The sequence below is a fragment of the Legionella adelaidensis genome, assembly GCF_900637865.1.
Lineage (GTDB): Bacteria > Pseudomonadota > Gammaproteobacteria > Legionellales > Legionellaceae > Legionella_A > Legionella_A adelaidensis.
Genome location: NZ_LR134418.1, coordinates 288,357 through 346,027, shown reverse-complemented (window position 1 = coordinate 346,027; position 57,671 = coordinate 288,357). Strand labels below are relative to the sequence as shown.

Here is a 57,671-nt window from a genome sequence, read left to right as displayed (position 1 = left end):
GTACATATATATGGAATAATAATTTATCTTCAATCCAGTGCTCATCCATCGATAAATAACAGGGTGGGTTAATTTTTTGTGAATTATTAATAGTGTTAGCAAAATCTTTACGAATTTGGGTAATGATTTCCGGTTGGATGCCGGTGATATCTCCCTTGTCATTAACGCCCAACAATAAAGTGCCTCCATGTCGATTCAGGAAGGCACAAATTGTCTCGTATACACTGCGTGAGAGTCCTGATTTACATTCTTTGAATTCAAGATCAATACCTTCGCCTTTCTTAATGAGCTGCAGTATTTGTTGATCGCTAATTATCATGGGTAGCCTTTTTTTTATTTTTTCTATTTCGCCCATTTCTTATTAAATATTGGTACCAGTTTTGGTACCAGTTTTCTTGTGCTGGAATGATATTATATGATATTTATTGAAAGAGAGAATATCTGTTAATCTCAGTATTTACAAGGATGTTAGTGGATTTTTGTATTTGTTTGATATTTGTTGAAATCGATATTCACTAGCATGGGGTGCTAGTGGTCGAAGGTTCAAATCCTTCCGTCCCGACCAATGAAATCAAAGAATTACAAGTAAATTCGGCTCTTTCCCATTTAAGGGGGCAGCTATAAGTTTCCATGTTTTTCTTTTGGCCCCTCTCATCTTTGTATACTATCATCTCCAAAGCCCTTTAGTTTGAACTGGAGTTGAGATGCAAACCGCCGACTATAAAAAAATCACAAAAGAGAGTTATCAAGCAACAGCACAAGAGTTTGCTCGGAATGTTGATGATCTTGTTCCCACTGGCTCAATTGAAAAATTTATCAAGCTTCTTCCGCCTAAAGCAAAAATTATTGATATTGGTTGTGGCTCAGGTAGGGATGCAAAACTATTTACTAACATGGATGCAATTGTTTTAGGAATTGACTTCAGCTCAAATCTTATTGATATCGCAAAACGCAATGCACCACTAGCTGAGTTTCAATTGATGGATATTGAAACTATGAATTTACCTGCCGCTTCCTTCGATGGAGCTTGGGCGGCCTGTTCTCTTGGACATATTTCTAAAAAAATATTTCCTGATGTTATTAAAAGAATTCATTTTTTGTTGAAAGAAAAGGGATATTTTTATCTCACTCTAAAAAAGGGTGCGAACGAGATTTTAGAGCAAGATTTTCGTTATGACGGTGATATTAAAAAATTTTGTGCTTTTTACGAAGAGGAAGAATTAAAAAATATTCTTCAAGAAGCACAATTTAAGATATTAGAATTTGATATTATTGAAAAACAACATGCTTATCAAACCCATGATGCTCTCAGAGTATTTTGCCAAAAAATTTGAATTATTTTTTATGGAGACAATAGAATGATTGATAGAGATAGGGCTTGGGAGTTTGCTCATGAGTGGCTTGATGCCTGGAATAAGCATGATGTGGATCTTATTATGAAACATTATGCGGACTCGATTGAATTTTGTTCGCCTGTAGTACAAAAGGTTTTAGGTGATCCGAAGGGTGTGGTTTCTGGAATTGATAACCTTAGAGACTATTTTACAAAGCAACTCAAAAAATTCTCTACCTTGCATTTTCAATTGCTCGATGTGTTTACTTCCCCTCAAAGCATCGTTTTATACTATAAAATTAACCGTGGGTTATTGGCTTCAGAAGTGATGCTATTAGATGATCATATGAAAGCGATAAAAGTTTATGCCAATTATGATAAAAATGATGTTGGATAATTTACCATTGCGTTGAGAGCGTTCTATTAGGGTGATTACTTCATAATTGACTAATAAAATTACATTGTGCTTTTTATGAAACTATATTATGCAAATAGCGTTTGTTCTTTAGCCGTTAGAATTATTCTTCATGAGTTGAGTATTTCTTGTGAATATGAAGCTGTTAATTTAAAGACCAAGCAAACAGAAACAGGTACGGATTATTTAAAGGTTAATCCTAAGGGCTCTGTGCCAGCATTAGTATTAAATAATAGTGAAGTACTAACAGAAAATGCCGTTATCTTGCAGTATTTAGCAGACATAAATTATGCCGTCGAGTTACTACCGCCTGTAGGTGAGATCAGTAGGTACCGCACCCTAGAATGGCTCAATTTTGTTAGCACGGACTTACACCGATATTGCGCACCTCTATTCTGGTCAAAATTTTCAGATGAAACTAAGAACACCGTTTTTACTCCAATTTTAAAGAAGAAGTTATTAGTTGTGGATACCCATTTACAGGATAATAAATTTTTAATGGGTAACCGATTTACCTTAGGTGATGGCTATTTGTTTGTTATTTTGATTTGGTTGGCAAAACTTAAAGTAGATATGAATGAATGGCCAAATTTGTCACGTTATTTTAGTGACATGAAACAGTGTAAATCAGTTCAAAAAGCGCTTGAGGAAGAAGGGTTGACCAATCTCTAATGTTTCGTAACTGAGTTCATAACTGCTTACTAGATTTAATTGCTTCTTTACCAGCATTGTCCTTGCCCCCGGTAGAAATGCCACCCTGCAACTTGCATCTGCTATCTCTTAATTTATCTTGGACTATATTCCAATACAGGTGATGCTTGGCATGCGGTGCCTTTTTTGTGTTTTGGCTCTTGCATTTATCCCTAGCACTTTAAGTGTTAATACGACTCTTGGCACAGGGAAAACGTTTGTTCGCCCTCTAGTAATCGTGCTACAAACTTTATCTTTCCATTACTTTATTCCATTCCTTCTAAGGCATCTCCTTCTCCTGAAAATGGCAATGAGTGTAACCTATGTCTCCGGAATATTTTGTTGCCTATGTCTCAATAAGGACATCAATGAGTTATATTTAAATCAAATCTTAATCATCAGTTACTTTCATCGATGATGTCTGTGGTGGTGAGAACAACAGCACACTGGTTATACCAGGACTTGCATTATGGTTTTTGGACTCATGCTGGAATGAGCATGTGGCGGCTCCACCGCCGAGCTTCTTCTTCGACATGATGTCAATTCAGTCAAATCTAAGACACTTGGTAAGGATTATCTAGCGTCATCTGGTCTTCAAGTTGCGATTTGAGAGCGATAAAATCGTTTGTTCTTACTTCACATAATGCCTTCATGGCAACCAAATCGAGCGGTAGCGCGCCCGCCAACACCCCAGGGAACCATTGAACCCTGCCCGTTGCCTCGCTGGCCTCAGCTCGAAACCGCCCCCCTTTAAATATTGCCAAATCAGCCGACAACTTAGAATCAATGCTAAACCAATTTTCATCTTTCTTAGTAGTCCAATTATAGAATTGTTGTTTCGATGATTTCGGCTGGGCGGTAAACTTCGGCACAGGAGAAAATGGTTCATTGGAGCAGTATGCAAAAACAATATGCATAGGTAGCTTTTTTTGTGCACCACCAGCACCTTCTCGCCACTGCTTATCAATGGCCTCCCAATTTTTAACCCCAGGTGCGTTTATTGAGTCCACTTGTGTTTGCAACTCTTTAATGATGGTATTTTCGAAATCAAAATGCTGTTCAGTGATTGTTTTTCCATTAAGCTTATAAGTGACTCCCTCAGTGTTCACTTTGTTGTATTGAGCAATCAATTGTGAAAATACCTTTCTGCCTTCTTCATTACTTGGGATGCACCCAATCATTGCTGCCCACATGTGTTTATCCAGAGCCCACAATGCATATTCAAAGCCACTTATGTTCTCAAATTCTCGCCCAGAACAATCCTTAACGATGATTCCCCGTTTAAAAATTAAACTTATATCCTGCTTTAACATCGCTTTAACCTCATCATGTTCCCCGCGTGTCACATGATGCAATAATTTATGCAATATTTTACGAGCATCCATCACAGGTTTAAACAAAGCTAAATGATATTTTGATGTCTTGGCTAAGTTTACTAAATCACGGTTTGATAAACTTTGAGTGGTTTCAATTTTAACGTCTTCTGGTAATTCATCAAACATCTCAAATTTGTCTTGCATACTTGCACCTGAATTCTATTCACTTGGAATAATTTAAAAAATGAATTATATATGAATTAATTGAAGATAAAAAGAAACAAATGGATTTAAATTGAGCAAATGAGGAGGGTGCTCAGAGATATTTGAACATCACGCGAGGTCACATTAACAGAGTGTATCGAGTTATCTCATTTGTCCATTAGTGGACATTTGTCTATGTATGGACTACTCTTGATAAAGAAGGGTAGGAGGTAATTATGCAAGTTAATAAAAGCCAAGTAAGTAATATACCTGATGAAGTGGTTTGGAATTCTTTGATTAATTTGGTGAAACGTTTTGACTTAAAAGAAAGTGAGGCGCGGATTTTGATGGGGGACATGCCTCGGTCTACTTATACTACTCATAGTGCGAAACTAAACAGAGATCAAAAAGAGCGGGTTTCTTATTTGTTAGGGATTTATAAATCTTTGCGTATTTTATTTGATGACGCAGAACAAGCACGGACCTGGATAAACCGTGAAAATACGCTGGCTCCCTTTAATGGCTTGACGCCTAAAGAATATATGTTGGAAGGGGGAGTCGTAAGGCTTGCGGATGTGAGAAGGTTTTTGGATTTTTGGAGAGGATATTAATGCACTCCTTCGCTAATTTTAATCAAAAGGTGCATCGATTAATACCCTCGAAATTTCCCCCAATATCCCTTTTTGACTGGGCAAGTTCTGCGCAAGAGCTTGAGCAAATTGCTTTTTTAGAAGGCTTGACTAATGAGCGCATACAAGCAGAGTTAGGAAGGATCAATTTAGTTGATAAAGACGACTGGGTGGGAGGTCCAGGCTCTACACCGCTGATGGCTGCTTTCACTCACATAGGGGCACCAACGAGATTTAGCGATGGAACCTATGGGATTTACTATGCAGGTTCTACCTTAGTTACTGCAATAAAAGAAACTATTTTTCATCGTGAGAGATTTTATAGCGCCTCTAAAGAGGCCAATTGTTCTATTTCTATGCGTGAGTACATAGCAGAGGTAAAGCAACCTTTAGTAGACATAACCTTAAACCACAAACACCTACTAGAGCCTAACCCGGTTTTTTATACCCAAAGCCAAGAATTTGGGAAAAAAATTCGCGAAGAGAAACATTGGGGTATTTTATATCCCAGTGTTCGTCATGATGAAGGTTTATGTGTTGCTATTTTTAGACCTCCAGCATTAACAACGCCGGTTCAAGGATGTCACTTAACCTATATTTGGGACGGAGCTCGTATTTCAGAAGTCTATCGAAAAAATAAAATAAATTTATCTGTTGCCCCTCAAAAACGGTCATGCGTCTATGACACTTAGGACAGGGTCTTCACTTGCTTTCCCCATTATAGGTACTTTAAATTTCTTATGCTTTTATATATCTTTGCACTGGCACATTAAATTGAGGATTGTCTTTGAAAGAAATAGTTACCTATAAGGTTTGTATTATGGGCGCTGAAGCGGGTGGTAAAACTTCTTTGGTCCGAGTAGCGCTAGATTCTGACTTTCCTTCTGAATATAGCCCTACGATTGGTGGTGATTATCGAAAACTTACCATTGAAAATACCGCCATTGAAATATGGGACACTGGAGGTCAACATCGATTTGCATCCCTTATACCTATGTATCTGAAAGATGCCCAAGCAGTTATTTATTGTATTGACCTATCTAATAAATTAGATGATGCAGTTTTAGCAGAAATTAGCATCGCAAAAAGAATGGCGGGTGAAAGAGCTTTCATTTTGGTGGGTACAAAATGTGATTTGCCCGCACGCGTTTCTCAAGAAGAATTGGAGTCCTTGGCTCGTACGGAAGGCTATAAAAAAGTTTTGATGACCTCTGCTAAAGGTAGGCTCAATATTAATCTTTTTGTTGAATACCTTCATGAGCTTGCTGTGGAAAAACATGCTTTGGAGCGAATGAGTCTAACCATCCGTAAAATGCCGTTACATTCTCAATTACGCCAGGAGTTAGGGCAATTTATATTAAAAATCTCATCACTCCCTGAGGAAAAAGATCGAATTTCTATGGCAATTGCTGTAAATGAATTAATGGATGCGTTAAATTCCCCGGAGGTGGGGATTTCTGAAAAAATGTTGGCGATTAAAAGTTTTGAACAGAAATGCGCTACCACATTAGATCTGTCTGTTGGGAGGCTTAAAAAGACTCCCTCTTTCTTTAATACCACTGCCGATTTAACACCTATTACAGAGATAATAAGGGTTGCAATAGCCGAAACAATAGTTAACACCACCATTACAAATGCCAAACAGGCAGCACAGGAGGAAGTTGTGGCAATACCGCAACAGGGTGCTGAAGTATTATCTAGTCAAGAGCCACGAATCACCTTAGCTCTTTCATAATCAAAGGGGGTGTTCTGCTATCCCTTTGATTAGATATGTTTCTGCTTTATAAATCTACTGCGGGCCACTTACGGTAGGTAATAATCCTACAGCAGAAGAAGCTGTTTGAACTGGTTTAAATAATCTAAATCGTTGTTGGCTTATGGGTTGTGGGCCTTCTATTATTGAACCTACCAATTCTATGGCAGGAGTAGCATCCATTTTCACATCATTGTTAAGGATTAGAGTAGCACCTTGAAGGCATGGAATAACAAATTGCTCACACATAGGCCTGACGGTTTGAAGATATTGATCAATAACATCTTGTGGGGATCTTCCGCGCTGACTTGTATCTCGCTGAAAACGTCGGATAAAACACAAATCAAGTGATGTGTTGACGAATATAGTCGCATCAAATAATCGCTTAAGCTCTTCGGGGTGGAGAACTAAGATACCTTCAACAATGATAATTCGAGTTGGCTCTATTGTTAATGTTTCTGATCTTCGCGAAGAAGTCTCAAAATCATACAGAGGAATTTCAACTGATTCGCCTGATTTTAGCCGTCGCAAATGATCGGCTAATAATCCAAAATCGATACTGTTGGGGTGATCAAAATTAAATTCATGCCTTTGGGTCAACGGAAAATCACCTAAACCTTTATAATAATTATCGGAAGAAATAATAGTGCAATCTGCTCCATAATGCTCACACATTTTATGTGCAATAGTTGTTTTTCCAGAGCCTGATGCACCGGCCACACCGATTACGAATATTCTCATTTTAAGAACACCTTGTAAAAAAATGGGATTTTTACAGCAATATTAGTGAGCGTCAAGAAAAACAGAACACAGTAGCAGCAGTAAACTTCTATGATATGAAAACAGAGCAATATTGAAGAGAAGGTTAGGTTGACTTAAGATGTTCGATAATTCATAAGCTGTTTAATCATAAGGATTTAGGATGAAAAAAAGAAAGTTAGGGCAGGAAGGTTTAGAGGTTTCCGCATTAGGTTTGGGATGCATGGGTATGTCCTATGCGTATGGTCCGGCCGATCGAAGCGAATCAATACGGGTATTGGACAGAGCGTTTGAATTAGGCGTCAATTTTTTTGATACTGCTGAAGTGTATGGGCCATACACAAACGAGGAGTTAGTGGGTGATTGGCTAAAAAACCAATCCCGCGATGCAGTTGTTATTGCAACAAAATTTGGTTTTACATGGAATGCTGAAGGCTTTCCCAATGGTGTGAATAGCAAACCTGAACACATTAAGCAATCCATTGAAGGTTCACTTAAACGTTTGCAAACAGATTATATTGATTTGTATTACCAACATCGTCTGGATAAAGAAGTACCTATCGAAGATACGATAGGTGCACTTGCTGATTTAGTTAAAGCGGGAAAAGTTCGCTACATTGGCCTTTCTGAAGTAGGCCCCGGGATTATTCGTCGAGCACATTCCGTACATCCAATTAGCGCTCTGCAATCAGAATATTCCCTGTGGGATCGTAATGTCGAACTAAATATATTGCCTTTATTAGAGGAGCTGGGTATTGGCTTTGTCCCCTTTAGTCCCTTAGGCCGTGGTTTTTTCTCTGGCAAAATTCAGGGCACAAGCAAACTTGATAAAGGGGATTTCCGTCAAATGCTCGCGCGCTTTGATGAGGACAACCTACCACATAATTTTAAGTTGGTAGAGTTTTTGCAGGAATTAGCAAATAAAAATAATACTTCCCCTACCCAAATTGCTTTAGCGTGGTTATTAAGGCAAGGCGAAAATATCGTTCCTATTCCCGGCACGACAAAACTTTCGCATCTTGAAGATAATATAAAAGCAGTTAATTTGGCTCTTCCCCAGGGAGATTGGGATAAGCTCACCGAGTTTCTTGATTCGTTTACCTTTGCGGGAGAGCGTTATCCCGACGCGGTTTTAAAACTAGTTGATCGGACGCCCTAATAGCTTGTTATATTCCGTTCCTTCTTCCTAACTCTGGTAAGAGTAGTAATAAATAGCAGGATAGGAAGAGGAATGGATCCCATTTTACGCTTTTCTTTCAACCGTACTGACTTAATTCAGGACCTGGTCACCTTTTTGCATGGTAAAAGCCTACCCCTTGTCTATAATTTGTATTAAACGCCAAACAAAAAGGCAATAATATGGTTGAAAAATTTTCCAACCCTACACCACCGTCAATTTCTGCAATGGCAACTCAGCCATTTAAAGTGCGTGTTCAGGAAGAACTTCGGCGTTGTAGGGAAGAAATGTCTCATGAATTTGACCTGTCAAAATTAGAAGGGGTAGACATAGAGACATTAAAAAAAATATTGTCTTTTATCCCTATCCAGGTCACCAAACTTAATTTAAGTGGAAATTTTTTAGGACATTTAAGTCCACAACAGTTTAAAGGTCTTATAGAAGCTATTCCCAAGCATATTAGGTACCTTGATTTAAGCAATAATGTTTTAAACAAACTTCCTGCAAAATATCTCCTGACAATTTTTTCCCAAGCGGGGAACCTAAAAGAAATTGACGTAAAAGAGAATAATTTAAATTTACCCAGAAGTTCAGAAAAAACACCAGTAGTTTGGACGGGGCCTAATAAAAATAGAGGAATGGAATCTAGAACTTATCCATTTACAAGGAGAGTAAGTCAAAATCCTCAAAGGACAATTTCCCAATTATTCGACGATCTTAAAGATAATAATATAATTGGAGTAGATTTAACCGGTATTCAAAAATATACGCCAATCTCAAGTTTTCCTTTAGAGCGCATTCCCGAACACATACGTCATATTTCACTCCGTAATAATAATTTGGGCACTTTTTCTGATTGTGCCAACTTGCTAGGAAAGCTACATGAGGAAGTGACTTCTGTCGATTTAACCGGTAATAAACTTAATAATCTACGCGCTGAGCATTTTATGGCGGCTATGAAAAAATTGCCTACTAAATTAGAGTCTTTAAAATTAGATTTAGGGGATTTCGTTTATTCAACAAAAGAAACAAGCGACATTGTAAAGAACCTCCCAGCGAAATTAAAAACGCTTACCCTGCACATAAATAAGCAGCAAGATACTACTATTGCTGCAGTACGGATGGGCTCTATCTTTGAAGCTTTAAATCCTTGTGTAACTTCTATTGCCTTGGAAGGGGAGTCACTTTCTCATTTTAAGCCCAAAGAATTACTTGAGGCCTTTAGAAAAATCCCATCGACCGTCCAAAATCTTTACATTGATGATGTTCGTATACCCCTATCGCGGGAGTATGATAAACGTATGTTAGTTTTTGACGTATATTTATCGGATTTAAAAACAAAAGCTTTGCAGTTTGAAGATAAAGCAACTGCTATGAAAAAAGAGGGTAGGGAGAAAAAATATCACTGTTTTAAGGAAGCGGGCTTGGCGGCTAAGAAACTTTATACCGATCTTAGGCAGTATAAAGAAGATTTTATAAAATCTCCGCAAAGCAAGAAGAGCATGGAAATTTTCCGCGATAAATGTTTGGATAAAATTTATAAAGCGGAAAAAAGTGTTTTGGCTGATCACCGCGGTATAAAAGGAGTCTTGCTAGAAATAGTCCACACTCTGACTTTACTTTTTCTCCCTGGCATCATAGAAATTTTTTGTAGTAAAGCCGGTTTTTTTTCAGCTAAAACCGATTCAGCAAAAAAAATTGATGCCCTTAAAAAATCAGTTAATGACCTCAGTGATCCTGAAGAAGAAACTTATAGGCCAAAAGGTTTATAGTCTGTCCGATTCACCATTCCAATGCGCTTTACTATTTATCTCAAAATTTGCTGAATAGGAAATGTGCACTGAAATAAAGGGGAGTGGGTACTTACTTGACGAGTAGAAGAAGTCATTATTGATGGATAGTATAATAAACCTGTATTACGCAATTTAATACAGGTTTACTGAGTGCTTATTTAGAATTAGATTCCCAAAGTGCTAAATGTGCTCCAGTGGGATCAGTTATTATGGCAAATTTGCCCATTTCTCCTGCTTGGGTCACTTCTTTGATTTCTTTTGCGCCATGTTGTTTAGCTTTGTCTAGAAATGAATCAATGTCATCTACTAATATATAAGCCATCCAATGAGGAGGGATGTGACTTTGTTGCTCGGAAGGAATTTCCCAAATCCCTGCAAATCCTTGGTCGTTTGATTCTACAATTGTATACGTCATTTGATCCATTTTGTGATCTTTAAACTGCCAGCCAAATACTTTACTGTAAAAATCTTTTGCTTTTTTAACATCGGGAGTAGCCAGTTCATTCCAACAAAATTGTCCAACGGAGGGTTGTTGTGTCATAAAAATTCCTTTTTTCTTTAATAATTAAGGGCATTTGAAGCTTAGTTTTCTTTTTATTTTTAGTCAATTAAAGGTGAGTCTGCGTCTTCGTATCCACAGGTTTTAGAAAATTGGTTGTGTCGATGTGAATTAAACTGTCAAATTGTAATGGTAAGTGAGTTAAAAAATAGTGGCTGAACCGCTCGGTTTCAGGCCGGTAGATGACACCAATTGCTCTTTGTAAATGAGGGACATTTAAGAACTTTTCAAGTTTTGCATTTTGATTAAGATGTAATACAAAATTCTGGTGACAGGCATTGTGAAATAGTAGCTCATAGCTTCCAGGGCTACCGGGTAAGATTCTTTTTTGCTGCGGAGGTTCACCCCAGTTATTAGCCGCTGTGACTGTTCCTTGGTACGTTGAAAATCCTAAAGTATATACATTTTTATCATGCGTTTCTCGCAAAAGCTGGCCTAAGTTCACTTCTCCTTTTTGACCCATTTCCGTGGCTCTGGCATCTCCAACATGGGAATTGTGCGCCCATACTATTAATTTGGCAGGCTGATTCCGTCGCTTTTGTAAATGGTCTGCAATTACATTCACTGTTTCTGCCATATGTGTATCTCTAATATTCCACGTGGTAATATGGTCTTCAAGCAAGTTACGGTAATAATTTTCAGCGTTTTTAACCAGGCGTGCATTTTGCGTAGCAAAAAAGTATTCATCTTCAGCGCGTAAACCATCTGCTTTTATATACTTGAAAGCGTGATGCTGCATTTCTAATAGTTGCGTAACAACCTCGTCCAAACAAGATTTTTTGGGTTTTAAAGCGGAAAGATAACCATATAGTTGCGGGTCTACTTTTACATGGTCAAAGCAGGAGTAACGGTTAATCGCCCTTTGGGCGGCTACGGGATCTTTCTTTCTTAAAAACTCAATAACTGCTTCCATCGACGTATTCAAGCTGTATAAATCTAAGCCATAAAATCCTATTTTTTCCTGGGGCGGTAAAGAGTCATTGAATGTTCTTAATTTTTGCAAAAAAGCGACCATAGAGAGATTACGCCACATCCATGAAGGGAAACGTTTAAACACATTTAAAACCTCAGTAGCATTATTTATCGGGCTATTTCCTTGTAAGTAGCGGTGAACTTGATAAGCATCCGGCCAATCTCCTTCGATGGCAATGGCCATAAAACCATGTTTTTTAATTAATATTTCCGAAATTTCCATACGAATTTGATAAAATTCTTCTGTACCATGGGTCGCTTCCCCTATTAATACTATGGAGCAATCGCCAATTTGACGAATAATGCTCTTATAGGCACATGATACAGGTGCAAGGGGGATAATTTCTTCATTGATTATTTGAATGAGTTTTTGAGTGATTTGAGGTTCCATAAATCCCTTTATGTACTCAGTAGATTTATTTAAGTATGGCATTTTTTATTGTAAATACTGAGTAAAATAGATAGGAAAAGTGGTTATTTTTTTTACTAAAATGATATAATTGATATTTTTTCCTTGGGTATAAATATGACAAAAATAATTTCTGCTAGAAAAAAAGTTGCTCATGTAATTATGATGGGTGATAGCTTATCTGACCGCGGCACCTTAGAACGCAGAAAGCTTTTAGGGGTTATCCCTATGGTTGCTTTAGCAGGATTGCAAAGATATACCGCTTTAGGACGCTTTACCAATGGGTTAGCCTGGAGCGATTTATTTAGTGCGCATATGATTAATCGCTTTCTTATCGAGGAATTAGAAGAAAAGCAGCACAAAAAAGGCGATATGGATGTAGCCGATAGGGCTGACGATATTTTGACTCATAGAAGTAAAAAGAATAGAGAGGCAACCGAGTTTGATGAGATTCAGCAAAAGAAAGAGGAGCATTTTGGTTTAAGAGACGATGATATCGCTGATGGTATTATTAGTGACGATCTAAAAGTTCAACCATTTATTGAAGGTTCTTACACATTTGACAATGATTTATATGTTAAATACCAAGGGCGTGATTTTGTTCGTAATTATGATGAAGGTGGATTAACTGCAGATGATTATCGTAATTCCCCTACGCTTAATATCCCTCTTTGTGCCAGTCGTTGGATTCTTGCCAATTTAAAGCAAAAAAGAGAGGCTCTTTTAGCTTATGATGCCAAAAATGAAGTTTCTACCCATCATAAAAAACAAACGTTGGTAATGGAATGGTCGGGCGGAAATGATTTTATTACCGTTAATTCCAGGCCTAGCAAAGAAGTAGTTGAACGGGTATTAAAAGCAAGGATTGCGAACGTAGAAGCCTTGATAAAAAACGGTTATCGCCATTTTGTTTTGATTAATTTACCCGATTTGTCACTTACTCCCCGTTTCCAGGCAAAAAGTAAAGAAGAGCAGGAAAATGCCAGCCGCTGGTGTCAGTATTTTAATGAAAGGTTACAAGAAGAATGCCAACGTTTGCAAAAAACTTATGTACATTGCTCGACCAATGTTTTTGATGTGGCTTCTATTTTTAATAGGGTTTATCATAACCCTACTGCTTATGGTTTTGCTGCAGATAAACTTACAAAACCTTATACGCGCTCCCCTGATTTTCGAATTAACAAAGATCATACTTCCCCGTCTCAGGGGTATATGTTTTGGGATGATATCCATCCTACTATGGATATGCATGCCATTTTGGCTCAAGAGATCTCCCAGTACTGTGAAGAAAATTTTGATTTTGTAGCACCAAAAGAAGAAGCCGTGCAAAAAGAAGTATTACATATAGCCCCGGAAGCATTAAAGGCTGCTTTTATTACGGAATACGAAAAAACATTAAAAAGCGCTCTAAGTGGATGGTTCGGCATTTTTCGTAGAAGTAGAATTGATTATAAGAATGCTTCCCTGGTAGACATACTTCGCCATGCACTGGATAACCAAGGGCATCGCACAAGGGAGGTAATTACCAAACTGCAGTGGATTGATTCATTAGGTAATTTGAATTTAAATATACCTGCTTTGAAAAAAGCCAAAGGGGAACTGGATCGTGAGAGGGAGTTAAAAAGTTCTGCAGTAGGAGATTTACAACTTTAGAGCGGAAGCTGTTGAAGGGATTCTTCAACAGCTCTTTTAGCGCCAGCCAGCTGTTCTAATTGATCCAGTTCTTTCATGAAGTCTGCATTGGATGTGGTTTTGGTATCTTTTTGCAATTGAAGTTTGATGTATTCAATTTGTTTGTAATCAGGAATCCATACCCCCAGGCTACAAAACTCTAAAAGATAATCACAAAAATCTTTTATCAGGTAAGCGATTGAACCCACTAGTGTTGCTTTATTTCTAGCTACGGCTTTTTGTAGTAACCCAATTTGGTTATGTAATAATTGTATAGGGAATTCTAAAGAAAAGGAGGGCAAGGTATTAATTGCTGTCCAAGCTTCAAAAACGGCCTTATAAGCCTGGGCTAATTTCATCAATTTCTGCGAATAATCGTTTTCAATAGATCTGGAACCTACTATCTCTGCCAAGGTAATTAAATGGGTTTTGCACTCCTGGCTATTATCAAATATTTTATCAAGCTCTTTTATGACTGCGGAAGTATTTAATTTCTGGATAAGGGGCAATGCTTCAGCCATTATTCGATAAGAGACTAATTCTCCTTTTTTCCTGGCAATGCTAAATCTAATTTTTTCTAATTGTGCCATGACATTACCTTTAAGAACTCTGTCGTATTCGTTCTCCAGATTGGTCGAGGAGTGCAATTCTCTACGATTTTTTCTCAATAGTTCGCGTAATCTAATATTAACTGGGACAAAGCGTAACAGATTCCTATCGTAATCATACTCTTCCCCAAATTTCTTACGTACTTCTTCATAATCTTGATCCATGGCTCTCGCATAGTTTAAACATAACAACTCCATGGTGACGGAGGAAGTAAGTAAATATGGTTTATTTTGGGAAATACGGTCTTTTAACCAATAGGTAAGGATTTCATCAATTTCATTGTTGTTGGAGCAACCTTTAATAGCGATGGAAGATTCCATTTTATTTAATTGCTGTATGCGGATTGCGACCCGCCCCGGGTTCGGTTGATACCCCTCTTCATTTAAACAACGCATGCCATTAGCTAGTGAGTAGGGCCCACACGAGGAATAATCTTCTTGTTTCCATGAAAAAGGGTAAATTTCAGATTCTATTTCCGCTTGCGGGTACACTTTCAGCAATAAAATTTTCAAGCGGCTTACCTCTGCTTTAATTGCCGAGTCGAGAGTTATGTAAAGATTGGTAAATTTATTGGAATCGGTAAAAGAAATTTTTATGTGGGCTTTTCCAGCTTTTTGCGAAACTTGAATAGCGACTGAAGTCCAATGGTCGCCGTCACAATTAAGAGGCAGCAAAATCTTCAAGGGAAAAATGTCCTTTTTTTGAATTAAATGTCTTTCTGCCAGCTTTGTTTTATAGACTTTTTCAGAGACCAGAAATAAATGGTGTGGTGATTCACTTTCCCATGCTTTGCCCACTGCGTTCAGTTGAGCGGTTGTATACCAATAGTTAGGTATTACTGTTCGTAATTCGGAAAGTAAAGGCATTATTTCATATTAATTATAAAAGCTTTAGTATTTGGCTACCGCATCACTTGCCGGAAAAGTTTCCTCCAAGGCTTCATCTAGCAACTTATCCGTATGAACTTTCTTGGCTTTTTTTGTTTGGTTTGGATGCGATTTGGAGCTTTTCTTATTTTTTATTTTATCCATTATATCCTCCATGGCTTATTAATTCTACTATAAGTATAGTAATTTTGCTTAGTGTGCGTTTAATCTCAGGACTTGCGCAAAACGTCGATCGCTTCGTTAAAAATGATTTTAATTCGGTCATTTAGTTAATCTAAACTCTCTTATTAAAATCATCGACGTTTTGCGTAAGTCCTGCTCTGTCACACGCTATTCGCTTTATTGTAATTTTAAAATTTATTTTATATACACATTCTGATATAATTTTTAACATCTCGGGTGGGGGTTGTTATGTTTATTATCACTATGTTCAAACAAATGAGGGCAGAAAAAGAAGCTTCCTATGTTGAGCAAAATTATCCTGCTGAGGAAGGTTATTTCACCAGATATCCATCTCATTACGATTTTTTCAATGATGTTGGTTCGCTTTTTCTTAAAATGTGGGATTGTTTTTTGGGAAGTGTTTTAAAGTTATTACTGACCATAAAAAGCATAATGTTTGCCTTGGGTTCCCTTTTAATTTTAAACTTGCCTAGCTTCGCCAACAATACTGGCTCGGCACTTTATCATGGGATGAATACGTTATATTTACTATCCAGTATTTTTGTAGATAGTGTTCTAAAACTTATTTCCATTGGTACACGAACTACAGCAACTATTTTTACTCGAAGCGAAGTTCCTCTTTTAAACGAGGAGAGCGAACCGGAACCTCCCTACGTCCCTACTTCGGTGTGAAAAACGGTAGAATTTTGACAGTTCTTTATTCTGTGTCCAAGCTATAAAAATAAGACAATGAAAATTGTCCAAAAAATAATGAGTTTTGGACTAGGCATGAAAAATCAATTTTTTTTAATACTCAAGTGGATTGAAGGTAGAAACCTCTCATCACTGTGGAGAAGACTTTCTTCACCGACAAAACCTGCTTTAGCTTTCCAAAATGTATATAAAGGTTTTACTATTCTTGAGTTATTAATTGTCATTTCCCTAATCTCATTAATTATTGGTTTCACTGTCGCTTCTTATCAAGAATCCAATAAACGGTCTCAAATCCAGCGAGCGATTGAGGATATTAAAGAGATAGAGCTGGCCATTGAAAATTTTTACATGGAATTTGGTCACAAATACCCAGCAGACTTACTTGCGATTGGAGCCAATAATAAGTTAGACCCATGGGGCAAGCCTTACCAATATTTAGATATTTCCAGTCTTCCAGATAGGTCATTGGATTCTCGAGTAAGAAAAGATAAAAACTTATATCCTATAAATTCAGACTATGATCTATATAGTATGGGAGAAGACGGTAAAACAGCCGCTTCTTTAGGGGCTACGGAAAGCCAAGACGATGTTGTTAGAGCTAATAATGGTGGTTATATAGGACTTGGATCTGAGTATTAAGAACTGAAAGCGAGGGAGCATGCGTCTTGAATGGAAATTCTTTCAGAGCAAAGTAGCTCATCGTATCTTTTATCTCTTTATTCTTTCCGCACTCATTCCGATTATCTTTTTAGCTATTTTTTTAGTTTTACAATTGAATCGCCAGTTGACCTTTAATAGCCAAGTTCAAGTTCGACAGGATGTTAAAAATGCCGGCATGGCCGTCATTGGACGCTTATCTAATCTAGATAAGCAGTTAAATTTATTAGGAAAAGCATTAATTTTTATTAACGGTAAAGATTTTATAAAATCCACAGAAAATTTAGAGGATTTAGCTACCGACTTCAAAGCCTTAAGTATTATCGCAAAAAATGGAAAAGCTCTTTCTTTGCACGGTCCAGCCTTATTTTTGCCCCCCAATTTGCCAACTTCTCCAGGCGATAGTTCGCTTTCAATAGTGAGGGAGGAAACGAGTAAAACGAATAGGTTTTTTATTACCCATAAAATGAATAAAGAGGTATTTTTAGTCGGAGAAATTAACCAAGATTTATTATGGGATTTTAATTTAACTAACCAGAGTCTTCTATGGGTTCTTGATACAAATAATAACGTTATATATAGCACTAGCGTTTCTCCTATTCCCAGTCCTTTTCTTGTTGAAAAATTAAAATCTGATACCGGAGTTTTTTCTTGGAAACTACAAAATAAAGAATTTATTGGGGCTTATTGGAGCTTATTTTTACGCTTTAGATTCCACAGTACTAACTGGGTAATTATTCTTGCTGAGCCAGAGTCTAATCTGTTCTCACAAATAAAAAACCTGTATAAAATTTTGCTTCCTACCATATTCTTTGCTTTTTTAGTCAGTATGTTATTGAGTCAATCTCAAATTCGCCGTTATTTGATTCCTTTAGAGCAGTTGCGTAACGCTACCCGCCGTATTGCCAGTAGAGATTTTTCCACACCGGTAACAGTTAAAAGCGGAGATGAATTCGAAGAGTTGGGGGATGCCTTTAACCGTATGGCTAAACATTTAAGACAACAATTTCGGACATTATCATTGCTCTCGGTATTGGATCAGAGCATTTTAAAAAACGAAGATGGGGAAAAAGTTTTAAATCTTATTTTTGCCAGTTTAAAAGAATTAGTGGATTATGATCTACTTATTTTAGGTTCTTTTAAAAGGAATAACAAAATAGATTTACGGGTACTGACAGGTGAAAATAGTAATGAAATACTAAAAGTAGTAGAAATTAAAAAGGAAGAATATAAAAATTTGCAATATTCAAGGGAAATAACTCTTAATCTTAATGTTGTCGATGCCCCCGCTTATTTAAGTTTCGTTAAAGAATACGGAATCCGGTATTTAATTATCTTCCCTATCTTACATAAAAATGATCCTGCCGCCATGATTGTACTAGGTTTTAATCATATAGATTCTCTAAATGACTGCAATACAGAAGAGCTACATGATATTTTTTATCGAGCAGCGGTTGCGTTTACCCACGCCGAATGGGAAGAACGGCTCTATTACCAAGCGCATTATGATGATTTAACGGGCTTACCGAATCGTTTGGTACTAAGAGACCAGTTACATAGAGCTTTAATACGTAACGTAGAAGCACGCCACCATTGCGTATTAATGTTCCTGGACTTGGATAATTTCAAGGATATTAATGATACGTTAGGACATAGCGTTGGAGACAATTTCCTCTATTCAGTTGCACAAACCATGCAAAATGCAATCGGTCATAATGGTTTAATCGCCCGTATAGGTGGTGATGAATTTACTATTTTACTGACAGATATACCGCGTGCGGATTTGGCGCACAAAAAAGCGATTAGCGCTGCTGATAAATTGTTAAAGGTCTTTGCCAAACCATATAATGTTAAGGGCGCGGAGTTTCATGTTACTGCAAGTATTGGAATTGTCATTGCCCCCGAGGACTCTAATAACAGTGATGAAATCATTAAATTCGCTGATATGTCGATGTATAAAGCGAAAGAAAGTGGTAAAAATCGCTATGTATTTTTCTCCAGTGCTTTGGAAAAAATCGTACGCGAACGTAATCGCATGTTACAAGAGCTATATACTGCGTTAACAGAAGAACAATTTAGGATTTATTTTCAACCAAAAATAAATTGTGAAAATTTTTCTTTAGTCGGGGCTGAAGTTCTACTACGCTGGGAGCATCCAACGCTCGGATTATTGCTTCCTGATTATTTTTTACCTTTGACTGAAGAGTCGAATCTGATTATCCCTTTGGGTGAGTGGGTAATTCATGAGGCCTGTAGGCAAGTAAAAGAGTGGGAGAAACAAAATTTATCAGTGCCGCCCATAGCTATAAATATTGCCGCAAAACAGTTTACCCAAGAAAACCTGGTGAGTCAGATAACTAAAATAATTGAGACTACACAAGTCAATCCGCAAAATCTTGAGTTTGAAATAACCGAAAGTTCCTTGATTGGTAACTTATCAGAAACCATTTCCATTTTAAATCAGATTCATCATCTGGGAAGTCGTATTTCTATAGATGATTTCGGTACAGGCTACTCTTCCATGCGCTATTTACAAATGTTGCCGCTAGACAATATGAAAATCGATAGAGTCTTTATTCAAGGGCTACCGGGTGACAAAAGGAATTTAAGTATTATCAAAGCCATTGTTAACCTGGCAAAAAATACAGGGTTGGTATTAATTGCTGAAGGAATTGAAACTAAAATGCAGTCAGAATTATTACATGAACTAGATTGCGTGATCCAGCAAGGTTTCTATTTTAGCGAGCCGCTACCGGCTAAACTTTTTGCGAAAAGATATCTAAAGCCGCTAAGTTCATAATAAAAATTTCTAGATGCCTATTGCGCACTGCGTAACTACTGTGACAGCTTACCAAGGAGTAGTGCTGCAACAGCCAATAATGGTCACATTGCGCATGGTACTACCACAGGCGTCGCATCCGCTATTAAACCCACAGCTACTTAAAAGCACGCTAAATAAGATTAATGAGAGTATTTTTTTCATTTTTTCTTCTCCCTTCCTGCCGTCTTTTGTACACTATGATACTTTTAAAAAATTACATCTGAGAGTGTCTAGTATTTATATCCAAGAATCGAATCGTTCAAAACCTAGCATTTTGAAGTATCTTGGGTATTATATCGGCAGCTGTTGCCCAAACTGTAATTTTTCACTATGCATCACTATCAAGATTTAATAAAGCTTTTCAATACCTGCTTTGCAAAAACTCATAATACGCGTTTGGTGAAAGGTGGAGAAGAGCCGCTTTATATGCCAGCGAATGAAAATTGTGCGTATCATTCTATAATTTTTGCCCATGGGTTTTTTAGTAGTGCGCTTCATGAGTGCGCCCATTGGTTTATCGCCGGTGAAGAAAGAAGAAAGCTCATAGATTATGGTTATTGGTATGTACCTGATGGTCGGAGTAAAGAGCAACAAGCCTTATTTCAAGTTGTGGAAGTAAAACCCCAGGCATTAGAGTGGCTTTTATCAAAAGCGGCAAAATTTCCTTTTCAGTTTAGTGTCGACAACCTTGACGGGGAAGAATGGGATACAGAAAGCTTTAAAACTGCAGTAAAAGAGCAAGTATCTATTTATGAACAAGAAGGATTACCTCCCCGGGCGCAAATATTTCATGCGGCATTAAGAGAATTTTACAAATAGATTAAAATTTTCTTCTCTTTAGGAACTATACTTAAAAAGGGTAGAGCGATCCGGATTTAAGGGAGATTGGAAATGAGAAAGCTCAGAATGTTCGCGATGGTGTTCTCTACGATATGCCTCGGTTTAGCTGGCTTTTTCCAGGTAGAAGTGGTTTATGCATATGTACCTAATAAAAGTACTGATGTAACCTTCACACATACCATTGACTTATATAGAGCTCCTTCCTTTTCTTCTCCCCGAGTTGGAGTTAATACAGGGCACCCCATTGAGATAGATCATGATTTAACCATTCATAATCTACAGCCCTCTTTGGATAAAAATGTAAATGCAGGCCATGGAACCAGTGTAAATTCTGAATATTAAAATGAAACCAGAAATTGCAATTATTGGTGTAGGGTATGTAGGTTTGGAACTCGTATTAGCTTTCGCTAAGGCTAAAGTCAAAGTTTACGGTTATGATATTGATGAAAACCGCATTCGTTCCTTGCGAGCCACAAAAAAAAATGCGTTTCTTTTATTTACGCATTCTAAAGAAGACATTAAAAATGTTAATTATTTTATCATTGCTGTTCCAACGACCTTAAATGACCATCACATTCCGGATTTATTACCCATTAAAAATGCGAGTAGATTAATCGGTTCTCTATTGAAGAAAGGAGATACCGTTATCATAGAGTCGTCTTTATTTCCCGGAGCTACAGAGGAGATAGTTATTCCTCTTTTAGAGGAAGGGAGTGGTTTAAAAAGTGGGGAAGATTTTTTTGTGGGGTTTTCTCCAGAAAGATTAGATCCAGGTTCCTCACATAGTAGCTTAGAAAACTCAGTGAAAGTGTATGCTGGCCAAAATGATATTGCTGCTAAAAAAATAGAAGAATTATACCAAAAATTACCTATAAAACTTTATAAAGTGTCTTCTTTGAAAAGCGCAGAAGCGTGTAAATTGATCGAAAATATTCAAAGAGATGTAAATATTGCTTTGATGAATGAATACGCCATGCTTTTAAATAAAATGGGAATCCCCTCATCAGAGGTTTTTAACGCAGCTGCAACCAAATGGAATTTTCTAAGTTATAAACCGGGACTCGTGGGCGGATATTGTATTCCAATTAATCCCTATTATTTATTATATCAGGCAAATAAATATGGTATTGATGCCAATTTAATTAGAACAGCCCGCCAAGTAAATGAAAATTTTATTTACTTTATACTGCACGTTTTATTAAAGCTTTTAAATAATAGCCATCTATCTCTAAAACAGTCAAAAGTAGCTATTTTGGGTCTTAGTTATAAACCCGATATTTCGGAAACGCGATTTAGCTTGGCGCTAAGTCTTTATTATTTATTAGTGGACTATGGCTTTACTGTATTTCCTATTGATCCCTGCGTAGATAAACATTCACTACCTTTTGAACTATGTACTATCGACAGCATACCTTCTTGTGATGCTATTTTGGTTTTACAAGAGCATGCAGTTTTTAAAGAGTGGGGAATTGAAAAAATAACAAAAAAATTAAATTATTCTGGGATTTTTATGGATATTCCAGGCATATTTATAAATGGAAAAAAATACCGTGAGTTTTGCTACTGGAGCTTATAGATGCGTATTCTTATTACAGGCGGCGCTGGTTTCATTGGTTCAAATTTAGCTAATTATCATTTAAAAAAAAATGATGAAGTAATAGTAATAGATGACCTTTCCACGGGTACTAAAAGTAATATTGCTGCTTTCGAAAACCATAAAAACTTCACCTTTCATCATCAAGACCTAACCATCTGGCAAAGTTTAGGGGATGTATTAGAAAAAGTGGACCGTATTTATCATTTGGCTGCAATGGTAGGGATGTTTAATGTTATTGAACACCCAATTAAAACATTAAAGGTAAATATAAACGCAACTATGCGTTTATATGATTTGCTGATAGCAAAAAAATTAAGTCCTACAGTGATTTTTGCTTCAACTTCCGAAGTATATGGTAATCAATATCAAGAAATTGCGGAGGCATGTGCCCTTTTTACTGAAAGCACAGAGAAGACGCAAGCTTCCTATGCGGTAAGTAAAATGGCAGGAGAAGTAATAGGTTTGTCCTATTATGAATCGAGTCAAATCCCCTGCATTGTATTACGAATTTTTAATACCATTGGTATGAATCAGTCTCCGGCTTATGGTATGGTAGTTCCCAGATTCATTAATCAAGCTTTGAAAAATCAAGATATAACCGTTTTTGGGGATGGACAGCAAAAAAGATCGTTTTGCGACGTAAGAGACCTGATACGTCTGATGGTGGGGATAGCAGATATACCGGCTGCTGCGGGAAAAATATTTAATTGTGGGCAAAAGCAAGCTATTTCCATAATGAACTTGGCTCATTTAATAAAAGAAATAGCTGGGAGTACTTCTAAAATTGTTTGCGTTCCTTTTGAAGAAGTATACTCAAACGAGTATATATATATTGAAAATCGCGTGCCAAATTTAGAGAAAATTTTAAATTTAATTAACTACTCCTATGAATGGACACTTGAAAAAACGTTAAAGGATTTAATTGATCATGCCAGGAAAACGTTATAGCTCATTATTTATCTTAGGGCTCACCATTTTTTATTCTTTTATGGCTTTAGCAGAGCCTCCTGCCTTACCTTATTTTGAAGCAACATTGTTTTCCGGTTTTGCAGATGTCAATGAACCCGATGAAGTTTGGAATTTATCCTCTCTTTATCTTTATAGAAAAAATGAATGGGGGGCATTTGGTGGGGCAGTAAATTATGCTAATCGGCTCGACCAGCAAGGAACTCAATTATATTTAAACGCGCAGCCGAAATTAAATACAGATACCTGGGTTGATCTCGGTTACGGGTATGCCAATACTCCCGAGTTATTTCCTGATAGAACCTACCAGCTGGAACTTTTTCATAAATTGACTCAAACATTTATTATTTCAGCCGGTGAAAGTTACAAAACGTTACCGCTTACTTATTTTAATACAGTAGATATTAGTGCCGGTAAGTATTGGAAGAACTATTATTTTGAATTAAAACCCTACCATTATATTCCTAAAAAAGGTCCCCACTCAACGTTGTGGCAAGGGAAGGCGCGTAGATATTTCGCTGATGAAGATCAATATATAGGCATTGTTTTAGCATACGGTACCTCCCCGGATCTGTTTGATTTACTCACAGTTAATTTTATTAAAGTAAAAAATAGAATTTTCCTTGTTGAAGGACAACAGCCCCTTAATAAATATTTTTTAATATTGTATGGTGCGGGTCTTGAGTCACAGGAGTTTCCTTCTGGTTTCACGCGAAGGTTGGCAGACTTAAATATTGGGCTTAAGGCGAGGTTTGATCTATGAAATACCAACGTGCTTTAGGTTTTTTCTATTTATTCATCTTTCCCTTGTATTGTCAAAGTGCAATTCCTGGCTATGAAAAAACCAGGAATCTTACTTCTGGTTTTACTGTGGAGCAAAAAATTGTTTATATTTTTCTATTAATAGAGTTCACGTTAGTGACTGCAGTGATATTGGGAACTTATATTACCCGTTTTTTAGTACTGCATATTCATTCGCGTGAAAAAAAGCAGTTGCAAATAATTGAAAAATATTTTCAGGATAAAACAAACTATAAAACTCCTCCTTTTTTAACGAAGCCGGAATTATATATAAAATATTTTAAAAGGAGTGATGCCTTAACAGCACAAGAGAAGTCGGACTTTGTCGCCAATTATTTGATTAATAAGTTGCGTAAATTAGCCCGATCATATAATTGGGTAAACCGTTATAATTTAGTCGAAGCCTATCATTATTACATTGATCAGGGAGATGAAGGAAAAATCATTGCCTTAATAGATGATAAGCTTTCTATTGTGAGTTTGAACGCAATTCGCATTGGATGTACTTTAGAAAGTGATCGGATTGCAGAGAAAATCTTGCAAAAATTAGAAGGATTTGACCGCTTTACCCAAAAAATTTATATTGCCCAGCTGCATTATTCAGAGCATTTATTAAATTTTATCTATAATAAATTGCGTACGCCTGCGTATTCTCCCGTTAAATTCATTTGCTATCGCATTCTGCGGCAGATTGGTTTAGAGAAGAGATTTTATCCTTTTGCAATGAGAGATTTAGCGCATTTCCCAAGAGAAGGGAAAGTTGCAGTTATTCCTATTATTGCTTTGGCTGATCCGCATATGGGAAAAGCAGTTTTGTTACAACTGTTAAACGATAAGGATTGGCTGATACGCAATGCAGCGATTAAGGCACTGGGCAAGCTAAAGGATAAGGAGACCGTGCCAGCAATTGTCCCTTTTTTAAATGATCCTATTCTCTGGGTTAGAGTAAATGCTGCCAAGGCATTAGTGAATTTTAAAGAAGAGAAAGAAGTTCTTATAGGTAATGAATTATTACAACATACAGCCTGGCCTCATTTGGCAGGATATTTCATTGATTTTGAAAAACTGCGAGAAAATGCATGATTGAGATAATTACTTTCTTAAATTATTGTATTCTGATTTTTTTTATATTTTCGGCGATTATTTATACCACTATTTTAGTTGGGTCTTTAAGTGGAATAGTAGAGTTTTTTCAACGTACTAAAGAGACTAATATTTATTCATTGTTACCCGAGAAGCTCCCTCCAGTAACTATTATTACTGCTATTTATAATGAAGAAAAATTTGTAATCCAGAATATATTGAGTTCATTAAATTCGGATTATAAAAATCTTTATATCCTTTTAGTAAATGATGGGTCAACCGATAAAACGCTAGAGATTTTAATCAAACAATTTGAAATGATAGAGCAGCCTTATCATTTTCAACCTAAAATCCCTTCATCAAAACCTAGGGCTCTATATATTTCTAAAATCCATCCGCATTTAATGCTCATCGATAAGCCTAATTCAGGTGTAGGAGACTCTTTAAACGTTGCTTTAAATATTTGTTTTACTCCTTATTTTGTTACCATAGATGCTGATTCCATTATTCACGAAAAAGCAGTCTCAGAAATGCTGTATGAGATATTAGCATACCCCTATGCGGTAGCTGTAGGCGGAGGTGTTTATATTTTAAATGCGTGTGCAGTAAAAAATGGCCAAGTAGTAGATTCCAGAATGCCTCATAAATTAGTTCCTGCCTTACAAAGCCTCGAATATATGCGCTCTCATTTATTTAATCGAACAGGCTGGAATCATTTCGGAGCTACAATGAGTTACTCAGGCACAGCAACCTTATTAAAATTGGAAGAGGTTTTAAATATTAAAGGGTATGATCGTCATAATTTTGCCCAAGATACGGAAATTATTTTACGGTTACATTACCACTTACACCGCGAAAAAAAAACCTATGCCATTTTATTTAACCCTTCTGCCACCGTATGGACAGATGTGCCCGCTACTTTACGCGAGTTTGGAATACAACGCGATCGTTGGCAACGTGGTATTTTAAGAAGTGTAATACGATATTGGAGAATGTTTCTAAATCCCCGTTTTGGAATTCAAGGGCTGTTTTCTTACCCTACTTATGTATTGTTGGAAGCTGTAGCGCCGTTAGTTGAGTGCTTGGCTTATGTAACTGTAACAGCAGCGTATCTCTTAGGCATATTAAATACTACTTCAGCAATTTTATACATCTTACTCGCATGGGGTTTTACAAGCTATCTTACTTTTTCCAATATGCTAATGAATATTATTACTTTCAATCGGTATCGAAAGATAAATGATATTGTATGGATGGTTTTTTTAGTATTTATTGAAATGTTTGGGTTTAGACAGTACCACACCCTGGTTAAAGTCTGGGGAACGTTTCATTACTATTTTAATCGCCTAAGAGGAAAATCTTTGTAATGGCTAAATATATCATAACAGGTGGTTGTGGATTTATTGGTTCGCATTTAACAAAAAAATTGTTGGATTCCGGGCATGAAGTTATCGTTATTGATGACTTATCCAACGGCAAAAAACGGTTTTCCCAGGCAGAATATGTAATCGAGAGCATTGAGTTTTTTTCAAAGATAAGAAAATTTTTTATTGACTGTGATGCATGTTTTCATTTGGCTGCGATTCCAACGGTTGAAATTTCTTTCGAAGATTGGATGCCGGTTCATCGAGTAAACTTACAAGGTTCTTTAAATGTATTTAGGGCGGCGATGGAAGCAGGTAATATCCCTGTAATTTATGCCTCTTCCTGTGGTGTTTACGGAGACACTACGGCATTACCTTTACGTGAAGATTTATTTATAAATCCTCTCTCTTCGTATGGATGTGACAAGTATTCGGCAGAATTAAATGCCTTCTTTTTAAATAGAATATATGGTTTACCCAGCATAGGACTTCGATTTTTTAATGTGTATGGCCCTGGACAACCTCCTAATTCACCTTATTCAGGAGTCATAACGCGGTTTATTACTCAAATGCTAAAAGAAGAACCCTTTATTATTTATGGGGATGGAGAGCAAACACGAGACTTTGTATTTGTGCAAGACATTGTTAATTCGTTATTACATGCTATAAAAATAGTAGAAGATAAGGCTGAAGTGATTAATATTTGCACGGGAATTCCTACTACAATTAATCAATTAGCTAGTAAAATTGCGGAACTAACGCATAAAAAAAATAAAACACAATGGGATCCTCCTCGAGTTTTTGATGTAAGAAATTCCTGGGGAAGTACTGAAAAAATGAAAAAGAAGGGATTTAAAACGGAAATATTGTTAGATCAAGGGTTACGGGAAACCATTCATTTTTTTCAGCATGAAAAATAACAGGGAGTGAAAATGGCAGCAAAGGAGAAAAAGCTTTCACAAAATATTGGAGCAGTTTCCAAGCCTGCAGAGCCCTTATTTGAGTCACTGATACAAAAAAACGTTAATGATAGTATCACTTCGTTTGAAGATGCCATTTCAGAAGAGAATCCAAGAAAAAGAGCGGATTATTTAGACCGGATTTTTAGAGCTAATTTGGGAAGAATGACTACGGGTTTGTCTCCTGCCGCTTTATTAATTGCATTTACTGATTGGGTAGCGCAGTTGAGCTTATCCCCCAATAGACGCCTGGAGCTTTTAAGATATGGTTGGGAGAAATGGTTTAAATTGTTTACTAATTGCTTGGAGTATCTGCTAAAAAGAGATCCTTGTTGTTTTGAGATAACAGATAAACGATTTAAATCACGGTTTACTGAAGAGCATTGGCAAAAATGGCCTTATTGCTTGGTAGCCCAAACCTATCTATCCCTGGAGAACTGCTGGGAGGAGGCAACTTCAATTCGTGGCGTCGCTAAGGATCATAAGGAATTAGTGTCTTTTATAGGGTATCAATGGTTAAATGCTTTTTCGCCGGAAAACAATTTTTTTATAAACCCTCGCTTTTGGGAAAAAACATGGGAAAGTAAGGGGAAAAATTTCATTGATGGGTGGAACAATTGGCAGAGTGATTTTTGGGAATACTTTGCAAATGAGAAAAAAGCGAATACGGAAGAGTTTATTGTAGGTAAAAATGTTGCAATTACTCCCGGAAAAGTAATTTATCAGAATGATTTAATCGAATTAATCCAGTACGAGCCGCAAACTGAAACTGTTTACCCAGAGCCTGTTTTAATTGTGCCTGCCTGGATTATGAAATATTACATCCTTGACCTTTCACCACATAATTCTATGGTCAATTATTTAGTTAAAAAGGGCCATACGGTCTTTATGATTTCATGGAAAAATCCTGATGCAAGTTATAGAGATTACCGTTTTGTAGATTATTTAAAAGGTGGCGTTATTGCAGCATTGGATGCGGTTTCAGCAATTACTAACGGTAAAAAAGTGCATGCAACCGGTTATTGCATCGGTGGAACAATTTTAAGCATCGCTGCTTCTTATTTATTGCGTAAAGATGATAATCGTTTAAAAACTATCACTTTATTTGCGGCGCAAACGGATTTCGAAGAAGCTGGCGAATTAATGACTTTTATTGATGAAAATCAATTAAGTTATTTAGAAGATATCATGTTTTCTCAAGGATATTTACGTGGCGATCAAATGTCTTCCACTTTTGAGTTGCTGCGGCCTAAGGAATTAATATGGTCGGTAATAACCCAACGCTATTTACTGGGAGAGCGAGAAAAATTAACCGATTTGCTTGCCTGGAATAAAGATACAACGCGATTACCCTATAAAATGCATTCGGAGTATTTACGAGATATGCATTTAAACAATGATTTAATCGAGGGGGAATATACGATTGATGGAAAACCAATAACTATTGACGATATTAAACAACCTATGTTTGTGGTTGCTACGGAAAAGGATCATATCGCCCCGTGGAAATCCGTATACAAAATCCATCTATATTGTAACTCTACAGAAATAACGTTCGTTCTGGCAAACAAGGGCCATAACGGAGGCATAATTTCTGAACCGGGCCACCCCAAACGCAGTTTTCGTATTGGCAAAAAGAAACAATCGGCGCCTTACAAAGCCCCGGACACCTGGTTTAAAGATCACAAACCTCAAAAAGGTTCCTGGTGGCCAGTTTGGCATGAGTGGTTAGCGGAGAAATCGGGTAAAAAAATTGCACCGCCTACTATGGGTGCTCCAAGAAAAGGATACCCGGTTATTTGTGACGCCCCAGGAAAATATGTAAAGGAAACTTAATTCAATTATGGGAGCCATCAAGCGATCAACCTTTCTAAATGTAGGTTGGCGCCGCTAGGCCCAATTCATGTGCGCGATCCCTTGTTGGGCCTGCGGCGCCAACCTACAATTGCGTCATTTTAAAATGAGAGGATTCCTCAGGGCGCAGCGGAAGCAAGGTTTTCTTTGATCATTTTATTACAACAAATTCGGTATCCATAGTAATTTCAGCGCGCATTAATTTAGAAACAGGGCATCCTTCCTTCGCATTTTTAGCGGCTTTCTCAAAAGTTTCCTGGTTACTATTGGGTATCGTAGCCTTTACATGTAAGTGGATTCGTGGGATTGAAAAACCCTTTTCATCTTTTTGTAGTGTAACGGTTGCCGTCGTTTTTATTTCTTTCGCTTGTACCCCTAAGTTTTCTAGCTGCCCAGACAAAGCCATAGAAAAACAGCCGGCATGTGCTGCAGCAATTAATTCTTCAGGATTGGTATCTTTTCCTTCTTCAAGGCGCGAGTGAAATGAATAGGGTGTCTTGTTAAGCACCGTACTCTCGGTAGAAACTGTACCTTTTCCATTTTTTAAACCACCTTCCCAAATAGCTGAGCCTTTACGATCCATAATTTCTCCAAAAAATCCTTTAAATCAGAAGGATAGACTATTTTTGTGATCTTGCATACGATACTAGTTTATTAACAAGGAGCGTTTTATGAAATTTAAATTATTACTAAGTTTTAGTTTCTTATTAACATTACAAAGTACATGGGCTTGTACCGGCATCGAGTTAAAAACCGTTAATGGAACTTTTATCAACGGGAGAACTGTTGAGTTCGGGGAAGATCTCGATTTAAAGGGTATTGTTATACCCAGAAACTATCATTTTCATGGCACATTACCTGATGGCTCAGCCGGGTTAGATTATGTCTCTAAATATGCGGCCATAGGTGCGGGTACTTTCACTGAGAATGTAATTGTGGATGGTATCAATGAGCAAGGCGTTTCCGTAGGTGTGTTTTATTTTCCTGGATATGCCGGGTATACTCAGGTGGATGATAACAATCATACCAATGCCTTATCTCCTACAGAATTTCCCAATTGGATTTTAACGCAATTTTCTAGCGTGGAGGAGGTTAAAAATAACTTAAAAAATATTGTTATTGTTAATACTGCGCCTCCAGGATGGGGAAAAGTCCCCCCTTTTCATTTTGTTGTTTATGACAAATCGGGTAAGAGTATTGTTATTGAACCTATAATGGGAACTTTAAGGGTATATGATAACCCATTAGGCGTTATTACCAATTCGCCAACTTTTGATTGGCATTTAACCAATTTGTCGAATTTTGTTAATCTTTCACCTTTAAACGCGCCAACGAAGACGATTGATGGGATTCACATAGAACAACTAGGCCAAGGCTCGGGTTTATTAGGAATGCCTGGAGACTTTACACCACCTTCTCGTTTTATCCGTGCGGCTATTTTTTCAAAGACAGCTATTCCTGCAAAAACGAATGAACAAGCGGTGCAACAAGCTTTCCATATTTTAAATCAATTTGACATTCCGGTTGGTTCGGTTCGAGCCTCTGAAAACAAAAACATGATCGCAGAATATACGCTGGCAACCACGGTGAAAGACCCAGAAAATGGGAGTTATTATTTCCGCACATTTGATGATCAAACCATTCGTAAAGCAAGTTTAAAAAACTATGATTTAAATGCGAAAGAAATAAAACATTATAATATGAAAGGAAGGACTCCCGTGGTTGAAGTGAAGTAAACTGGTTCATCTACTTTCGAAATAACCAAAGAGACGCAGTATAAATTTCGCCCGGATGAACTATTTTAGATAATCCGGGACGAATGATTGGATTTAGGCTGTTGTTAATAACATCCCATCTAGCGAGTTGCTTTGTCCAGCTGTTGTTCTTTCTGGTAAGTTTATTTTGCTATCAACTCCGAAGAAGCTGCAAGTCTTTTGCCACATCGTGCGATTGTTTTGATATTCCTCATTCTTAGGCGTTCCAAAGAATAGATGGGATTGATTAGCGGTTTTGTATCCATCTAATGCCGCCTTTTTTACCTCTTCAGGAACAGGTTCCAGAGGGAGAGGCAATGTTTCAATCGGTAAGAGATGAAAACGCTTATTTATGCCAGCAAGAAACAATGTATACCCCAGATTAAAGAAAAGATCACTAGCAGGGTTGGCCGAGGGGATTGCTGAAAATAATATAAGTAAATAATTGAGAATAATTAGCCCGGGAGAAGGGTTCCCACGGTTTGAGAGATTTTGGGATAGTAGGTGGTTTTGATACACTGCAATACAGTTAATAAGAAAATTAAGACTATATAGAATATATGTTAGGCTTGGTAAGACAATAAACCCACTGGTTGTCCCTAATGTTAAGAGTAATCCCGTGCTAATCAGCCCTAAGAGGGTAGTGCTGTTTTGCAATCCTATATGCTTGGCTAAGGGTTTTACTATGTTATTAATAGGTGATGCAACTAAATCGAGTGTAAATCGGAGTGCATCAAGGGGTGTTGAGATCATGGAAATAAAAAAGCTTAAAGTATTATATTGATGAGCCAAGCTATATTCTGTCGCTGTTAAAAAAAATATAGAAACAGTATTTAAGACAGCTGCCAACCATTTAGCGGGTGACAGTAGTTTTCGAGTTGCAAGAACTGACCATAAATTACCATTACTTAATGCTTCACGGTACTGAAAGTCGTCCAGATATTCTTCCCCAAATAGCTCAATGACGTAATGGCGCCAATTTCGAATAAAATGCTGAGAAAAACGTTCATTACTCTGTTCATAAAAATAATTGGCACGGGCGGTAGTGAAATTTTCTTTATTTTTTTCAAATTCTCGATAAAAATTTAAAAAAATTGCATGGTTTTTGGCAAAAGCCACACGCCCAGCCTCTGTGCTTAATCCATTGTACATCCTGCACATTTCTTCAAATGTTTTTGAAATGCCTTCTTCCATAAGTAAATCAAAGGCAGTGTCCGGAATTTGGAAAGGTTGAGCCGGTACGTGAGTAAAAATTTCCTGACTAAAAGTTTGAGCGGATGATGGGTTAATTAATTCCTGATAAGCGTCATTTACTTCGTTAAACCAATTATCATTACCGCCTCTATCAGGATGAGCTTTTAGACACATCGCCCTCCATTGTTTACGAATAAAGGGAATTTGCTCTTCTTCTGGTATATTCGCAAGTGCTTCCGTGTCTATTTCAAGTTTCACCAATGAGGTAGGATTAAATTTATGAGCCATGGTGAGCCCTCTATAACTTAAAAAAACAAAATTTTATCACAATGAAAGTTAAATGAAAAACATGAGTGATTAAAAGTCACATAACAGCTTCATGTAAGACAAGATATGGGATCGTTAGTTTGTAACTTACATGCATTCCCATTTGGAGTCGTGAAGAATCGAATATACCTCATTGTCGCCTATCACCAAATGATCCAGTAGTTTGGCATCAACCAACGATAATGCTTCCTTTATTTTTTCTGTGATTTCTCTATCAAAAGAGCTGGCCTCTGAAACTCCCGAGGGATGGTTATGGGCAAGGATTACGGCGGCTGCATTTAGCTTTAATATACGGTCTAAAATAGGGCGGATGTGCACAACAGTTGCATTAATAGTACCGTTAAAGAGTTCTTCATAACTAATAATATGGTATTGCGTATCCAAAAAAATGGCAGCAAAAGTTTCATTCTTCTTGTCCCGAAGTTTACGTTTTAAATAAATGCATGCTTGCTGAGAATGAGTTAATTGATTTTCTTTCCTTAAATGAATGAAATCATTTCGTTTGCAGATTTCATGGGCTGCTTGTAACTGTACATATCGAACATTACCTAAGCCACTCACTTTTTTAAAGTGGGAGAGATCGGCGTTGAGAATAGCACGCAGATCACCAAACTGTTTAAGTAAATCTTCCGCAAGTTGTAAGCAAGTACGACCCTTGCTTCCAGAACTGATTAAAACTGCCAACAACTCCGCGTCTGATAGTTTTTCTGCTCCATATGCCAAGAGTTTCTCGCGAAGACGTATTTCGCGTTTATCAAAATTTTTCATATATGTCTCACCAGGGTTACTTTTTTGCAATTGCTTTTTGTGGTAGCGGATTATCAACTTTTCCATCTAAACCCAACCGGTTGCTCAAAGCCTAGCATTCTGAAATATCCACAAGATATTCCTTTATTGCGGGGTTTATGTTTTGATCGGAGTATTGTTTTGGACATTAAAACGTTAACTATGCAAGATTTTTCCAATAAAAAGATTTTATTAGGTGTTTGCGGCGGAATAGCCGCCTATAAATCCGCGTATTTAGTTCGAGAGCTAGTGAAACGTGGCGCTCTAGTACGGGTCGTCATGACAAGTTCCGCTCAGCAATTTATAACGCCGCTTACCTTTCAGGCGCTCAGTGGCAATGAAGTGCGGACAGAATTATTTGATCCGGCTGCAGAAAAGGCTATGGGACATATAGAATTGGCAAGATGGGCTGATTGTTTACTTATAGCGCCTGCGTCCGCCAATTGTATAGCTAAGCTAGCGAATGGATTAGCAGATGATTTATTGTCTACTCTCTATTTAGTCACTGAGGCTCCTGTTGTTCTTTGCCCAGCTATGAACCGCAGTATGTGGAATCACCCTGCTACTCAAGAAAATTGTGCCAAATTAAGAGAAAGAGGCGCGTTAATTTTAGGACCTGATGAGGGCTCACAGGCGTGTGGCGAAGTCGGGTTTGGAAGGCTTGCGGAAGTGGATTTCATTGTTAATGCGTTATACATGTTAAAAGTCCAGCCGGTGCTAAAAAAATTTCATGTCTTAATTACTGCCGGTCCTACAAGAGAAGAAATAGATCCTGTTCGGTTCATCAGTAATTTTAGCTCTGGAAAAATGGGGTTTGCTCTTGCGCAAGCTGCATCTTTGGCAGGAGCAGAGGTAACTTTAGTAAGTGGCCCCACTTCGCTGTGTCCTCCGCCGGGAGTGGATTTTGTACAAATTGAGACGGCTGAACAGATGTTAAAGTCAGTACAGGAAAAGATAAAAGAAAATACCATTTTTATCGCGGCGGCGGCTGTAGCTGATTACAAAGTGGAAAAAAGGCATCAAGAGAAGTTAAAAAAAGAAAAGGCGGAAATGCAACTGACTTTAGTTCCTACACCTGACGTTTTAGCTATTGTGGCTAAAAGCCGTCAAGCATGTTTTACCGTTGGTTTTGCGGCTGAAACGCAAGATCTTATTAAATATGCTACGGAAAAGCTAAAAAATAAAAACTTAAATATGATTGTGGCTAATACAGTAGGTAAAGGAAAAGGGTTTCATACGGATAATAATGAGGTGGTAATAATTACACCAAAGGGTAAAATAGCTCTACCTTTAAGCAATAAAGCATTTCTGGCTGCGCAAATTATTGAAATTATTGCGGCAAACATTGAGAATGCATAAATTTAGGACAGGAATACAATAATGGAAAGACCAATACAATTAAAAATTTTAGATTCACGAATTGGAGATACAATTCCTTTACCCACCTATGCTACTGAAGGAGCAGCCGGTATCGATTTGCGAGTTTGTATTGATGCACCTTTGCAAATTGCGCCGCAAGAGACAGTGTTATTACCAACTGGGTTATCAATTTATATTGCAGATTCAAATTTAGCGGCTGTTATTTTGCCGCGTTCCGGGCTAGGGCATAAGCACGGAATTGTGTTAGGAAATTTGGTGGGGCTCATTGATTCGGATTATCAGGGGGAGTTAAAAATTTCTTGTTGGAACCGCAATCAAGAGCATTTTACTATTAATCCCGGAGAACGTATTGCGCAGTTGGTTTTTTTACCTGTAGTACGAGCCGCTTTTTCCCTGGTTGATGATTTCGCACAAACTCAAAGAGGTGAGGGTGGTTTTGGTAGTTCGGGAAGACAGTAATGGTAGATGCGCGTAAATATAAACTAGTCAAAATAAAGCGAGATGTATTTAGGGCTTATGATATTCGCGGGGTTATTGATAAATCCTTTAGTGAAAATGAATATTATAGTATTGGTAAGGCCTTAAGTTATCGCTTAAAATCTTTAGGTCTCAACGAGATATTTATTGCACGTGACGGTCGGTTAACTAGCTTTGCCCTATCACAAGCTTTGCAAGAAGGATTTCTCGATAGCGGGATAGATGTGGTTAACTTAGGTGAGGTTCCCACCCCCGTTCTCTACTATGCCACGGCTACGCAGCCCATTCAGAGTGGCGTTATAGTCACTGGTAGTCATAATCCTTCGGAATATAACGGGATTAAAATGGTCCTTTCCGGGGTTACCTTGGCAAATGAAGATATTGATATTTTATATAATATTAATCAAAGTCAAGAGTGTATAAACGGTGTAGGAAAATACCAGGAGCGCAACATTATTCCTGAATACTGTGAAAGGATTGTTCAAGATACGTATTTAAAAAAGCCATATAAAATAGTAGTTGATTGCGGTAATGGTATAGCAGGCCCGATAGCACCCGTAGTCTTGGAAAAATTGGGTTGTGAGGTAATTCCTTTGTTTTGTGATGTGGATGGAAATTTCCCTAATCATCATCCTGACCCGACGGTAGAAACTAATTTATATGCCCTCAAAAACGCAATCAAAGAACACCAAGCCGATCTGGGTTTGGCCTTTGATGGCGATGCGGATCGATTAGGCGTAGTTACTAATGAAGGCCTTTTAATTTGGCCCGATAGATTAATGATGCTATACGCGCGTGATTTATTGCGAAAAAATCCAGGAGCTAATATTGTTTTTGACGTCAAATGTTCCAGTCATTTAGGAAAACTAATTGCGGATGAAGGCGGCAACCCGAAAATGTGTCCGACGGGTCATTCTATCGTCAAAAGCGTGATGAAAAAAGAAAACGCTGCTTTAGCCGGGGAAATGAGCGGGCATTTATTTTTTAAGGATAGGTGGTATGGATTTGATGATGCCTTGTATAGCGCCTGTCGATTGCTGGAAATTTTAAGTCAGTCACCAAAATCAGTGAGTGAGCAATTTAATGAAATCCCAGATAGTATAAATACGCCTGAAATTAAAATCTTGCTAGATGACGATAAAAAATTTCAGTTCATGAGTCGGTTTGTAGAAAAAGCAGTATTTGCCGAAGCAAAAATAATCTCTATTGATGGCTTGCGTGTTGAATTTGAGCACGGGTGGGGGTTAATTCGTGCTTCTAATACTACTCCTTGTCTGGTTGCACGATTTGAAGCAAGAGATGAAGTGACTCTTAAGGGTATTCAAAGTATTTTTAGAAATCAGTTGTTAGCCATTGATGAATCACTGTCTATTCCATTTTAATGTAGGGTTGGTGCCAGCGGCCTGATGAACCTCATTTTTAAAAAGCAAAAAAGATGCGCCAACCTACATGACTTTTTTAGCCGAGCAAGCAACCAAATTACCAATTGACTTATCCTCTTCTTCAAAGTTAGCCATTGTCCCAACTTGCGCAGTTAGGTTTTTTTTACTGTGTACAGCATAAGCGGTAAAGACGCTTGATCTTGTTTACGGCCTTCTACTTCTTCCTTGACTACTAACTCAAAGTTATTTTTTTGACATAATTTTTCAATGTATCCAGGCTCATGAGCAAAGCGGGCGGTGTTTTGTAATTTCCAGGGCCCTTCTTTACTTATTTCTATAGAAAAAATAAATATACCTTGAGGTAAAATATGATCGGCAATAGCTTGAAATAGAGGGTCCAAGTCGCCAAAATAAGGGAGAACATCCGCACTAACAATTAAATCGTACTTATTTTGCTCCTTCTCAAGGAAAGATAAAATATCTGTTTCTACTAAACGATCATAAATTCCCTTGTTTTTTGCTTCTTGTAACATTTTTGCAGCGATATCCACACCGGTTAATTTTTTACTGATTTCGCGTAAAACAATTCCTGTTAAGCCGGTGCCGCATCCCAAATCTAAAACATTCTCGCAATGTAGTATGTGTAATTTATGAAGAATTTTAGCGATATGTTGCGGTAACGTATATTTTAAAGCGTCCCTCATATGTTGATCATAATAAAGCGCGTAATTATTGAATAAATTATTAATATAATCCAAAGACACAGAGGTGTTTTTTTCTTTGCCAGTCAGAGCATTTAACATGAACTGGGTGGATGAATCGTTAGGATTTATAGCTAAAGCTTGTTCTAAGTAAAAAATAGCGGTTTCTTTTTGTTGTAAACGAATATAAATAGCCGCCAAATTATGTAAAGTAGCAAAATGCTTGGGGTTTTGTTCTAAAATTGTTTCAAAAAAAACAATGGCTTTTTGCAAATGACCTAAAGCCATTTCTGCCACCCCGGTGTTATATAAATATTCCACATTTTTGGGGTCGCCTTTTAATAAAACATCATAATGCATTAATGCATTTTCAAAGCGATCATGGTGAATAAATGTGGCTGCAAGGTTATTACGCGCAAAAATATTGTCATTATCCAACGCTAGTGCTTTGCTAAAGTAGTCGATAGCTAATTGAGACTGATTTGTTTTAAGGGCTACCACTCCCATATTGGTTAAAGCAGCAATATGCTCTTTATCGTGGGCCAATACTTTCTCAAAAGCAGCCTGTGCTTCCTCTAATTTATTTTCTTCTAAATAAAGTACGCCCAAATAAAAAAGAGCTTCCGTGTGCTCTGGGTATAAAGATAATACATTATGAAACTGTTTTTTTGCCGCATCCAAGGCATTATTTCGCAATAGTAATATGCCTAGGTTATTATGAGCTGCTACGAAATCAGGTTCAGCATTTACAGCAAAACGGTAGTGGTTTAAGGCTTCTTGAAATTTATTTTGCGAAGCATATAAAGTTCCCAAGTTATTATGCGCTTGGGCATAATCGGGTTTTAATGTAAGAGCGCGCAGGTAATGTTCGACTGCTTTCTCGAAGTTGGAAACATTTTTATAGGCATTGGCTAAATTATTATGGACGATAGGATTATCCGGCGTTATTTCTATCGCTTTGCATAAATAATGAATGGCCTCAGCCATATTCCCTTTTTGAGCATAAGTTAAGCCTAAAAAGTGCGCACTTTCACTATGCTTGGGATTGCTGTGTAGAATGTTTTTATATAGCGAAATTGCCTGGTCTAAATCTCCATGCCGCTGTAATTGAAAAGCTTGCTCAAATAAATTCTGGAGGTCTGCATTCATAGGTGCTCACTAGAGATCAAACGAGTGTAACTTGAATCGCAATTGTTGTAATGCGCGGGCCCTGTGACTTACCGTGTTTTTTATTTTTAGAGGCAGTTCGGCAACGGTACATTGATAGCCATTGATCAAAAAGACGGGGTCGTAACCAAAACCGCTACTACCTTTGGGTTCGTAAGTAATGCTGCCTTCTAGTTTTCCGGTAGTGATAAGAGGGGTAGGGTCTTCAGGGAATTGGACTATCACTATCGCGCAATAAAAGTAAGCTTCTCTGTTTTTTATATGGCGCATATTTTCAAGTAAAAGTTCAATATTTCTTTGCGGGTTGGCTTCTTTCCCCGCATAACGAGCGGAGTAAATTCCTGGTGCCCCGTCCAGGGCTTTCACTACTAATCCAGAATCGTCCGCTATGGCGGGTTTTTTTCCTAATGCACAGGCGTTTCTTGCTTTGCTAATGGCATTCTCAATAAAAGTGAGGCCGGTTTCTTCTACATCTGGAATGTTGAGTTCTTGCTGAGGTATACAATGAATAGGAGACAGTAATTCTTTAAGTTCTGCAATTTTTCCAGAGTTGCTAGTAGCTAAAATTAATTCTTCCACTAAATTTCCAGAGAGATTAAAAGTATCAGTTTATGTAAACGAGCTTAAGTTATCAATCAGGGAAATGGGGTCGGTACCAAAAGCCCAACAAATGATGTTGCAGGAAGGTGGGCCTTGCAGCCCATCTGCACGGCTTAATTAATTCCATGCTTCACAAAAACCATCTGATTCACACCCCATACTGTCTAATTTTACCTTCTCTCCACTTTTTACTTGTGAAAGGTTCTCTCTATCTTCTGGATGAACCATACAGCGAATTGTTTTTCCATCTTCTGTTTTAAAAGTGGCCGTGGTTTGTTTCTCAGTAGAAGAATCAGCGTAGGTTAGGGGGATACCTAAAAAAAACGTGAATAACAATGGAACTAATAATTTTGCCTTCATTTGATGCTCCAGCAAGTTATTTCAGTTTAAGTATAGTAATAATTAAAAGACTTATTTAATCGGAATGTGTTATTTATTCTCAATAACATTGTATCAGTCGAAAATAGGGTGGGCTTCGCCCAACCTATTATTTTAGAGAATGCATGAATTGATTATAGTGGTCCCAAGGTATTTGTTTTTGAATATTCTTATCTTCGGCTTTTATAGGGGTAAGAAGGCTAACTACTGCAAGCTTATTCTTCATATAAATTGAAGTGGCGACAATGGCACCTGCCGGATTGTTTGTACGATCAACTGAAATCGCTTGATAAGCCGGATAACCGTTTACTTTTAATCTTTTAGTGTTTACTAATTTTAGATTGGGTAATAATTTAGCTCTGTCCTTAATCATATAGACTTTAAAATATTCTATCGTTTCTTTATAGAAGCTGTTTGTATCGGTAATTGATGCGGGTACATCATACAGTTGAACAGAATAATTACCATGAGCCATCCAATAGCCTTGGCCCATAACAAAATCCACCACCCCCGGATTTTTATACGGATGGGTAACCATATCTGGAATCCATGTGGGTTTCATAATACTGAGAGTAGAATTGGGAAATTGATAACGCGTATCACTCGCAAAGCAATTTACTGACACTAAAATACTTAAGGCAATTGTAATTCTAATTAAACTGTTCAATGAAATTTCCTTGTTAAAATTTAAGCATAAATTCTAACATAGTTAGGTTCCCTGCGCAGAGGGAACAACTACCTTTTTCTTCTTAAGCTGTCTTTTTTCAAACCATGTTTGAATGATAACGTAAAAAGATGGTACAAAAACTACGGCTAAACAAGTGGAAGCCAACATACCGCTGGCTACAGCAATACCTATAGAGCGCCTCGCATTGGCCCCTGCGCCTGAGGCAAAAACCAAAGGCAGTACTCCCATGATAAAGGCAAAAGAGGTCATTAAAATGGGGCGAAACCGTGTTTTTGCACCTAAAACGGCTGCCTCTAAAATAGACCTGCCGTGCAATTCCCTGTGCTCTCTAGCCACCTCGACTATGAGAATAGCGTTTTTGGCTGCAAGGGCCAGCAATAATAGTAACCCAATTTGGGTGTACATGTTATTGGCTAAACCTAAAAGCAATAGAACCGAGGCCGTGCCGATTAACGCTAAAGGTACACTAAAAATAATAGCCCCGGGGGTAAACCAATTTTCATATTGCCCCGCTAAAATTAGATAGACTAGAACAATAGACATTAAGAAAATTAAATAACTTAAGTTCCCAGCCACTTTTTCTTGATAAGCGGTACTAGTCCATTCAAAAGAAATGCCTGCAGGGAGAAATTCTTTTGCCAATTGTTCCATGGCTGTAATTGCCTGCCCGGAACTATACCCTGTTCCGGCCATGCCGTTAATACTACTGGAAGGATAGAGATTATATAAAGATATAATTCCAGGGCCGACAGTTGGAGTAATGTCGGTTAATGTTCCCAAGGGTACCATCTGACCAGAATTGTTTTTAACATAAAAATTGCGCACATCATCAATAGTCATACGAGAGGAAGCGTCTGCTTGCACATAGACCTGAAAAACTTGACCAAATTTTGTAAATAAATTGACATAGGAAGAACCTAAGTAGGTTTGCAACGTATCAAAAGCATCTCCCAATGCCACTCCCACGGATTCTGCTTTTGTGCGATTAATAGGAGCTGAAACTTGGGGAACAAAAGCACGAAACGAAGTCATTAATTTTTGTACAACAGCAATTTGTAGTGAATTTTGAATTAATTGATCGGTAACATTTTGTAACTTTTGATAGTCGAAGGAGCCATCTTGTAACTCAACTTGCATTTGAAACCCCCCTGATAATCCCAGGCCTTGAATAGGGGGAGGAACTACAACTAATACTTTTGCATCAAGGGTCTTTGCAGCTATGTCATTTAATTTCGTATAGAGGGAAAGTAAATCTTCCCCTTTACCTCTTACGCTCCAATCTTTAAACATTACATACAACACTCCAGAGTTAGCCAAGCTTGCGTTATTGTCTAGTAATGAGATGCCGTCAATAGCGATAACATTTGCAATCCCACCTATCTTGGAAACTTCTTGGGTAAGATTATTAAGAACTTGATCCGTGCGATTAAGACTAGAACCGTCTGGTAATAAAACGCTTAATACTAAATAGCCCTGATCTTCAATAGGAATAAAGCCTGTTGGAATGCGTGCTATCCCAAAAATAGCGATAGCTACTAAAATGGCGCCAATTATTCCTGTTTTTTTACTTTTATGTACCAGGCGGTTAATAAAATTTACATACCTTTCTTCAATTGGGTTATATACTCTGTCGAAAGCGCGGAAAAAAACATTTTTAGGCTTGTTGGGATCAATAGGTCTAAGCCATAAAGCGCACTGGGTCGGTTTTAATGTCATCGCATTGATAGCGCTGATGAGGGCGGTAGAAGCAATTACCAAGGCAAATTGGGCATACATTGCGCCGGTCAGCCCTGGCATAAAACCAGCAGGAACAAATACTGCCATTAAGACAAGTGTGATACCCATAATTGGGCCAAAGAGCTCACGCATGGTTTCAATAGCTGCCTCTTTAGGCGGTATACCCCGCTCAATGTGTTGGCTTACCCCTTCTACAATCACAATGGCATCGTCGACAACAATTCCAATGGCTAGAACTAATGCGAAAAGAGTGAGCAGGTTTATGGAGTAACCCAGCATAAACATAGCAATAAAAGAGCCAATAATAGTAACCGGGACGGTAGTAGCAGGCACTAAGGTAGCGCGGAAATTTTGTAAGAACACTACGATAACCAATAGTACTAAAATTCCTGCTTCGAATAATGTTTTGTATACCTCCGTGACGGAAGCTTTAACGAAAACAGTAGTGTCAAAAGGAATAGAATACTTCAGCCCCGGTGGAAATTTCTTAGCCATTTTGTCCACCGTCTTACGGACTTCATTCGCAACTTGTAACGCATTGGCGCCGGGTAGTTGGAAAATACCAATAGCCGCAGCTGGCTTTCCATTTAATTTTGCTAGTTGGTTATAACTTGATGAACCTAACTCCACTCTACCTACATCTTTTATACGAATGATTTGAGCGCTACTGCTGGCATTGGCATTTTCATTCGGTTGTGTAGCTACTGTTTTAATAATAATGTTTTCAAATTGCTCAGGATTGGCTAATTGGCCCGGAACATTTACGGTAAATTGATAAGCAGGGTTACTGTTAGTCGGAGGGGCGGCAATTTGACCCGCAGAAATTTCTTTATTTTGATTACTGATGGCATTCAAAACATCTCTGGGATTTAAAGAATAAGCCAACATCTTCTTTGGATCGAGCCAAATACGCATGGCGTAATTTCCCGAGCCAAAAATAAGCACGTTCCCAACACCTGGTAAGCGCGCAAGCTCGTCTTGCATGTTGATGGTGGCATAGTTATTTAAAAATAAACCATCATATTGGTTGTTTTCCGCGGTTAATGTAATAAATTGCAGGATAGCGGTAGATTTTTGCTGCACTACGACCCCTTGCTGTTGGACAGATTGGGGTAGTTGTGCCATGGCTGCCTGTACGCGATTTTGAACCAGAACCTGGGCGAAATTGAGATCGGTGCCAATGTCAAATGTCACAATGAGAGTATAATTCCCCGTGTTGGTACTGGTAGATTGCATGTATAACATATTTTCTACGCCATTAACCTGCTGCTCAATAGGCAGGGCAACGGTATTAATTAAGGTTTTAGCATCCGCTCCGGGATAGTTAGTAGTTACTTGAATCGTAGGGGGAACAATCGCTGGGTACTGAGAAACGGGCAATATAAATATAATGATGAGTCCAAGAAAAACAAGAAGGAGCGCGATTACATTGGCTAAAACAGGTCTCTCAATGAAGAATTTTGAAATCATCGCGAAGCTCCACTACTCATAGTAGGAGTCACCTGTTTCCCAGGGGTTGCATTTTGTAGACCGCCAACAATGACCTTATCATTGGCTTTAAGGCCGCTAATTATCGCACGCATTCCTTGCTCAACGCTTCCCAGCGTAACTCTTTGTAGAACCACCACATTATTTTGATCAAGCAAATAAATATACGGGCCAATTTGATCATATAAAATGGCAGTGTCAGGTATGGTTAAATGAGGAGCCGGTTTACCGAGGGCAATACGTACCTGTACAAATAAGCCAGGAACTAAAGCATAGTCTTTGTTAGGCAGAACGCCGCGAAATTCCATAGTGCCTGTAGAAGAATTTAAGCCGGTATTAACAAAATCCAGTTTACCTTTATGGGGAAAGCCTTTTTCATTTTGCATTTGTACTGCCACATCAATTTTATTGATATCTGCGGCAGTAATTCCATGCTCTTTGGCAACTTTTCTAACGCGAAGCAAATCGAGTTCATTTAAGTTAAAATAAACATAGATAGGATTAATTTGCTCAATGGTAGCCAGATCAGTGGCCTTGCCATTTCCTACCAAATTACCCACATCAATTAAGTGGCGGCCTACCCGACCATTAAAAGGTGCTAAAACATGCGTATAACTATACGTAATCTTTGCGTTTTCTAAATTTGCTTCCGCTTTTTCTACTTCGGCTTGTGATTGCTGACTTTTTGCTAACCAAATTTGTACATTATTAAGAGAAGTGGCATTTTGTTTGAACATCTTTTGTTGGCGAGCATATTCAGCTTTGGCATAAGCCAGCTCTGCTTTTTGTGCAGCCAGAGTCGCTTCGGCTTCTTTAAGGCTTTGATAGTATGGCTCTGGTTCAATGACAAAAAGAAGATCGCCTTTTTTAACGATACTGCCATCTACGAAATTTATTTTTTCCAGATATCCTTCAACCCGACCTACCAGATCAACAGAGTTATAAGCAACGGTATTTCCAGTTTGGGTAATATATTCGGCCATTTCTTTCGTTACCGGTTTTTGAATACTTACTATGGCAGGTGGCAGGGCAACTTTTTTATTTTTATTGTGGTAATAATAAATGGCATAAACAAGTATAAACACCAGTAAAGCGATACCTATTATTTTCAGTTGTTGATTATTTCGTTTCATTCTTCATCACCAATTCGGTATAAAAAGTTCTTTCAGTAGGTCGCTATTGGTAGCAGGGGGCAAGTGATTTTGTTTCACAAGTAAATTTCCCCAATCTGTCCGTGCGGCCATTTCTGCTTTTATTTGGCCTGGTACCACATCATTGGGTCCACGAATTTGCCAGCCGCCGCCCAAAGAACGGTATAGCGCTATCATGAACCTTGAGATTTCCCCGCGGGCTTTCGTGAGTTCGGTTTGCACTTGCAACTGTTGCCGCTCTACATCAATTACGGTGGTGAAATCTGTTTCACCTTCACGATAGCGAATGATGGCTAATCGGGTTGATTCTTTTGCTGCGGTATTGGCTTGGGTTAAAAATTGAGCGCTTTTTTTCGCTTCAATGTATCCTGTTATGTTGTCTTGTACTTCTTGTTGCGCTTGGAGAACTAAATTTACATATTTTAATAAAGCTTGTTGAAAGACAGCATCTTGGGCACGAACGGCATTAGTAATTTGCCCATAATTAAAGAGAGGCCATGTTAGGGACGAGCCTATTGAGCCTGTACGATTGGACCAATTAAACATATCACTGAGAGAAGAATTGCCAATATTGGTGGATGAAAATGCAAAAGTACCCGTTAATGAAAGTGAGGGGAAAAGATTGGCTTTTACAGCCCCGATTGCTTCTGATTGGGCAATCGCTTCAAGTCGTGCTTGATGAATATCGGGTCTTCTCCCCAAGGCTTCTTTGGGAATACCTATTTCCAGTTGTTTAGGTGGTTTGGGTATGCCATAGCTTTTGTTTTTAGCTAACTGGAAAGTGATATCATTGGGAACCGTTCCAAGAAGAACCCCTAAAATATCTTTTTGTTTTTGCAAATCTGCAATATACGTGGGTAGGGAAGCCTCCGTGCGTGATAATTCGGTTTGTGCTTGTTGGACATCTAAAAGTCCTACTTCACCGGCGTTATAACGTGAGCGAGCAATTCGTAAACTATCTTTCTGAATGAAAATATTTTCTTTAGTTACTCTTATCAGCTCTTCTGTAGTACGAATGTTAATATAAGCGTTACCTATATCTGCCATTAAAGTGACCAGGGCATTATCATAAGCAGCAAGAGATGCTAAAAAAGTAGCGTCTTGAGATAAAATAGCGCGTCTGTATTTCCCCCAAAAATCGAGTTCCCAACTGGCAGAAAAGCCTAAAGAAGCCATGTCGAAACTGGAAGGAAGAATGCTATTTAATTCTCCTCCACCTATGCGTTGATGGGTAATATTGCCAACCATGGCCTGTTGTTGCGGGTAGAGTTGTCCCACCGCTTGTGCCAGTTGGGCTCGTGCTTGCAATACCCGAACCCCGGCAGACATTAGCGATAGATTGTTTTGATATCCCTGTTGTATTAAACAGGTTAATGTAGGGTCGTGAAATAATTCCCACCACTTTGCTTCGCGTATTGCTTCTTCAGTAACGGAAGAATGTTTGCTTGGTGACGTTTGTAACCAATGTGTTTCAATTTTTTTTGTTGGTTCATGGTAATTAGGACCAACCATACAAGCACTTAAGATAGCACTCGACATGATGGTTAACTTTTTAAGCATATGTGCACAACATCCCTATTTAGTCAGTCATTAGTAGCATTATATTTTCTTGTATGCAACTACATAAGCGGACTAATCTATCCCTTTAATCTGACGAATGCGGGGTTAAAGGAGGAGTATCCTCGCCGGGCTTATCTGCCAGGTTAATTGAGGCCAAGCGTAATTTATAAGCATTCGATTCCGGGTTGTTAAACAAAGCAGAAAGTTCTGTTTTCAGGAACTCGCGTGTTTCTGTTTTTATGGGCCCATTAGAGGGGGAACCGAGATGCCGGTTTATAAATCGCGTTATAGAGTCAAAGCGGCCAGGTCCATCACACCCTGTTACAAAGGATTTAATGGATAAATCCTTTAGGCTTGGATGGCTATCTTTTAAAAGAAGAATTGCTGCATAAACTTTGTTTGCCATTTCTAAATCAGTTCCACGAATAATGATATCGCCACTGCCTGGGCGCCAGTTGCTTAAAAACATTTTCGCCTGCTCCACCGCCAATTTCACTTGTTGGGAGCTAGTTAATTTTTGTGGGGAAGCGTCGGTTACGGTACCACGATGATTTTGCAACAAGACGCCCTTGTTATTATCTTCAAAAGTAATTGAGGCTTGAATCACCTGGTCTTTCTTTAAAGTAATTTCCTGGTATTTGGTAATTAAAGAAGTGGAGGAAGAAATTTGATTTTTAACTTGGGGTTTCGTTTTACTATCTGGAGTAATACTCTCTCCTTTATTAATGATGCGGTGAGTAAATCCTAATTCACTCACTTCTTGTTCAGCCACTTTGTAAAAAGCGTCCTGTTCCCTTTTTTTCTCAACCTTTTCAGGAATAGGAATTTTCTTGCCTGTCGGTACTTTATTTCTTGCCATTTTAAGCTGCTCGTCAAGAGCAGATAAGTCTTCCTTTATATCTCCTGGGAGCGGAGGGTATTCTTGCTGTAAATAGTCGATATTATTTCTTATTTTATCAATTTTTTCTTGATACTCTTGCCATTTATGGCTTTCCCAAACCGGCTGTAAGTTTTTAACGTCATGAATGATTTCCAATAAGCCCTCGCGCTTTAGATCGGTGGCTATTTTCTCTAAATCTTTTACCGTGGTTTCCACCATTAATAATTCGGGAGTGGTAATAAGAGGAGGCATACGTTTATTGAACGATTTTAAATCTTCCTGCTTGTGACTTCTCAACCAATCCATATAAACACGTTCAGATACTTGGATTACGCCTTTACTAATTTTGTCGGTAGGTAGCCAGTTGTTGTTTCCTGGTTCGCTCTCTTTTACTAAGATGGAGTCGTTGATTACACAAAAGACGAGGGTATCTTTATCTTTTGCACTTTGTAATCCTTTTTCGGCGTAATAAGTACCTTTTATGTAAGAAGCCAATGGTAACCAAGGTGGGGCTTTGGATTCGGCTAAGCTCTGCTCATCGCGCCAATCAGTTTTCCATGCCCGTGAAATTTGTTGATATTCAATCACTTCACGTCTGCCGATAACTTGTACTATAACTTCTTGTAAGCTTTCCGGATGTTCTAGTTTTTCCCTGTTAACTTTTTTCAAGTCAGTTGTAGGAATAACTATATTCATATGGGGATCTTGAACGGCTACATCTTCTACATCTATTGCCTTAACCTCGTCCAGTATAGGCTTATCACCAATGTCATATAAATCTCTAATCCCGGTATAGTTCATGTCAATAGCATGTTGTAAAGCCCACCTGCGGATTTGTGAGACTTCCCGCGTATCCCCTCCGTCTACCTTGGCAACCATAGGTTGACCAGGAACATCAGGATCTCTTTCCATAAACTCTTCCAGTTTCCTTAACATAGCGCGAACAGCGCCGGTTTTACCCACACCGGCAGGTCCTAATATTTGGGCTACGAAGCGTTTTTTAAATTGCCTGTCTCCATTGATGGTCTCTTCCGTTGCTTTTTCCCAAATGGCCTTTTTAAATTCGACGCTATCTCTTTCTTCTTGTAAGGCTTTTGTATAGAGCTCAACGCCTTCGGGACCTAATAATTGCTCCATGGAAATAGCGGCATCTCCTTGCTTGCCACGGCGAATAAGATCGTCTCTTAAACGTGGGTTCATTTTGGGTTTGCCCAGAGCATGAACGGAGTATAAGTATTGTAGAAAAGCTAAACGGTGTTTTTCCTTTTCAGGAATATGAACGATAGTTTCACCATTGTATTCGCCAATGCTATCTGGGAGTTCTCCGCGCTCTCTTTTTTTAATTCTTAACTGAATAACACCTAAATTTCGCAGATGGTCTTCTATATTTTCTTCAGCCGCTGTAAACATGAATTTTCCGAGACCTTTATGTGCTTGCATAAGATCGGACTTATTTTGATGCAAATGGGTCATCGTGGGTTCTTCAGCATGGTTCCTATCTATTGTGTAAAAGTAAGGGGATTTCGCTTTTACTTTAGATGCTGCTCCTTGATCAAGGAGGCTAATGAGAGAGGCTGCCTGTTGAAGGCCGCTTAAATTATATTCGTTATCGATACTGTTTTTTAATAAAGTAGCTATTTCTTGGGGTTGGTTTGGGTTCATTGCTAATTGTTTAAGTAAATCGGCAATGATTCCTCTATCTTCAGATGGCGTATGAAATAGTTTATCCAAAATAGCTACGCGGCCATTAATTGCCTGGGCCCGTTCATTACCACTTTTACAGCCGGCAATCGATGCTTTTTCTACAAAAATAGATAGTGTTTGAATAAGTTTTGCATAATCATGAGAAAAATGAAGGTCATTGGCGATTAAAATTTTTAAGCTATTTGCAGCATTTTGAAAAAAATCCTCACTCGGTAATTCAGGTTCTGCTTTCCATGAATCCTTGACACTTCTTATGATTTCAAGTGCTTTTTGGCCTTCTATTGAAGCGGAAAAATATTCTCCCCGCTCGTCTTTATTTAAAAACTTTTTATAATTATCTTTTGCCGCGTTAATCTCGGCTTGCTGCTCTGGGGTGCAAAATGGATAAAGCGTGTGTATTAATGCCATTTCGGCCATTAAAGTAGCTTCTTGTTTTAGGGGGTTACCCGTATAACCTAAAGTATCTCCGAACCCACTGACAGATAGGTTTTGTACAAAACAAAAAACAGGTGTTTGCCCAGCATCTCTCTCTTCATCCAATTGCTTTTTATTGTATAAATGAGAGCCTTTTAAAATCAGATCAGCACCTTGCGTTTGCTCATTACCGTTGCGATCCCCCGCATTAATTAAACCAAAAATGTAATCATTTGAGGCTGTATGCAAGTTGTAGATGAACGCTTTAGGGTCGTCTAGTAATTCATCATAATCCAATGAATAAAATTTCTTTATCCCGTCCAGCTTGTCAGCAATATCTGCAATATAGGGCTTAGGATCTCTTTTTACTTCATCATCTTTTACATCAAGTGAAGGTGTGCGTATTTGAATACGGGCAGCTTCATGGGTGCTAACTGTTGTACCTTTATAAGGATGGGAAATAATTTGACGCTGCGGGAGGTGGTCAAAGCCTTTTACTCGGTGGTGTGCTGTATTTTCCGAACCGGAAATCCATGTGGCTAAGCCTTGGTGACAACTAGTGTGTATAACGTCATTTGGGGTCGCCGTGGTTTGCTCCGCAATCTCTTTTAAGCGGGATTTATTTTGATGAAGTTTAATTAAATCATCTTTGGAAAAAATCACGTGTGTATTGGTGAGAATATTTTTAAATAAATAATCATGCGCACTTCTAGCAAGGCTTTCGCGTGCTTTGTCCAATGCATTATTTAAGATACTAATATCTAAACCTTCGCCGGGCTTTTGCGCTTTTATAAGCGCTTTGGCAAACTCATTCAATACCAGCTCATTAATATGTTCGAGAGTATCTTTATACGCTTTTTCTAGTTCGGCTTCTTTCCCTGCAAACTTTCCTGGATAAATTTCATCAAAAAATGTTTGCCACGTTCTTAAAGACAGACTTAAATGAAAATGAAGCTCTTGTTGAATGGCATTAATACTGCCGATGGACTGGGAGTGCTGGAGCTGTTGGACAATTGCTTCGGGATGTTTGACTTTATGGGTAATTAATTTCTCTTCTATTGCTTCATAATACTTACCCAGAAGGGTAGGGAAGTCATGAATATCCAGGCTTACTGTTATCTTATCCGAGAGGGGCCTTCCTGCCTGTGCAACAATAGCATCGTCAAGGTCACTTTTTTTAATTTCTATAAGAACCCGGCCTTGCGGGTCGAAATTTAATTGCGTTTGCGGGTCGATTGCAATCTCTCTCGCACGTGCAATAGCAAGATTCATCACTGCCGCTTGGAAATGAAATAGGTCAGATTGGGGCATTATCGATACCTGAACAAATGGATACAAATAGTATAGCAACAGATTAAATTACTTTACTTGCTTATATTATAGGAAATGAAGCGGTTATGCCGCCGTCTACTTTTATATCAGCGCCTGTTATATAGGAAGCTTCTTCAGAAGCCAGGAAAGCTGCGGTGTTGGCTATATCTTCTGGCGTGCCTATACGCTTTAAAGGAATATAAGCACTTTGTTCTTTTAAGTATTCAGGGTTATTAGAAAGAGCGGTAGAAAAAATAGGGGTTTCAATATAACCGGGAGAGATAGAGTTTACCCGTATTAATTTCTTGGCTAAATCATAAGAGGCATTTTGCGCTAGTTTGAGAACAGCGGCTTTTGTCGAAGAATATACACTATGATTGATAAAAGTCATTTGTGCAGCGCAAGAAGAAATAAGAATGACGGAGGCATTTTGATTAAGGTAATCAATGGCATATTTTAAAGTAAAAAATAAACCCCGATAGTTGATGTCTACCAGATAATCAAATTTCTCCTCAGTGACTTCTTCTATTCCAATTTGTTCTGCAACCCCGGCATTGGCTACCAAAATGTCAATTTTTCCAAACCGGGAAACAGTGGTTTTGAATAAACCTTGTAAATCTTCGGTAGATGTCACATCTCCTTGAACTATCAAGGTATTTTCCGCACCTATTTCTTGTTGTGTTCTCTCTAAGGTTTCAGCATTACGGCCAAATAGAACAACACGTGCTCCGAGTTGCACAAATTTTTGGGCTATACCTTTGCCTATACCACTATTGGCACCTGTCACTATCGCAATTTTATTTTGTAAAGTTATCATGGTGGCGTTCTTTTTTTTATGAAGACGTAAATTCTTGTCGTAAAATCAGGTTATTGCAAGGGAGTAGCGATTGCTTTTTTTAAATTTTGTTCCGTATTTTCTATATCGCTTTCTATTTGCGTTTGCGGATGGTACCAAAAGGATTGCCGTGATTTAGCCGTAGCAGCCAGGTAGACTAAACCTACGCCGGTCAATGCGATTAAGAAATTAGTAAGTATTTTTTTAATTCCCCGGTGATGCTTTATTTGGGGATTGTTTTTTAAGTCATTTAATAAGTCGCCAATTTGTTTTTCTTTAACTTGCTCACTTTCCTGGCTTTTATGAATTGCGTCAACCTCACTCCGTGCTTTTAAAAGTAAAGCCCCTACATCCACATGTCCTTCTTCGGTAAGTCTCTGGGCCTTGAGGCCTAAGTAACTTATCAGATCAAGAATGAGCGCTTCCTTGTCGGAGCAGTAATTAAACTGCGATTTGCGTCGCTCTATAAATCCATTAAAGGCAAAAATAAGACCATCAGGTCTTCGTCTGCGCTCATTTAATAAGCTGCCTTTTAACTGATAGATGGTATCTCTTTGCGCTTTACTGAGCCTGAAAATAAATTCAGGATCCTCTGTACTAACCTCGCTATTTCTTATTAAACGTGTTGAATGATTAGAAGCTTCTTGTGCATAGACTGTCATATGCTCTAGAAGAATGGGCATATACTCATCACCGCCAATTTTTTTACCTGGAAATTTTAGTCTCGCTTCATCATAAGCTTTGTTTGCAAGAAGATGAGAGAGTTCTTTCAATGCTTCTGCATTTTGGGGAGTAGGATAAATCAGGTACTCTTCAATTAATAAGAATATATTTTGACGCATAGCAAAGATATTTTTTCATCAGATTGGATTAAATCTAACAGGAAAAAATTAAGGAAACATTAACAAACATACTTTTATTAAAACTTTTTCTCAATATAAATATCTAATCTCCTATTAAGATTATTCCTGCATAAACATATTGGGCTTGGATAGGGGAGCCCTATCTTCTCGACGTGCGCACTCAACTTTGCAGAGTAAAAAAGTCTCTGAGCAAGTCCTCGTCGCATGCCTGCTTGCATCACGGGGATAATTTTCCGCAAGAATAGTATTAAAACATTGTTGCTGTTCCCCTGCGCACAAACTATCGCAATCTTCTGCAAGAGCATAAGAAGGGCTAAGTAAAAGTATGGGTAAAATGTAAAAATGAAAAAATGGTTTCATTTTATTAGCCAAGCAATAGAGGTTACAAATTATACTAATATGTTTCGAATAGTAATGCATTTTTTACAAAGCTTTGAAATCCCCTATGGATTTCAAACTAGGACCTCATTAATTGATAAGCAATGTCAGTGTCTTCATAGTCACCCCCAACTCCCGCTCCTTCAACAGCCGCCAGTATTGAGGCGCGGGACGAAGTTCTGGACAATAAAGGACGCGTAGCAAATTCCTTATTTTCGTTGCTCAGGAGGCCTCTTTTATTTTCCTCTGTTCCTTCTTTAAGTCCTCCTAGTTGCGAAACAATTTTTGTTGTACTGGAAACAGGTAGCAACTCCACAGAACCCTCTTCTGTAATTTCTTCAATTTTAACGCGAGGGCGGGTATGCGTCCTGGCAGAAGTTACTAATAATATTTGTGTTCTCATGGACTCGAGCTCTTCAAGCGTCAAAGGATAGGAAGCCGTATCATCATTTAATTCGTGCGCCTCAATATAACCTTGTCTTAAATCACCTAGCGGATCTACAACGGCATACTTCAGGACATTTCCTTCCTCCACTTCAAATTTTACATAAATCACATTGGAGAGAAATTCTGTTGTAGAAGAGTCCCAGGATGCAAATTCGTAGCCTTTTAGCCAGGCAGTTTCTCTTCTATAAAAGCCCTTCTTGGTTGAAAAAATTCCCATAAAAATGCCTACGGGGGCAGCGCCTCCCATACATATGAACAATTGAAAAGGTAAGCCGAACTGGTCTTGGTAACTAATTAATACGGAAGCGAACAATCCAGTGAGGATGGAAAAGGAAAGAATACCATCGGTAATCCCGTTACTATAAATAATTAATTTTTCAATAGTGTCTTTTCTACGTTGAGGAGAAAACTTATTGGCAAGTGATAATGTAAGATGATAAGCGGCGGGTAGTAGGGTAAATAGTAAAAGCCATTTTTCATACACTTCAGGTAAATGATTATTACTTAACGCCATCCACCCGAGTTGTTGAAAGAATGATACCAGAAAAGTATAAGTAAGGAGCCGGAAATATCCCCATTTTCCTGCAAATGAAGCGGCGGGTAGTACAAACTCCCTGAAAGTAGCTCCTCCTTTTTCTTTAATTTTGAAAAATATCATTTTAATTTTTGCTGTTTTTGAATTCTCGTTAGATTCGATTGGATTAGCTCGAGAGCGTCTTTTGGATGCTAAATACTTTATAAAAGAGAGGCCCAGACTACCGCCAAAATTAGCAAACATCGCAGGACCGGGATTCGTACTGATCCCCACTATCCTATACCCTGTTCTGATGACAGTAATTAAAGGAGGAGCCATAGACCACATTTGTTGAAAATTTCTGGACAAAAGGGAAAGGAATCGTAAAACATCACGGGGATGACGGTGCCATAATTTTCCTACGAAAGCGGTTGCAATAAAAGGAATTAAATATGTCCAATAGGATGGCCCCATAGTATAACCAAAGCACAACGACACCCCTACCCCAAAGATAGCCGTACTTTTTGTTAGACCATCTTCAACTACTTTTCTTGTGTATTCTCCTACAATGTTAAAGCGGCTTCTGTCTTTTCGCGGTTTCTCTCGTATCTTTGGTAATTTACTCTTAACCCAATCGCGAGTTTTTGTGAATAAGTTGCCCAGCTTTGAGAAAAAACCGGGTTTTGGTGTGTCAATATCACTAGAAAGCATGTATACCTCTTATTTTAAAGATTTACTTTCGCGCATAATAGCAAAAAATTTAAACTTATTTAAAATTTACACTATATTAGATAGCTGGCTAAATGGAGAAACTAAAGGAGCGAGAATGAAAAGTAAGTTTTTTATAATTGGCATGGTGTTTTTGAGTTTTATAACAAGTGCTTGTGCAAATAAACCTAATGTATCTTTAAATCGTAATGATTATGTTTTATCTACTTTTAAGACTTCCGATGGCAGGATAGTACGGACTTTCGTCTTTAAGGAAGATTTAAAAGGCTTAAAAAAAGGTAATAAAATCGAATACTTTGGTCCATGGTGGAACAATTAAGCATTTGGCCAATTCATAGTACATCCTAAAGTAACCGCGGCTTGTTCGCGGTGATTTCCTTTTCCTTTACACCTATCAAGCTAATTAATATTCCCTTAATAAATAATTAATACAATGCTAATTAATAAGACAAGACGGGAATAAAAATGGCTAGAAGCATTGATTTGGGCTATTCAAATAATCGCTTTGGTTTTTTTCAAAAATCTTTTGAAAACCCAAGAGAAAAAATAGAAGAAGCGACAAAATCCAGTCGTGAACAAAGAGAAGCAAAAGAGCTTCTTCACAACGTTTTCCCCGACTTGGAAGCACTACTAAATAAAGAATAAGGACCCCGATGCAGGGGCCATTTTGCTCCCTTTATTGAATGGTGATACTTTCAATAATCACAGGCGTTATCGGTTTATCTTCAGCATCAGTAGGCACTTTACTAATCTTATCCGCCACGTCTTGCCCCGCAATTACTTGACCAAAAACATTATAGCTTCCTTGTAAGCTCGGCTGTGGAGCTACGGTAATAAAAAATTGGCTGCCATTTGTATTTGGTCCGGCATTTGCCATTGCTAAAACCCCAGGTTTGGCAAAACTGGCGTCTGTATTTTCATTATTAAACATATACCCGGGCCCTCCCGTTCCATTACCCAGCGGGTCGCCGCCTTGAATCATAAAGCCAGGGATTACACGATGAAAGGTTAACCCGTTATAAAAAGGGCGCTTAACCATTTTACCGGTTTTGGGATCTGTAAATTCTTTGGTTCCCATTGCCAGGCCCACAAAATTGGCTACTGTATTGGGTGCTGCCTGATCAAATAACTCACATGTAATATCACCTTCAGAGGTTTTAATAACCGCTGTTTTTGCGTGACTCAATGTACATCCTATGGTTAACAATAGGGTAGCAAGCAGGGTAGTTATTTTTCTCATTTAAGCTCCTGGGTAAATGGTTAGGAAAAAAGGATATTGCCGGCATCTGCGCCTGAATTAACACACCAATAAATATCTAGGGCATCTGAATGCTGTAATGGTTTAATCAAGCTGCCAACGATTCCTAAATTTTGTAAAGCAATTTTGTCTTTAGAGGAAAATAAACTGGTTACCACAAAAACCATTATTGAATTAAATTGAGGATTTTCACGTAGTGCTGTTAGAAACTCTATCCCATTCATTTTGGGTAATTTGATATCTAAAAGAATCGCTTTGGGAAAAGGGTCTAATTTCTTATGCCCATTTCGTCCATATAATTTATCCAAGGCTTCAATACCATTTTTTGCCGAATAAATAATAAAAGATCCGTTAATTTTATTAAATTCACGTTTTACACTTTCAAGATCAACAATATCGTCTTCTACGTATAAAATTGGAGTGTGGGTGGTGTCGAGCACAGTTTCTTCCTTAAACGGGGTATCCTTAAACCTAGAAAAAGCGTTAAAGCAAATTATAAGAATTTAAGTCTAAAAGTTCAAAAATTCAATAGATAACTATAAATACATGGAGGTATAGTGGCTATATGGAATTACTAAGTTAACGTATGTGCCATAATAGAAATAAAATATTTAATGGAGACTTAATGTCTAAAAAGCTATTGTTTTTGCTATTGTGCCTGGTTACGTGTTATTCCTTTGCTCAGACAGTACGCGAGGTAGGAATAGCTATTAATGTTAACAACGTTAATGCTATTTATCCTCAAGAAGAAGTGGCCGATTTGGAGTTATCCGTTCATATGCGCTGGCAGGCTGACTCTCCCAGTAACCATTCAGAATACTATCAGGGACCGGCTGTTGATGAAATTTTAAAAAAAATATGGTGGCCTTACTATCAAATTTTGGAATTGCGGGGAAAAATAAATCCTCAATTAAAATCTTTAACTATTTCCCCTACAGGTCAAGTAGATTACCTGGAAACCTTTAATATTCAGATTGAAACCCCCATGGATCTACACCAATTCCCTTTTGATAAGCAAATGATTCCTATCAGGATAACGCCTTTTGGATATTCTCCTTTTGAACAAAAATACTTTATTTTGTCTGAAAAAATCCAGAAATACGTTCATGATAATCTTGATGAGTGGCAAATTATTGGCGAAGAACATACTCTTGGGGACCGACAAAATAAACCTGTTTACAATTTAAATGTACAGTTTGAAAGAAGAAGTGGTTTTTATCTCTATAAAGTGATTATCCCATTATTAATTATCATTGCTATTAGCCATGGAGTTTTGTGGCTTCCTTATCAACCCGCGATCAACCGTTTATCCTTGGTTTTGACAGGATTGTTAACACTGGTCGCATTTCAATGGGCAGTATCGCGAGAAGTACCTTCTGTTTCCTACATTACTTTATTCCAGGCGTTTCTATTATTTACTTATTTTCTGGTTGGTAGTAAGGCCTTAATCATTGTTTTAGGAGAACTATGGGACAAAAAGTATTTAAAAAAGATAACAGATTTTGCCCGTTGGTTTTATCCCATTATGTTAATTTTAGGCCTGCTGATTATTGGTGTTGTTTATTTTGAATTATAAGGTATGAAAACATGAAAATGCCAACCAGATTGATTCCCTGTCACTAAGGGTGCCTTGAGTAGTGCAATTGCAGTAGGAGAGTGTTGGGCCAACTCATGGCTTTAAAACTATGAAATCTTTTTGGATTATTTTTTGAAAGTCTTCATTAATACGGCTCCAGTCTAGAATATCAACCCGAATAGGTAACTCAGAAGCTGAAAAAGCGTCTTTTAAATCACTTAATAAGTTTAAAGGTAAAGGTTTTACCGTTTTAATTACTAAATCTAAGTCCGAAAATTTTTTAGCAGTTTTATTAACACGTGAGCCAAAGGCCCAGACTGTATAGTTAGGAATATGTTGATTCAACAGCTGTAATATGAGTGCTAAATCAGCCGAAGATAAATCGAGGGTATTAGGTTTCATAGGAATTAGTTTGTAGTGTTCTTAATAATTCTTTAGCATCATGTAAAAAAAGAATAGCGACCTCATATACCTCTTGGGCAAGTTTTTCGTCATAAGCATGGAAAGTAACATTCCGTAACTTCCTATAGCGCATCCAAACAACAGGATTTTCAACATATCCTCGTTCAGCTGCGGTACGCATCATATCGTTAAAATTAAGTTGATCTACTTCTGAAGGGGTTGGCAAATCAAGTTCTAATTGTCTTTTAATCATTCTCCAGCATAGTTCATAAGAAAATTCAAAGCATTGAATTACAGAGTTACGAAATTGATTAAATAATTTTGAGTCTTTTTTTGCTAAATCAGAATTCGAAAAATCAATGGCTTCCTGTAATTGGGTGACAGCACTTTGTAAGGGTCTTAAATTCAAACTCACACTAAACTCTAATGTTTTAACGTGATTATATATTCATGGAAATTCTTGTAACTTACAACCGTTAATTCTTATAAACCTTTGCACCGGTTTATATCCTCCCATAATGAGGGAAATAGTATTTCTGCAAAGATAAGCGAGAATTTTTTAGTTCGCCTTCCCGTATGTAGAGGATATAAGTATG

The 57,671-nt window shown here is 37.9% G+C and carries 55 protein-coding genes (1 of these 55 only partly in view); 28 read left to right on the top strand and 27 right to left on the bottom strand.

All coding sequences use genetic code 11. The annotated features are described in order from the left end of the window. Positions 1-319, bottom strand: the start of a protein-coding gene (locus EL206_RS02750; protein WP_141117147.1) for an RNA-binding domain-containing protein. 1,217 nt of this gene lie to the left of the window's left edge; 319 of the gene's 1,536 nt are visible here — the first part of the coding sequence; its start codon is at positions 317-319; the stop codon falls past the left edge of the window. 385 nt (positions 320-704) lie between these two features. Here EL206_RS02750 and EL206_RS02745 point away from each other — a divergent pair, with 385 nt between their 5' ends. The 3 genes from EL206_RS02745 (at position 705) to gstA (ending at position 2,420) form a co-directional block, all read left to right on the top strand. Continuing rightward, on the top strand, positions 705-1,334 hold the full coding sequence (locus EL206_RS02745) for a class I SAM-dependent methyltransferase (protein WP_058462019.1): 630 nt from the start codon (positions 705-707) through the stop codon (positions 1,332-1,334). A 24-nt stretch (positions 1,335-1,358) separates the two neighbouring features. After that, positions 1,359-1,730 (top strand): nuclear transport factor 2 family protein, encoded by a 372-nt coding sequence (locus EL206_RS02740; RefSeq protein WP_058462018.1) that lies wholly within the window; start codon positions 1,359-1,361, stop codon positions 1,728-1,730. Between the two features lie 75 nt (positions 1,731-1,805). After that, positions 1,806-2,420, top strand: coding sequence for a glutathione transferase GstA (gene gstA / locus EL206_RS02735; RefSeq protein ID WP_058462017.1), 615 nt, complete (start codon positions 1,806-1,808; stop codon positions 2,418-2,420). A 572-nt stretch (positions 2,421-2,992) separates the two neighbouring features. Here gstA and EL206_RS02730 read toward each other — a convergent pair. Next, on the bottom strand, positions 2,993-3,958 hold the full coding sequence (locus EL206_RS02730) for a hypothetical protein (protein ID WP_058462016.1): 966 nt from the start codon (positions 3,956-3,958) through the stop codon (positions 2,993-2,995). A 236-nt stretch (positions 3,959-4,194) separates the two neighbouring features. Between EL206_RS02730 and EL206_RS02725 the strand changes: the two genes are divergently transcribed. From EL206_RS02725 to EL206_RS02715, 3 genes are all read left to right on the top strand, one after another. Next, positions 4,195-4,569 (top strand): MbcA/ParS/Xre antitoxin family protein, encoded by a 375-nt coding sequence (locus tag EL206_RS02725; protein WP_058462015.1) that lies wholly within the window; start codon positions 4,195-4,197, stop codon positions 4,567-4,569. Then, on the top strand, positions 4,569-5,279 hold the full coding sequence (locus tag EL206_RS02720) for an RES family NAD+ phosphorylase (RefSeq protein ID WP_058462014.1): 711 nt from the start codon (positions 4,569-4,571) through the stop codon (positions 5,277-5,279). Before EL206_RS02725 ends, EL206_RS02720 begins: the two co-directional genes overlap by 1 nt. A gap of 95 nt (positions 5,280-5,374) precedes the next feature. Next, positions 5,375-6,322 carry a Rab family GTPase gene (locus tag EL206_RS02715; RefSeq protein WP_131739635.1) on the top strand — a complete coding sequence of 316 codons (948 nt, stop codon included), beginning with the start codon at positions 5,375-5,377 and terminating at the stop codon, positions 6,320-6,322. Between the two features lie 54 nt (positions 6,323-6,376). Here the strand turns inward: EL206_RS02715 and udk are convergent, their stop codons facing one another. Further along, positions 6,377-7,081 (bottom strand): uridine kinase, encoded by a 705-nt coding sequence (gene udk, locus EL206_RS02710; RefSeq protein WP_058462012.1) that lies wholly within the window; start codon positions 7,079-7,081, stop codon positions 6,377-6,379. A gap of 181 nt (positions 7,082-7,262) precedes the next feature. Between udk and EL206_RS02705 the strand changes: the two genes are divergently transcribed. Next, a complete protein-coding gene (locus EL206_RS02705; protein ID WP_058462011.1) occupies positions 7,263-8,258 on the top strand; it encodes an aldo/keto reductase in 996 nt (331 codons plus the stop codon). A gap of 200 nt (positions 8,259-8,458) precedes the next feature. Next, positions 8,459-10,048, top strand: a complete 1,590-nt coding sequence (locus EL206_RS02700) for a leucine-rich repeat domain-containing protein (RefSeq protein ID WP_058462010.1) — start codon at positions 8,459-8,461, stop codon at positions 10,046-10,048. A 175-nt stretch (positions 10,049-10,223) separates the two neighbouring features. Here EL206_RS02700 and EL206_RS02695 read toward each other — a convergent pair whose 3' ends face one another. Continuing rightward, on the bottom strand, positions 10,224-10,610 hold the full coding sequence (locus EL206_RS02695; protein WP_058462009.1) for a VOC family protein: 387 nt from the start codon (positions 10,608-10,610) through the stop codon (positions 10,224-10,226). A gap of 67 nt (positions 10,611-10,677) precedes the next feature. Beyond that, entirely contained in the window at positions 10,678-11,991 is a 1,314-nt protein-coding gene (locus EL206_RS02690) for an erythromycin esterase family protein (protein ID WP_058462008.1), read from the bottom strand. 135 nt (positions 11,992-12,126) lie between these two features. Here EL206_RS02690 and EL206_RS02685 point away from each other — a divergent pair, with 135 nt between their 5' ends. Beyond that, positions 12,127-13,662, top strand: coding sequence for an SGNH/GDSL hydrolase family protein (locus EL206_RS02685; RefSeq protein WP_058462007.1), 1,536 nt, complete (start codon positions 12,127-12,129; stop codon positions 13,660-13,662). Here the strand turns inward: EL206_RS02685 and EL206_RS02680 are convergent. After that, positions 13,659-15,155: a Ulp1 family isopeptidase gene (locus tag EL206_RS02680; protein ID WP_058462006.1), complete on the bottom strand. Its 1,497-nt coding sequence runs from the start codon at positions 15,153-15,155 to the stop codon at positions 13,659-13,661. The two genes, EL206_RS02685 and EL206_RS02680, sit on opposite strands and share 4 nt — an antisense overlap. A gap of 24 nt (positions 15,156-15,179) precedes the next feature. After that, positions 15,180-15,320, bottom strand: coding sequence for a hypothetical protein (locus EL206_RS09940; protein WP_162261861.1), 141 nt, complete (start codon positions 15,318-15,320; stop codon positions 15,180-15,182). A 267-nt stretch (positions 15,321-15,587) separates the two neighbouring features. Here EL206_RS09940 and EL206_RS02675 point away from each other — a divergent pair, with 267 nt between their 5' ends. Genes EL206_RS02675 through EL206_RS02665 form a run of 3 tightly spaced genes read left to right on the top strand, consistent with a single transcriptional unit; the run spans position 15,588 to position 19,509 of the window. Continuing rightward, positions 15,588-16,031: a hypothetical protein gene (locus EL206_RS02675; RefSeq protein ID WP_058462005.1), complete on the top strand. Its 444-nt coding sequence runs from the start codon at positions 15,588-15,590 to the stop codon at positions 16,029-16,031. 57 nt (positions 16,032-16,088) lie between these two features. Next, positions 16,089-16,691: a prepilin-type N-terminal cleavage/methylation domain-containing protein gene (locus tag EL206_RS02670; protein WP_131739637.1), complete on the top strand. Its 603-nt coding sequence runs from the start codon at positions 16,089-16,091 to the stop codon at positions 16,689-16,691. Between the two features lie 19 nt (positions 16,692-16,710). Beyond that, complete coding sequence (locus tag EL206_RS02665; RefSeq protein ID WP_058462003.1) at positions 16,711-19,509, top strand: EAL domain-containing protein; 2,799 nt, start codon at positions 16,711-16,713, stop codon at positions 19,507-19,509. 48 nt (positions 19,510-19,557) lie between these two features. On the opposite strand, the gene EL206_RS10155 is transcribed toward EL206_RS02665, so the two are convergent. Continuing rightward, positions 19,558-19,692, bottom strand: a complete 135-nt coding sequence (locus EL206_RS10155; RefSeq protein WP_267885271.1) for a hypothetical protein — start codon at positions 19,690-19,692, stop codon at positions 19,558-19,560. 168 nt (positions 19,693-19,860) lie between these two features. On the opposite strand from EL206_RS10155, the gene EL206_RS02660 reads away from it, so the two are divergent. From EL206_RS02660 to EL206_RS02620, 9 genes are all read left to right on the top strand, one after another. Then, positions 19,861-20,349: an elongation factor P hydroxylase gene (locus tag EL206_RS02660; RefSeq protein ID WP_058462002.1), complete on the top strand. Its 489-nt coding sequence runs from the start codon at positions 19,861-19,863 to the stop codon at positions 20,347-20,349. 72 nt (positions 20,350-20,421) lie between these two features. Next, on the top strand, positions 20,422-20,712 hold the full coding sequence (locus EL206_RS02655) for a hypothetical protein (RefSeq protein WP_058462001.1): 291 nt from the start codon (positions 20,422-20,424) through the stop codon (positions 20,710-20,712). Position 20,713: 1 nt separating this feature from the next. Next, on the top strand, positions 20,714-21,946 hold the full coding sequence (locus EL206_RS02650; protein WP_058462000.1) for a nucleotide sugar dehydrogenase: 1,233 nt from the start codon (positions 20,714-20,716) through the stop codon (positions 21,944-21,946). Next, the gene (locus tag EL206_RS02645; RefSeq protein WP_058461999.1) at positions 21,947-22,915 is read left to right on the top strand and encodes an NAD-dependent epimerase/dehydratase family protein; all 969 of its coding nucleotides are present in this window, start codon (positions 21,947-21,949) and stop codon (positions 22,913-22,915) included. It abuts the gene before it with no gap. Next, entirely contained in the window at positions 22,896-23,696 is an 801-nt protein-coding gene (locus tag EL206_RS02640; protein WP_058461998.1) for a YaiO family outer membrane beta-barrel protein, read from the top strand. The genes EL206_RS02645 and EL206_RS02640 overlap by 20 nt, the downstream gene beginning before the upstream one ends. Continuing rightward, positions 23,693-24,817, top strand: coding sequence for a HEAT repeat domain-containing protein (locus tag EL206_RS02635; protein ID WP_058461997.1), 1,125 nt, complete (start codon positions 23,693-23,695; stop codon positions 24,815-24,817). Before EL206_RS02640 ends, EL206_RS02635 begins: the two co-directional genes overlap by 4 nt. Then, positions 24,814-26,184, top strand: a complete 1,371-nt coding sequence (locus tag EL206_RS02630; RefSeq protein WP_058461996.1) for a glycosyltransferase family 2 protein — start codon at positions 24,814-24,816, stop codon at positions 26,182-26,184. The genes EL206_RS02635 and EL206_RS02630 overlap by 4 nt, the downstream gene beginning before the upstream one ends. Next, positions 26,184-27,101: an NAD-dependent epimerase/dehydratase family protein gene (locus tag EL206_RS02625; RefSeq protein WP_058461995.1), complete on the top strand. Its 918-nt coding sequence runs from the start codon at positions 26,184-26,186 to the stop codon at positions 27,099-27,101. The genes EL206_RS02630 and EL206_RS02625 overlap by 1 nt, the downstream gene beginning before the upstream one ends. Positions 27,102-27,113: 12 nt before the next feature. After that, complete coding sequence (locus EL206_RS02620) at positions 27,114-28,976, top strand: PHA/PHB synthase family protein (protein WP_084758833.1); 1,863 nt, start codon at positions 27,114-27,116, stop codon at positions 28,974-28,976. 169 nt (positions 28,977-29,145) lie between these two features. Here EL206_RS02620 and EL206_RS02615 read toward each other — a convergent pair whose 3' ends face one another. Next, positions 29,146-29,577, bottom strand: coding sequence for an OsmC family protein (locus EL206_RS02615; RefSeq protein ID WP_058461994.1), 432 nt, complete (start codon positions 29,575-29,577; stop codon positions 29,146-29,148). A gap of 88 nt (positions 29,578-29,665) precedes the next feature. Here EL206_RS02615 and EL206_RS02610 point away from each other — a divergent pair, with 88 nt between their 5' ends. Then, entirely contained in the window at positions 29,666-30,730 is a 1,065-nt protein-coding gene (locus tag EL206_RS02610) for a linear amide C-N hydrolase (RefSeq protein ID WP_058461993.1), read from the top strand. A gap of 93 nt (positions 30,731-30,823) precedes the next feature. Here EL206_RS02610 and EL206_RS02605 read toward each other — a convergent pair whose 3' ends face one another. Then, positions 30,824-32,230, bottom strand: a complete 1,407-nt coding sequence (locus EL206_RS02605; RefSeq protein WP_058461992.1) for a J domain-containing protein — start codon at positions 32,228-32,230, stop codon at positions 30,824-30,826. A gap of 126 nt (positions 32,231-32,356) precedes the next feature. Continuing rightward, a complete protein-coding gene (radC, locus tag EL206_RS02600) occupies positions 32,357-33,037 on the bottom strand; it encodes a RadC family protein (protein WP_058461991.1) in 681 nt (226 codons plus the stop codon). A gap of 180 nt (positions 33,038-33,217) precedes the next feature. On the opposite strand from radC, the gene coaBC reads away from it, so the two are divergent. Genes coaBC through EL206_RS02585 form a run of 3 tightly spaced genes read left to right on the top strand, consistent with a single transcriptional unit; the run spans position 33,218 to position 36,294 of the window. Continuing rightward, positions 33,218-34,414, top strand: a complete 1,197-nt coding sequence (gene coaBC, locus EL206_RS02595) for a bifunctional phosphopantothenoylcysteine decarboxylase/phosphopantothenate--cysteine ligase CoaBC (RefSeq protein ID WP_058462383.1) — start codon at positions 33,218-33,220, stop codon at positions 34,412-34,414. A gap of 21 nt (positions 34,415-34,435) precedes the next feature. Next, the gene (gene dut / locus EL206_RS02590) at positions 34,436-34,894 is read left to right on the top strand and encodes a dUTP diphosphatase (RefSeq protein WP_058461990.1); all 459 of its coding nucleotides are present in this window, start codon (positions 34,436-34,438) and stop codon (positions 34,892-34,894) included. Further along, positions 34,894-36,294: a phosphomannomutase/phosphoglucomutase gene (locus tag EL206_RS02585; protein ID WP_058461989.1), complete on the top strand. Its 1,401-nt coding sequence runs from the start codon at positions 34,894-34,896 to the stop codon at positions 36,292-36,294. The genes dut and EL206_RS02585 overlap by 1 nt, the downstream gene beginning before the upstream one ends. A gap of 152 nt (positions 36,295-36,446) precedes the next feature. On the opposite strand, the gene EL206_RS02580 is transcribed toward EL206_RS02585, so the two are convergent. From EL206_RS02580 to EL206_RS02525, 12 genes are all read right to left on the bottom strand, one after another. After that, entirely contained in the window at positions 36,447-38,144 is a 1,698-nt protein-coding gene (locus tag EL206_RS02580) for a tetratricopeptide repeat protein (RefSeq protein ID WP_058461988.1), read from the bottom strand. A gap of 9 nt (positions 38,145-38,153) precedes the next feature. Then, a complete protein-coding gene (gene rdgB / locus EL206_RS02575; protein ID WP_058461987.1) occupies positions 38,154-38,741 on the bottom strand; it encodes an RdgB/HAM1 family non-canonical purine NTP pyrophosphatase in 588 nt (195 codons plus the stop codon). Between the two features lie 138 nt (positions 38,742-38,879). After that, positions 38,880-39,122, bottom strand: coding sequence for a hypothetical protein (locus EL206_RS02570; protein WP_058461986.1), 243 nt, complete (start codon positions 39,120-39,122; stop codon positions 38,880-38,882). Positions 39,123-39,249: 127 nt separating this feature from the next. Next, on the bottom strand, positions 39,250-39,807 hold the full coding sequence (locus EL206_RS02565; RefSeq protein WP_058461985.1) for a hypothetical protein: 558 nt from the start codon (positions 39,805-39,807) through the stop codon (positions 39,250-39,252). A gap of 42 nt (positions 39,808-39,849) precedes the next feature. Continuing rightward, positions 39,850-43,035 carry an efflux RND transporter permease subunit gene (locus EL206_RS02560; protein ID WP_058461984.1) on the bottom strand — a complete coding sequence of 1,062 codons (3,186 nt, stop codon included), beginning with the start codon at positions 43,033-43,035 and terminating at the stop codon, positions 39,850-39,852. Further along, positions 43,032-44,186, bottom strand: coding sequence for an efflux RND transporter periplasmic adaptor subunit (locus tag EL206_RS02555; RefSeq protein WP_058461983.1), 1,155 nt, complete (start codon positions 44,184-44,186; stop codon positions 43,032-43,034). Before EL206_RS02555 ends, EL206_RS02560 begins: the two co-directional genes overlap by 4 nt. Before the next feature lie 6 nt (positions 44,187-44,192). Continuing rightward, positions 44,193-45,764, bottom strand: a complete 1,572-nt coding sequence (locus tag EL206_RS02550) for an efflux transporter outer membrane subunit (RefSeq protein ID WP_058461982.1) — start codon at positions 45,762-45,764, stop codon at positions 44,193-44,195. An 85-nt stretch (positions 45,765-45,849) separates the two neighbouring features. Continuing rightward, positions 45,850-50,073, bottom strand: a complete 4,224-nt coding sequence (locus EL206_RS02545; protein WP_058461981.1) for a hypothetical protein — start codon at positions 50,071-50,073, stop codon at positions 45,850-45,852. A gap of 61 nt (positions 50,074-50,134) precedes the next feature. Further along, positions 50,135-50,890: an SDR family NAD(P)-dependent oxidoreductase gene (locus tag EL206_RS02540; protein WP_058461980.1), complete on the bottom strand. Its 756-nt coding sequence runs from the start codon at positions 50,888-50,890 to the stop codon at positions 50,135-50,137. A gap of 50 nt (positions 50,891-50,940) precedes the next feature. Next, positions 50,941-51,750, bottom strand: coding sequence for a hypothetical protein (locus tag EL206_RS02535; RefSeq protein ID WP_058461979.1), 810 nt, complete (start codon positions 51,748-51,750; stop codon positions 50,941-50,943). A 120-nt stretch (positions 51,751-51,870) separates the two neighbouring features. After that, the gene (locus EL206_RS02530; protein ID WP_058461978.1) at positions 51,871-52,131 is read right to left on the bottom strand and encodes a hypothetical protein; all 261 of its coding nucleotides are present in this window, start codon (positions 52,129-52,131) and stop codon (positions 51,871-51,873) included. Positions 52,132-52,228: 97 nt separating this feature from the next. Continuing rightward, positions 52,229-53,584 carry a hypothetical protein gene (locus EL206_RS02525; protein ID WP_131739639.1) on the bottom strand — a complete coding sequence of 452 codons (1,356 nt, stop codon included), beginning with the start codon at positions 53,582-53,584 and terminating at the stop codon, positions 52,229-52,231. Between the two features lie 172 nt (positions 53,585-53,756). On the opposite strand from EL206_RS02525, the gene EL206_RS02520 reads away from it, so the two are divergent. Together EL206_RS02520 and EL206_RS02515 are read left to right on the top strand one after the other, a co-directional pair. Beyond that, on the top strand, positions 53,757-54,158 hold the full coding sequence (locus tag EL206_RS02520) for a hypothetical protein (protein ID WP_131739641.1): 402 nt from the start codon (positions 53,757-53,759) through the stop codon (positions 54,156-54,158). A 146-nt stretch (positions 54,159-54,304) separates the two neighbouring features. After that, on the top strand, positions 54,305-54,484 hold the full coding sequence (locus EL206_RS02515; protein WP_058461975.1) for a hypothetical protein: 180 nt from the start codon (positions 54,305-54,307) through the stop codon (positions 54,482-54,484). A gap of 31 nt (positions 54,485-54,515) precedes the next feature. Here the strand turns inward: EL206_RS02515 and EL206_RS02510 are convergent, their stop codons facing one another. Together EL206_RS02510 and EL206_RS02505 are read right to left on the bottom strand one after the other, a co-directional pair. Further along, on the bottom strand, positions 54,516-55,079 hold the full coding sequence (locus EL206_RS02510) for a peptidylprolyl isomerase (RefSeq protein WP_058461974.1): 564 nt from the start codon (positions 55,077-55,079) through the stop codon (positions 54,516-54,518). A gap of 20 nt (positions 55,080-55,099) precedes the next feature. Beyond that, positions 55,100-55,537, bottom strand: a complete 438-nt coding sequence (locus tag EL206_RS02505; RefSeq protein ID WP_058461973.1) for a response regulator — start codon at positions 55,535-55,537, stop codon at positions 55,100-55,102. Between the two features lie 185 nt (positions 55,538-55,722). On the opposite strand from EL206_RS02505, the gene EL206_RS02500 reads away from it, so the two are divergent. Further along, positions 55,723-56,673 carry a hypothetical protein gene (locus EL206_RS02500; RefSeq protein ID WP_058461972.1) on the top strand — a complete coding sequence of 317 codons (951 nt, stop codon included), beginning with the start codon at positions 55,723-55,725 and terminating at the stop codon, positions 56,671-56,673. A 93-nt stretch (positions 56,674-56,766) separates the two neighbouring features. Here the strand turns inward: EL206_RS02500 and EL206_RS02495 are convergent, their stop codons facing one another. Together EL206_RS02495 and EL206_RS02490 are read right to left on the bottom strand one after the other, a co-directional pair. Next, a complete protein-coding gene (locus tag EL206_RS02495) occupies positions 56,767-57,075 on the bottom strand; it encodes a nucleotidyltransferase family protein (RefSeq protein ID WP_058461971.1) in 309 nt (102 codons plus the stop codon). After that, positions 57,065-57,490, bottom strand: coding sequence for an HI0074 family nucleotidyltransferase substrate-binding subunit (locus tag EL206_RS02490; RefSeq protein WP_058461970.1), 426 nt, complete (start codon positions 57,488-57,490; stop codon positions 57,065-57,067). The genes EL206_RS02495 and EL206_RS02490 overlap by 11 nt, the downstream gene beginning before the upstream one ends. Between the last annotated feature and the right edge of the window lie 181 nt (positions 57,491-57,671).

Excerpts from the sequence above, each read along its gene's own strand:
- EL206_RS02745 (WP_058462019.1), top strand. The coding sequence starts at position 705 with ATGCAAACCGCCGACTATAAAAAAATCACAAAAGAGAGTTATCAAGCA.
- EL206_RS02740 (WP_058462018.1), top strand. The coding sequence starts at position 1,359 with ATGATTGATAGAGATAGGGCTTGGGAGTTTGCTCATGAGTGGCTTGAT.
- gstA (WP_058462017.1), top strand. The coding sequence starts at position 1,806 with ATGAAACTATATTATGCAAATAGCGTTTGTTCTTTAGCCGTTAGAATT.
- EL206_RS02730 (WP_058462016.1), bottom strand. The coding sequence starts at position 3,958 with ATGCAAGACAAATTTGAGATGTTTGATGAATTACCAGAAGACGTTAAA.
- EL206_RS02725 (WP_058462015.1), top strand. The coding sequence starts at position 4,195 with ATGCAAGTTAATAAAAGCCAAGTAAGTAATATACCTGATGAAGTGGTT.
- EL206_RS02720 (WP_058462014.1), top strand. The coding sequence starts at position 4,569 with ATGCACTCCTTCGCTAATTTTAATCAAAAGGTGCATCGATTAATACCC.
- udk (WP_058462012.1), bottom strand. The coding sequence starts at position 7,081 with ATGAGAATATTCGTAATCGGTGTGGCCGGTGCATCAGGCTCTGGAAAA.
- EL206_RS02705 (WP_058462011.1), top strand. The coding sequence starts at position 7,263 with ATGAAAAAAAGAAAGTTAGGGCAGGAAGGTTTAGAGGTTTCCGCATTA.
- EL206_RS02700 (WP_058462010.1), top strand. The coding sequence starts at position 8,459 with ATGGTTGAAAAATTTTCCAACCCTACACCACCGTCAATTTCTGCAATG.
- EL206_RS02695 (WP_058462009.1), bottom strand. The coding sequence starts at position 10,610 with ATGACACAACAACCCTCCGTTGGACAATTTTGTTGGAATGAACTGGCT.
- EL206_RS02690 (WP_058462008.1), bottom strand. The coding sequence starts at position 11,991 with ATGGAACCTCAAATCACTCAAAAACTCATTCAAATAATCAATGAAGAA.
- EL206_RS02685 (WP_058462007.1), top strand. The coding sequence starts at position 12,127 with ATGACAAAAATAATTTCTGCTAGAAAAAAAGTTGCTCATGTAATTATG.
- EL206_RS02680 (WP_058462006.1), bottom strand. The coding sequence starts at position 15,155 with ATGCCTTTACTTTCCGAATTACGAACAGTAATACCTAACTATTGGTAT.
- EL206_RS09940 (WP_162261861.1), bottom strand. The coding sequence starts at position 15,320 with ATGGATAAAATAAAAAATAAGAAAAGCTCCAAATCGCATCCAAACCAA.
- EL206_RS02675 (WP_058462005.1), top strand. The coding sequence starts at position 15,588 with ATGTTTATTATCACTATGTTCAAACAAATGAGGGCAGAAAAAGAAGCT.
- EL206_RS02670 (WP_131739637.1), top strand. The coding sequence starts at position 16,089 with ATGAAAATTGTCCAAAAAATAATGAGTTTTGGACTAGGCATGAAAAAT.
- EL206_RS02665 (WP_058462003.1), top strand. The coding sequence starts at position 16,711 with ATGCGTCTTGAATGGAAATTCTTTCAGAGCAAAGTAGCTCATCGTATC.
- EL206_RS10155 (WP_267885271.1), bottom strand. The coding sequence starts at position 19,692 with ATGAAAAAAATACTCTCATTAATCTTATTTAGCGTGCTTTTAAGTAGC.
- EL206_RS02660 (WP_058462002.1), top strand. The coding sequence starts at position 19,861 with ATGCATCACTATCAAGATTTAATAAAGCTTTTCAATACCTGCTTTGCA.
- EL206_RS02655 (WP_058462001.1), top strand. The coding sequence starts at position 20,422 with ATGAGAAAGCTCAGAATGTTCGCGATGGTGTTCTCTACGATATGCCTC.
- EL206_RS02650 (WP_058462000.1), top strand. The coding sequence starts at position 20,714 with ATGAAACCAGAAATTGCAATTATTGGTGTAGGGTATGTAGGTTTGGAA.
- EL206_RS02645 (WP_058461999.1), top strand. The coding sequence starts at position 21,947 with ATGCGTATTCTTATTACAGGCGGCGCTGGTTTCATTGGTTCAAATTTA.
- EL206_RS02640 (WP_058461998.1), top strand. The coding sequence starts at position 22,896 with ATGCCAGGAAAACGTTATAGCTCATTATTTATCTTAGGGCTCACCATT.
- EL206_RS02635 (WP_058461997.1), top strand. The coding sequence starts at position 23,693 with ATGAAATACCAACGTGCTTTAGGTTTTTTCTATTTATTCATCTTTCCC.
- EL206_RS02630 (WP_058461996.1), top strand. The coding sequence starts at position 24,814 with ATGATTGAGATAATTACTTTCTTAAATTATTGTATTCTGATTTTTTTT.
- EL206_RS02625 (WP_058461995.1), top strand. The coding sequence starts at position 26,184 with ATGGCTAAATATATCATAACAGGTGGTTGTGGATTTATTGGTTCGCAT.
- EL206_RS02620 (WP_084758833.1), top strand. The coding sequence starts at position 27,114 with ATGGCAGCAAAGGAGAAAAAGCTTTCACAAAATATTGGAGCAGTTTCC.
- EL206_RS02615 (WP_058461994.1), bottom strand. The coding sequence starts at position 29,577 with ATGGATCGTAAAGGCTCAGCTATTTGGGAAGGTGGTTTAAAAAATGGA.
- EL206_RS02610 (WP_058461993.1), top strand. The coding sequence starts at position 29,666 with ATGAAATTTAAATTATTACTAAGTTTTAGTTTCTTATTAACATTACAA.
- EL206_RS02605 (WP_058461992.1), bottom strand. The coding sequence starts at position 32,230 with ATGGCTCATAAATTTAATCCTACCTCATTGGTGAAACTTGAAATAGAC.
- radC (WP_058461991.1), bottom strand. The coding sequence starts at position 33,037 with ATGAAAAATTTTGATAAACGCGAAATACGTCTTCGCGAGAAACTCTTG.
- coaBC (WP_058462383.1), top strand. The coding sequence starts at position 33,218 with ATGCAAGATTTTTCCAATAAAAAGATTTTATTAGGTGTTTGCGGCGGA.
- dut (WP_058461990.1), top strand. The coding sequence starts at position 34,436 with ATGGAAAGACCAATACAATTAAAAATTTTAGATTCACGAATTGGAGAT.
- EL206_RS02585 (WP_058461989.1), top strand. The coding sequence starts at position 34,894 with ATGGTAGATGCGCGTAAATATAAACTAGTCAAAATAAAGCGAGATGTA.
- EL206_RS02580 (WP_058461988.1), bottom strand. The coding sequence starts at position 38,144 with ATGAATGCAGACCTCCAGAATTTATTTGAGCAAGCTTTTCAATTACAG.
- EL206_RS02570 (WP_058461986.1), bottom strand. The coding sequence starts at position 39,122 with ATGAAGGCAAAATTATTAGTTCCATTGTTATTCACGTTTTTTTTAGGT.
- EL206_RS02560 (WP_058461984.1), bottom strand. The coding sequence starts at position 43,035 with ATGATTTCAAAATTCTTCATTGAGAGACCTGTTTTAGCCAATGTAATC.
- EL206_RS02555 (WP_058461983.1), bottom strand. The coding sequence starts at position 44,186 with ATGAAACGAAATAATCAACAACTGAAAATAATAGGTATCGCTTTACTG.
- EL206_RS02550 (WP_058461982.1), bottom strand. The coding sequence starts at position 45,764 with ATGCTTAAAAAGTTAACCATCATGTCGAGTGCTATCTTAAGTGCTTGT.
- EL206_RS02545 (WP_058461981.1), bottom strand. The coding sequence starts at position 50,073 with ATGCCCCAATCTGACCTATTTCATTTCCAAGCGGCAGTGATGAATCTT.
- EL206_RS02540 (WP_058461980.1), bottom strand. The coding sequence starts at position 50,890 with ATGATAACTTTACAAAATAAAATTGCGATAGTGACAGGTGCCAATAGT.
- EL206_RS02535 (WP_058461979.1), bottom strand. The coding sequence starts at position 51,750 with ATGCGTCAAAATATATTCTTATTAATTGAAGAGTACCTGATTTATCCT.
- EL206_RS02530 (WP_058461978.1), bottom strand. The coding sequence starts at position 52,131 with ATGAAACCATTTTTTCATTTTTACATTTTACCCATACTTTTACTTAGC.
- EL206_RS02525 (WP_131739639.1), bottom strand. The coding sequence starts at position 53,584 with ATGGGGCCATCCTATTGGACATATTTAATTCCTTTTATTGCAACCGCT.
- EL206_RS02515 (WP_058461975.1), top strand. The coding sequence starts at position 54,305 with ATGGCTAGAAGCATTGATTTGGGCTATTCAAATAATCGCTTTGGTTTT.
- EL206_RS02510 (WP_058461974.1), bottom strand. The coding sequence starts at position 55,079 with ATGAGAAAAATAACTACCCTGCTTGCTACCCTATTGTTAACCATAGGA.
- EL206_RS02500 (WP_058461972.1), top strand. The coding sequence starts at position 55,723 with ATGTCTAAAAAGCTATTGTTTTTGCTATTGTGCCTGGTTACGTGTTAT.
- EL206_RS02495 (WP_058461971.1), bottom strand. The coding sequence starts at position 57,075 with ATGAAACCTAATACCCTCGATTTATCTTCGGCTGATTTAGCACTCATA.